Annotated in this window: 51 protein-coding genes and 1 CRISPR repeat array (1 of these 52 running past the window's edge); of the genes, 21 read left to right on the top strand and 30 right to left on the bottom strand. The window is 71.1% G+C overall.

The window, feature by feature from the left end:
• From cas3 to cas2e, 9 genes are all read left to right on the top strand, one after another.
• Positions 1-19: the 3' portion of a CRISPR-associated helicase Cas3' gene (gene cas3, locus AB0B14_RS21265; protein ID WP_357523700.1), read on the top strand. 2759 nt of this gene lie to the left of the window's left edge; 19 of the gene's 2778 nt are visible here — the last part of the coding sequence; the start codon falls outside the window, past its left edge; its stop codon occupies positions 17-19.
• 227 nt (positions 20-246) lie between these two features.
• Complete coding sequence (locus tag AB0B14_RS21260) at positions 247-624, top strand: hypothetical protein (RefSeq protein WP_357523698.1); 378 nt, start codon at positions 247-249, stop codon at positions 622-624.
• Between the two features lies 1 nt (position 625).
• Positions 626-2254 (top strand): type I-E CRISPR-associated protein Cse1/CasA, encoded by a 1629-nt coding sequence (gene casA / locus AB0B14_RS21255; protein WP_357523696.1) that lies wholly within the window; start codon positions 626-628, stop codon positions 2252-2254.
• A 28-nt stretch (positions 2255-2282) separates the two neighbouring features.
• On the top strand, positions 2283-2867 hold the full coding sequence (casB, locus tag AB0B14_RS21250) for a type I-E CRISPR-associated protein Cse2/CasB (protein WP_357523694.1): 585 nt from the start codon (positions 2283-2285) through the stop codon (positions 2865-2867).
• A gap of 52 nt (positions 2868-2919) precedes the next feature.
• Positions 2920-4110, top strand: a complete 1191-nt coding sequence (cas7e, locus tag AB0B14_RS21245; protein ID WP_357523692.1) for a type I-E CRISPR-associated protein Cas7/Cse4/CasC — start codon at positions 2920-2922, stop codon at positions 4108-4110.
• The gene (gene cas5e / locus AB0B14_RS21240) at positions 4107-4916 is read left to right on the top strand and encodes a type I-E CRISPR-associated protein Cas5/CasD (RefSeq protein WP_357523689.1); all 810 of its coding nucleotides are present in this window, start codon (positions 4107-4109) and stop codon (positions 4914-4916) included. The genes cas7e and cas5e overlap by 4 nt, the downstream gene beginning before the upstream one ends.
• Before the next feature lie 5 nt (positions 4917-4921).
• Positions 4922-5653: a type I-E CRISPR-associated protein Cas6/Cse3/CasE gene (gene cas6e / locus AB0B14_RS21235; protein ID WP_357523687.1), complete on the top strand. Its 732-nt coding sequence runs from the start codon at positions 4922-4924 to the stop codon at positions 5651-5653.
• 1 nt (position 5654) lies between these two features.
• Positions 5655-6647: a type I-E CRISPR-associated endonuclease Cas1e gene (gene cas1e / locus AB0B14_RS21230; protein WP_357523685.1), complete on the top strand. Its 993-nt coding sequence runs from the start codon at positions 5655-5657 to the stop codon at positions 6645-6647.
• Positions 6644-6922: a type I-E CRISPR-associated endoribonuclease Cas2e gene (cas2e, locus tag AB0B14_RS21225; protein ID WP_357523683.1), complete on the top strand. Its 279-nt coding sequence runs from the start codon at positions 6644-6646 to the stop codon at positions 6920-6922. Before cas1e ends, cas2e begins: the two co-directional genes overlap by 4 nt.
• Positions 6923-6940: 18 nt before the next feature.
• A CRISPR array of direct repeats spans positions 6941-7788; the repeat unit is 28 nt; unit sequence GTCGTCCCCGCAGGCGCGGGGGTCTTCC.
• 417 nt (positions 7789-8205) lie between these two features.
• Here the strand turns inward: cas2e and treZ are convergent.
• Genes treZ through glgX form a run of 3 tightly spaced genes read right to left on the bottom strand, consistent with a single transcriptional unit; the run spans position 8206 to position 14352 of the window.
• Positions 8206-9930: a malto-oligosyltrehalose trehalohydrolase gene (gene treZ / locus AB0B14_RS21220; protein ID WP_357523681.1), complete on the bottom strand. Its 1725-nt coding sequence runs from the start codon at positions 9928-9930 to the stop codon at positions 8206-8208.
• The gene (gene treY / locus AB0B14_RS21215) at positions 9927-12233 is read right to left on the bottom strand and encodes a malto-oligosyltrehalose synthase (RefSeq protein ID WP_357523679.1); all 2307 of its coding nucleotides are present in this window, start codon (positions 12231-12233) and stop codon (positions 9927-9929) included. Before treY ends, treZ begins: the two co-directional genes overlap by 4 nt.
• A gap of 1 nt (position 12234) precedes the next feature.
• A complete protein-coding gene (gene glgX / locus AB0B14_RS21210; protein ID WP_357523677.1) occupies positions 12235-14352 on the bottom strand; it encodes a glycogen debranching protein GlgX in 2118 nt (705 codons plus the stop codon).
• Positions 14353-14847: 495 nt separating this feature from the next.
• On the opposite strand from glgX, the gene AB0B14_RS21205 reads away from it, so the two are divergent.
• A complete protein-coding gene (locus tag AB0B14_RS21205) occupies positions 14848-16119 on the top strand; it encodes a glycosyltransferase family 4 protein (RefSeq protein WP_357523735.1) in 1272 nt (423 codons plus the stop codon).
• 304 nt (positions 16120-16423) lie between these two features.
• A complete protein-coding gene (locus tag AB0B14_RS21200; RefSeq protein ID WP_357523675.1) occupies positions 16424-17068 on the top strand; it encodes a maleylpyruvate isomerase N-terminal domain-containing protein in 645 nt (214 codons plus the stop codon).
• Between the two features lie 290 nt (positions 17069-17358).
• On the opposite strand, the gene AB0B14_RS21195 is transcribed toward AB0B14_RS21200, so the two are convergent.
• The 4 genes from AB0B14_RS21195 to AB0B14_RS21180 form a co-directional block, all read right to left on the bottom strand.
• Positions 17359-18642 (bottom strand): citrate synthase, encoded by a 1284-nt coding sequence (locus AB0B14_RS21195; RefSeq protein ID WP_357080373.1) that lies wholly within the window; start codon positions 18640-18642, stop codon positions 17359-17361.
• A gap of 163 nt (positions 18643-18805) precedes the next feature.
• Positions 18806-20809 (bottom strand): sulfatase-like hydrolase/transferase, encoded by a 2004-nt coding sequence (locus tag AB0B14_RS21190; RefSeq protein ID WP_357523673.1) that lies wholly within the window; start codon positions 20807-20809, stop codon positions 18806-18808.
• Positions 20802-22232: a class I SAM-dependent methyltransferase gene (locus tag AB0B14_RS21185; RefSeq protein WP_357523733.1), complete on the bottom strand. Its 1431-nt coding sequence runs from the start codon at positions 22230-22232 to the stop codon at positions 20802-20804. Before AB0B14_RS21185 ends, AB0B14_RS21190 begins: the two co-directional genes overlap by 8 nt.
• Before the next feature lie 17 nt (positions 22233-22249).
• Positions 22250-22399 carry a hypothetical protein gene (locus AB0B14_RS21180; RefSeq protein WP_179778832.1) on the bottom strand — a complete coding sequence of 50 codons (150 nt, stop codon included), beginning with the start codon at positions 22397-22399 and terminating at the stop codon, positions 22250-22252.
• Between the two features lie 189 nt (positions 22400-22588).
• On the opposite strand from AB0B14_RS21180, the gene AB0B14_RS21175 reads away from it, so the two are divergent.
• Complete coding sequence (locus AB0B14_RS21175) at positions 22589-23443, top strand: arginase family protein (RefSeq protein WP_357523671.1); 855 nt, start codon at positions 22589-22591, stop codon at positions 23441-23443.
• Positions 23444-23471: 28 nt separating this feature from the next.
• On the opposite strand, the gene AB0B14_RS21170 is transcribed toward AB0B14_RS21175, so the two are convergent.
• From AB0B14_RS21170 to AB0B14_RS21150, 5 genes are all read right to left on the bottom strand, one after another.
• On the bottom strand, positions 23472-24668 hold the full coding sequence (locus AB0B14_RS21170; protein WP_357523731.1) for a dolichyl-phosphate beta-glucosyltransferase: 1197 nt from the start codon (positions 24666-24668) through the stop codon (positions 23472-23474).
• Between the two features lie 71 nt (positions 24669-24739).
• Positions 24740-26908: a glycosyltransferase family 39 protein gene (locus tag AB0B14_RS21165; RefSeq protein ID WP_357523669.1), complete on the bottom strand. Its 2169-nt coding sequence runs from the start codon at positions 26906-26908 to the stop codon at positions 24740-24742.
• A gap of 44 nt (positions 26909-26952) precedes the next feature.
• Complete coding sequence (locus AB0B14_RS21160) at positions 26953-28458, bottom strand: HAMP domain-containing sensor histidine kinase (RefSeq protein ID WP_357523667.1); 1506 nt, start codon at positions 28456-28458, stop codon at positions 26953-26955.
• Positions 28436-29182 (bottom strand): response regulator transcription factor, encoded by a 747-nt coding sequence (locus AB0B14_RS21155; protein WP_357523665.1) that lies wholly within the window; start codon positions 29180-29182, stop codon positions 28436-28438. Before AB0B14_RS21155 ends, AB0B14_RS21160 begins: the two co-directional genes overlap by 23 nt.
• Positions 29183-29295: 113 nt before the next feature.
• Positions 29296-29526, bottom strand: a complete 231-nt coding sequence (locus AB0B14_RS21150; RefSeq protein WP_357523663.1) for a hypothetical protein — start codon at positions 29524-29526, stop codon at positions 29296-29298.
• A 189-nt stretch (positions 29527-29715) separates the two neighbouring features.
• Here AB0B14_RS21150 and AB0B14_RS21145 point away from each other — a divergent pair, with 189 nt between their 5' ends.
• The 3 genes from AB0B14_RS21145 to AB0B14_RS21135 all read left to right on the top strand — a co-directional run bounded on the left by AB0B14_RS21145 (position 29716) and on the right by AB0B14_RS21135 (position 32588).
• A complete protein-coding gene (locus AB0B14_RS21145; RefSeq protein ID WP_357523661.1) occupies positions 29716-30681 on the top strand; it encodes a serine/threonine-protein kinase in 966 nt (321 codons plus the stop codon).
• A gap of 68 nt (positions 30682-30749) precedes the next feature.
• On the top strand, positions 30750-31175 hold the full coding sequence (locus tag AB0B14_RS21140; RefSeq protein WP_355033508.1) for an OsmC family protein: 426 nt from the start codon (positions 30750-30752) through the stop codon (positions 31173-31175).
• Between the two features lie 564 nt (positions 31176-31739).
• Positions 31740-32588 (top strand): hypothetical protein, encoded by an 849-nt coding sequence (locus AB0B14_RS21135; RefSeq protein WP_357080400.1) that lies wholly within the window; start codon positions 31740-31742, stop codon positions 32586-32588.
• 11 nt (positions 32589-32599) lie between these two features.
• Here the strand turns inward: AB0B14_RS21135 and AB0B14_RS21130 are convergent, their stop codons facing one another.
• The 5 genes from AB0B14_RS21130 to AB0B14_RS21110 form a co-directional block, all read right to left on the bottom strand.
• Complete coding sequence (locus AB0B14_RS21130; RefSeq protein ID WP_357523659.1) at positions 32600-33148, bottom strand: ATPase; 549 nt, start codon at positions 33146-33148, stop codon at positions 32600-32602.
• Between the two features lie 113 nt (positions 33149-33261).
• Positions 33262-33708 (bottom strand): response regulator, encoded by a 447-nt coding sequence (locus AB0B14_RS21125; RefSeq protein WP_357080406.1) that lies wholly within the window; start codon positions 33706-33708, stop codon positions 33262-33264.
• Between the two features lie 68 nt (positions 33709-33776).
• Positions 33777-34124, bottom strand: coding sequence for an STAS domain-containing protein (locus AB0B14_RS21120; RefSeq protein WP_357080409.1), 348 nt, complete (start codon positions 34122-34124; stop codon positions 33777-33779).
• A gap of 116 nt (positions 34125-34240) precedes the next feature.
• Positions 34241-35311, bottom strand: a complete 1071-nt coding sequence (locus AB0B14_RS21115; RefSeq protein WP_357080412.1) for a cobalamin B12-binding domain-containing protein — start codon at positions 35309-35311, stop codon at positions 34241-34243.
• Positions 35308-37134: a PP2C family protein-serine/threonine phosphatase gene (locus tag AB0B14_RS21110; RefSeq protein WP_357523657.1), complete on the bottom strand. Its 1827-nt coding sequence runs from the start codon at positions 37132-37134 to the stop codon at positions 35308-35310. Before AB0B14_RS21110 ends, AB0B14_RS21115 begins: the two co-directional genes overlap by 4 nt.
• 208 nt (positions 37135-37342) lie before the next feature.
• On the opposite strand from AB0B14_RS21110, the gene AB0B14_RS21105 reads away from it, so the two are divergent.
• Together AB0B14_RS21105 and AB0B14_RS21100 are read left to right on the top strand one after the other, a co-directional pair.
• Positions 37343-37675 carry an STAS domain-containing protein gene (locus AB0B14_RS21105; RefSeq protein WP_357080418.1) on the top strand — a complete coding sequence of 111 codons (333 nt, stop codon included), beginning with the start codon at positions 37343-37345 and terminating at the stop codon, positions 37673-37675.
• 73 nt (positions 37676-37748) lie between these two features.
• Complete coding sequence (locus tag AB0B14_RS21100; protein WP_357523655.1) at positions 37749-38315, top strand: hypothetical protein; 567 nt, start codon at positions 37749-37751, stop codon at positions 38313-38315.
• On the opposite strand, the gene AB0B14_RS21095 is transcribed toward AB0B14_RS21100, so the two are convergent.
• Complete coding sequence (locus tag AB0B14_RS21095; protein WP_357080424.1) at positions 38312-38626, bottom strand: hypothetical protein; 315 nt, start codon at positions 38624-38626, stop codon at positions 38312-38314. The two genes, AB0B14_RS21100 and AB0B14_RS21095, sit on opposite strands and share 4 nt — an antisense overlap.
• A gap of 201 nt (positions 38627-38827) precedes the next feature.
• Between AB0B14_RS21095 and AB0B14_RS21090 the strand changes: the two genes are divergently transcribed.
• The 3 genes from AB0B14_RS21090 (at position 38828) to AB0B14_RS21080 (ending at position 41935) form a co-directional block, all read left to right on the top strand.
• Positions 38828-39805, top strand: coding sequence for a DUF2267 domain-containing protein (locus tag AB0B14_RS21090; RefSeq protein ID WP_357080427.1), 978 nt, complete (start codon positions 38828-38830; stop codon positions 39803-39805).
• A 114-nt stretch (positions 39806-39919) separates the two neighbouring features.
• A complete protein-coding gene (locus tag AB0B14_RS21085; RefSeq protein ID WP_357080430.1) occupies positions 39920-40702 on the top strand; it encodes a fused MFS/spermidine synthase in 783 nt (260 codons plus the stop codon).
• 141 nt (positions 40703-40843) lie between these two features.
• Positions 40844-41935 (top strand): AI-2E family transporter, encoded by a 1092-nt coding sequence (locus AB0B14_RS21080; protein WP_357080433.1) that lies wholly within the window; start codon positions 40844-40846, stop codon positions 41933-41935.
• A 43-nt stretch (positions 41936-41978) separates the two neighbouring features.
• Here the strand turns inward: AB0B14_RS21080 and AB0B14_RS21075 are convergent, their stop codons facing one another.
• The 10 genes from AB0B14_RS21075 to AB0B14_RS21030 form a co-directional block, all read right to left on the bottom strand.
• Positions 41979-43280 carry an NAD(P)/FAD-dependent oxidoreductase gene (locus tag AB0B14_RS21075; protein ID WP_357080436.1) on the bottom strand — a complete coding sequence of 434 codons (1302 nt, stop codon included), beginning with the start codon at positions 43278-43280 and terminating at the stop codon, positions 41979-41981.
• Positions 43281-43325: 45 nt separating this feature from the next.
• On the bottom strand, positions 43326-45479 hold the full coding sequence (locus AB0B14_RS21070) for a glycogen debranching N-terminal domain-containing protein (RefSeq protein ID WP_357523653.1): 2154 nt from the start codon (positions 45477-45479) through the stop codon (positions 43326-43328).
• A 66-nt stretch (positions 45480-45545) separates the two neighbouring features.
• On the bottom strand, positions 45546-45869 hold the full coding sequence (locus AB0B14_RS21065) for a CU044_2847 family protein (RefSeq protein WP_357080443.1): 324 nt from the start codon (positions 45867-45869) through the stop codon (positions 45546-45548).
• Positions 45866-47287: an extracellular solute-binding protein gene (locus tag AB0B14_RS21060; RefSeq protein ID WP_357523651.1), complete on the bottom strand. Its 1422-nt coding sequence runs from the start codon at positions 47285-47287 to the stop codon at positions 45866-45868. The genes AB0B14_RS21065 and AB0B14_RS21060 overlap by 4 nt, the downstream gene beginning before the upstream one ends.
• Positions 47288-47289: 2 nt before the next feature.
• Positions 47290-48417, bottom strand: coding sequence for a hypothetical protein (locus tag AB0B14_RS21055; RefSeq protein WP_357523649.1), 1128 nt, complete (start codon positions 48415-48417; stop codon positions 47290-47292).
• Positions 48414-49838 (bottom strand): VWA domain-containing protein, encoded by a 1425-nt coding sequence (locus AB0B14_RS21050; RefSeq protein WP_357080452.1) that lies wholly within the window; start codon positions 49836-49838, stop codon positions 48414-48416. The genes AB0B14_RS21055 and AB0B14_RS21050 overlap by 4 nt, the downstream gene beginning before the upstream one ends.
• Before the next feature lie 30 nt (positions 49839-49868).
• Positions 49869-52166, bottom strand: a complete 2298-nt coding sequence (locus tag AB0B14_RS21045) for a tetratricopeptide repeat protein (RefSeq protein WP_357523647.1) — start codon at positions 52164-52166, stop codon at positions 49869-49871.
• Entirely contained in the window at positions 52163-53815 is a 1653-nt protein-coding gene (locus tag AB0B14_RS21040; RefSeq protein WP_357523646.1) for a serine protease, read from the bottom strand. Before AB0B14_RS21040 ends, AB0B14_RS21045 begins: the two co-directional genes overlap by 4 nt.
• Positions 53816-53931: 116 nt before the next feature.
• Entirely contained in the window at positions 53932-54459 is a 528-nt protein-coding gene (locus AB0B14_RS21035) for a GNAT family protein (RefSeq protein WP_357080461.1), read from the bottom strand.
• Entirely contained in the window at positions 54456-54848 is a 393-nt protein-coding gene (locus AB0B14_RS21030; protein ID WP_357523644.1) for a helix-turn-helix domain-containing protein, read from the bottom strand. The genes AB0B14_RS21035 and AB0B14_RS21030 overlap by 4 nt, the downstream gene beginning before the upstream one ends.
• A gap of 94 nt (positions 54849-54942) precedes the next feature.
• Here AB0B14_RS21030 and AB0B14_RS21025 point away from each other — a divergent pair, with 94 nt between their 5' ends.
• Positions 54943-55617 carry an NAD(P)H-binding protein gene (locus AB0B14_RS21025; RefSeq protein ID WP_357523642.1) on the top strand — a complete coding sequence of 225 codons (675 nt, stop codon included), beginning with the start codon at positions 54943-54945 and terminating at the stop codon, positions 55615-55617.
• A 54-nt stretch (positions 55618-55671) separates the two neighbouring features.
• On the opposite strand, the gene AB0B14_RS21020 is transcribed toward AB0B14_RS21025, so the two are convergent.
• Together AB0B14_RS21020 and AB0B14_RS21015 are read right to left on the bottom strand one after the other, a co-directional pair.
• Positions 55672-56397 carry a VOC family protein gene (locus tag AB0B14_RS21020; RefSeq protein WP_357523640.1) on the bottom strand — a complete coding sequence of 242 codons (726 nt, stop codon included), beginning with the start codon at positions 56395-56397 and terminating at the stop codon, positions 55672-55674.
• Between the two features lie 130 nt (positions 56398-56527).
• A complete protein-coding gene (locus tag AB0B14_RS21015) occupies positions 56528-57136 on the bottom strand; it encodes a TetR/AcrR family transcriptional regulator (RefSeq protein ID WP_357080474.1) in 609 nt (202 codons plus the stop codon).
• Positions 57137-57268 lie beyond the last annotated feature (132 nt).

The raw sequence follows: 57268 nt of genomic DNA, 5'->3' as shown, positions 1-57268 counted from the left end.
ACTCGATGAACGAGCATGACCGAGGTGATAACCCCCGCACGGCGGGGACAGCCTGTCGACTGCAGGGTCGACCATCCCGCGAGCGGGATGACCCCGGCACGAGCCGGGCGAAAGCAGCATATCCGTTCGCACGAAGAGACACGCCCGAAAGGCGCTCTTCGACCATCCCGCGAGCATTGGCGAATCGCTGCTAGTCTCCACCGCATGCCCTCAGTGGACCCCCTCAGATCTTCACTGGAGAGTCGCGTGCTAGCGGCCCTCGTGGATGCAGCGCCCGGCACCGGTTTCGTGGAGGTGAGATCGATAGCCCGCGCGGCGCGTCTCGACCATGCCTCGGTGCAACTGGGCCTGAGCGGTCTCGCATCGCATGGTGACCTGTTCTTCAGATCCGTCCTGGACACCGATGGGCGGACATTCGTGTACGTCAGTCACGTGACGGCCTACGCCAGACAAACCGCAGCCCATGACCTCCTCCGGCCATCCAATGACTTCGGCCTGTCCGCCGGCAAGCCGGCCCGTGGTCGGCACGCCATTCGTGCAATCAAGATCGTCAGCGCGGTGGTTGGTGCCGCTGCCGCCAAGGTCATCGCCACGCTGATCCTCGACTCGGTACACCGTCCATGAGATGGAACATGATGATGGAGCGTTGATGGACAGTCCCTCGTTCAATTTGGTGGATGAACCGTGGATACCCGTCCTCGTCGGTGGTCGGCCGCACACGCTGTCGCTCTTTGACGCGCTAAGCAGAGCACACGAGGTCGACAGCCTGGCAACCGCCAATCCGCTTGAGACGGTTGGCGCGTTGCGGCAAGTGCTGCTGCCTGCCTACCTGGATGCCTGCGGAATCCCGGACAGCGAAGGCGAGTGGATGCAGCGCTGGCGCGCTGGCCGTCTCCCTGCCGGGACAATCAAGGAGTACCTCAACGACAACCGACACCGACTCGACCTGTTCGGTCGTCGCCCGTTCGGGCAAGTCCCGGGGCTGCGTACAGGCAAAGACGAAGACAAGCCCGTGTCACTGCTGATCGCGGCGACAGCGACCGGCAACAACGTTCCCTTGTTCACCCCACGCACGGAGGCCAATCCGCCGACATTGACGCCAGCGCAGGCCGCCCGCGCTCTACTGGCGACACAGTGTTGGGACACGGCGGCGATCAAGTCCGGCGCGGCAGACGACCCTCAGGCGAAGGGTGGCAAGACGACCGGCAACCCAACCGGTCCGTGCGGGGCGTTGGGCGTAACGGTGCCGATCGGCCGCAACCTCGCCGAGACACTGGTGTTGAACAGCCCGGTTGTGCGTCAGCCACCTCCCAATGATGTGCCGCAGTGGCGGCGGGAGCGGGCGATGACCGGAGCCTGGGAGGTCCGAGGAGCGACAGGACTTCTGGACCTCCTGACCTGGCAGTCGCGTCGAGTCCGACTCATCCCCGAGCCAACGTCGACCGGCGAGGTCGTCGTACGGCGGGTGGTTCTCACCGCGGGCGACCGCCTGCAGCCGATACCTAGAGATGTCGAACCGCATACGGCCTGGCGGCAGGTGGACAAGCCTAGACCCGGGCAAGCGTCGGTTGTACCGGTTCGACACAGCGCCGGCCAGGACGCTTGGCGTGGCCTGGCACCGATGCTGGCGACCATCGTGCGGGAAGGCGCCTCCTACAGCAGCAGCATCCTGCTGACCCAGATGGCTGATCTTGGCATTGACGACGTCCCGCTGCAGGTATTAACGGTGGGTGTGGCCTACGGCAATCAGTCGGCGGTGGTCGAAGACGTGATCGCCGACTTGATCCCGCTGCCGCTGACTGCGTTGCGACCTGGCAGTGATATCCGGCTGTTTGTTGAGACGTTGGTGGAGCAGGCCGAGGGATTGCGGCGCGCAGGTAACCGACTCGACGACGACCTGCGGCGTGCCAGCGCCGGCAGTCCGGTGCCGTGGGACAAGGGCCTCAGGCTCGGTGACGCGTTGATGCATGACATCAACCGGCCAGTGCGACGTCTACTCGCCGGCCTTCAACGTGCTCCCGACCGATGTGCCGAGGCGGAAGACGCCTGGCGTGCCGCCGCGCTTCAGATGGCACTTCGGGCGGCCGAACCAGCCCTAGCAGCAGTACCGCCCACGGCGTTCCTCGGCCGCACGGAAAAGCCAAAGAACCAGGTGCAGAAGAGCAAGAAGCAGCCGGAGAAAGCGCACCGCGCTAGCACGGCTATGAAGTGGTACGAGTCGTCGGTCCGCAAGATCCTCGCAATTGAACCCTGATCCCTGCCGATTGAGCGGAGACAACGTATTGACCAGCAGTTCCCGCCCGCAGCCCAAACTTTTCTTCTGGGAGCGGGACTACGCTAGAAAGCTACCGGACGGCAAGCATCTCACCGCGCTGCGCCGCGGTCTGGGGCGCGACCCAGGAGACGTCCCCGCGATGTGGCCGTATTACACCCGATTGAGGTCCGACGGTTGGGTCAGCTCCGACCTGCGCGCCGAACACGCAGCCCTGGTGCTCTTTGCCGTGCACCAGCAGTCCCAACCGCGCCTAGTGCACCGGCCTGGCGTGGGACTGGGAACGGCTGTGGCCAAGCTGCGGCTGGACGGAAAGTTCTCTGTGGACGCAGTGGACAGAAGATTCGGTGCCGCCGCAACCGCGACCAGCTTCCCCGAGGTTGTCGCTCACCTCCGCAGCATGGTCAGCCAGTTGCGGTCCCTGACGGTCACCCCTCCACTGGACTACACAAAACTGTTCCGCGATCTGTGCGACTGGCAGGACGCCGACCGGGCACACCAGGTCCGGCGACGGTGGGGGGCGCAGTACTTCACCGCCCGAGACATCGTCAACGAAGCATCGACGCCACAGGATCTTGAGATCAGTCAGCCCTGATCCCGCCCGCAAGAACGCATTTACCCAATCGGCTGCTCAACAAGGAGAACCAGTGCCCGACTCTCGCACCTATATCGACATCCACGTTCTGCAGACGGTGCCGCCGTCGAATCTCAACCGGGACGACGCCGGCAGCCCAAAGCAGGCCATCTACGGCGGTGCACGTCGAGCCCGCGTCTCCTCCCAAGCATGGAAGCGCGCCACTCGCCTGGCGTTCGATGACGAGCTTCACATCCCTCGACGGACGCTTGGCACCCGCACTAAAAGGATCGCGACACTGCTCGCCACGCGGCTGGCTGACCGTACCGGCCTCGACAATGAGGCCGCCGCCCGGCTTGGCAACGCCCTGCTGGCTCACGACCTGAACATCAAGCCAGGGAGGAAGGCTGAGGAAACCGCCTATTTGCTCTTCGTCGGACACAACCAAATAGACGCCATCGTCGACTTGGTTGCCGACCGGGCTACTGAGCTGGCCGCGCTGGCTGACGATGCGCTCACGAAAACCGTCGCCGACCTGCCGGTTCGCGCACAGTTGGCCACCAAACACCCCATCGACGTGGCCCTGTTCGGTCGCATGGTAGCCGATATCCCGACCCTGAACGTGGACGCGGCCACCCAGGTCGCGCACGCACTGTCTGTGCACCCGGTGGAAATCGAGTTTGACTACTACACGGCCGTGGACGATGAGAAGACGCGCGATGACGACGCCGGGGCGGCGATGATCGGCACGGTCGAGTTCACCTCAGCGACGCTGTACCGATTTGCCACACTCAACGTGCAGCACCTCGCTCAGAACCTTGAGAATGACCAAGAGGCGGCCCTCGCAGCCGCTCGAGCGTTTCTGCGAGCTTTCGTCACGTCGATGCCCACTGGCCACCAAAACACCTTTGCCCACCGAACCGTGCCCAGTCTCGTCAGCTACCTTGTGCGCACGGATCAGCCTGTCAACCTGGTGTCAGCCTTCGAGCAGCCCATTCGCAGCCGCGACGGCATCGCCGCCAAGGCCGTCGTACGCTTGGCGGAGGAACTCAACCACACCAGCACCGCCTGGGGTCTGACTCCCCTGGCCAAGGCGACTGTCTACGACCCCGCCTCGAACCTCACTGCGATCTCCCCTAACAATCGGGGTGCCAACGCGACGAGCCTCGAACAGGCCTTCGGGACGCCTCAGGTTCTCGAGGAGGCTATCGATTCCGTCCTCAACGCAGTGGCGCCTCGGCTGGGCGAGCGGACGCCGCGATGAACCAGCAGAACTCCTGCCTGGTCCTACGGCTGGCCGGACCGCTGCAATCGTGGGGGGGCCGGGGGCAGTTCAATCGTCGTGACACCCTCGACTCGCCAACCAAGAGCGGCGTTCTTGGGCTCCTCGCCGCCGCCGAGGGCCGCCGCCGGCAGGATTCGATCGAAGACCTTCTCGGGCTTACCCTTGGCGTCCGCACCGACCAGCCCGGATCACTGCTACGGGATTACCACACCGTCAGCGACTACCGCGGTCGGCCGTTGCTATCTACAGCAGTTAACGCCAAGGGCGTGCAGAAACCGACCTCGCCACCGAAGCAGACGCATGTCACCCACCGCTTCTACCTACAAGACGCGGTGTTCACGGCTGCGGTCTGTGGCCCAGGCGCCCTGCTGCGCACGCTAGCTGACGCCCTGTGCAGCCCTGCCTTCCCGCTAGCACTCGGCCGGCGCTCCTGCGCTCCCACCCAGCCACTGCTCCTCAGACCCCCCGAGATGGACCTAACCGACCGCGAAGCGCTCTGGCCCGGGCAGCCACTGACCGTGCTACGCCGGGTGCCGTGGCAGGCCACCGACCGGCACCGCTCGTCCCGGTTCCGGCCGCAGCAGCGGCCAGCCATGGTCGACCTGCCTGTCACTGTCGACGACCTCGACGGCAACGAGATCCGAACAGACGTGCCGCGCTCATTCGACCCGCTACAGCGAGGCTTCAATACCCGCCGGGTACGCCACGAATGGGTGCCCGTCCCTACCGGCTGGCCCGACACCGGCCACGCTGATCACGATCCCTTCGCGTTGCTCGGGTGGTAGCTCTGATGCCGTACCTGTCCCGTATTCACCTCAACCCGCTTCGTACCCAGACCCAGCGGATGATGCGTAACCCCCAGGTGCTTCACGCCACGGTCCTCGGCGGCCTGAGCCGCCAGCCGGTTACCGAGCGTGTCTTGTGGCGCCTGGATTCGCCTCACCAACACCAGCTCACCTTGCTCGTCCTGACCCAGTCCACGCCCTCCTGGGAGCACCTGATCGAGCAGGCCGGATGGCCAAACGCCGACGACCCGCAGGCACAAGTCAAGAACTACCAGCCGCTGCTCGACCAGATCCAGCAAGGACGCCGCTTTGCATTCCGACTCAAAGCCAACCCCACTAGTTCCACGAAGAAGCCCTTGAAGCCGTCCGAGACGCAAGCCCGACAACTGAAGGCCGAACGACCTCGCGGCGTGCGCGTTGCACACCGACGCCTGTCCGACCAGCTCAGCTGGCTCATCGATCGCCTCGGCCGTGCCGGATATTCTCTCCCCACCGACACCGTGAATGGCAACGAGGTCCCTGCGGTTGAAGCCAACGACCGGCACCGCCTCACGTTCCGGAAGAGCGGCAATCAATCGGCTCCGGTGATCCTGGAAAGCACCACGTTCGAAGGTCTCGTGCAGATCACCGACGCTGACAGCGCACGCAACGCTCTGCTACAGGGAATAGGCACCGGCAAGGCCTACGGCTTCGGTCTGCTCACACTCGCTCCGCCGTACCCCTCCCAGAGGAGCTGACGTGTGGTGGCTGGCCGATCCACAAGACCTGCACCGAGTCAGCGACCGCATCTCAAGCGTCTACGTCGAGCGCTGCCACATCGACCGTGACGACAACGCCGTCGCTCTCGTCAACCGCGAACGAACCGTCCGTGTGCCCGCCGCGATGATCGCCACTCTGCTCATCGGGCCGGGGGCCCGCATCACCACCGCTGCCGTACGCCTGCTAGCCGACTCCGGCACCGCCGTTTGCTGGGTCGGCGAGAAAGGCGTACGCCTTTACGCCAGCGGCGTCGGCCCCAGCCGCGGATCCCAGCTTCTACTCCGACAGGCATACCTTGTCAGTCGCACCAAAGAACGCCTCACCGTCGCCCGTCACATGTACAGCATGCGGTTCCCCGACGAGGACGTCAGTGCGCTCACCATGCAGCAATTGCGTGGACGTGAAGGCGCCCGCGTCAAGAAGATCTATCGAGCCCAAGCGGCACGTACGGGGGTTCCCTGGGACGGCCGGCTCTACAAACCCGGCCAACCCTTCGAGACCGGTGACGACGTCAACCGGCTGCTGTCCGCCGGGCATAGCTGCCTCTACGGCATCTGTCACGCCGCGATTGTCGGCCTCGGTGCCAGCCCCGGCCTCGGCTTCGTCCACACCGGCGGGGCGACGTCCTTCGTCCTCGACATCGCCGATCTGTACAAAGCCGAGTACACAATCCCGCTCGCGTTCGATCTCGCCGCCAGCGGCCTCATCACCGAACGCGACGCACGCACTGCTTTCCGAGATCGTGTCGCCGACGGCAAGCTCATGACTCGCATCGTCCAAGACGTCAAGTCGCTCCTCCTCCACGACAGCGACGAAGAGACCGATGAAGATGCCCATCATCTCTGGGACGAAGAGATCGGATTGGTACCAGGCGGCATTAACTGGGCCAACGACTATGCCGATGGCTTGGACGGCAGCTCGTTCATCGGCGTCAGCGGGCCCAACCTGAACGAACCCAAGGTGGACTTTTGACCGTCGTCGTCCTCATCGCCGTAGCCGAAGGGCTCCGCGGGCACCTGACCCGATGGATGATCGAAGTCGCTGCCGGGGTCTATGTCGGCAACCCCAATGTTCGCGTCCGCAACCGCCTCTGGGCTCTCCTCGCCGACCGGGTCGGCGACGGGCAAGCCATCATGATCGAGCCAGCGAGAAACGAGCAAGGCTGGGCAATCCGCACGGCCGGACGCGATCGATGGATACCTGTGGACCTGGATGGACTGATTCTCGCGGCCCGAAAGCGCGCGTAAACGCCCAGCTCAGCAAGTGTCGTCCCCGCAGGCGCGGGGGTCTTCCGCGTCCATGGCGGCACGCTCGGGCATGGTCAGGGTCGTCCCCGCAGGCGCGGGGGTCTTCCGGTCTCCGGCTCGGTGGGCGTGTCGGAACCGTCGTCGTCCCCGCAGGCGCGGGGGTCTTCCGTGCCAGTCGGGTCGGTACGTCGCGCCGGGCACGTCGTCCCCGCAGGCGCGGGGGTCTTCCGCAGGCCGCGATCGACGCCCACGCGGCCGACTTGTCGTCCCCGCAGGCGCGGGGGTCTTCCGATCGTGCACGCCGCCGCGACGATGCGGGGCTGGTCGTCCCCGCAGGCGCGGGGGTCTTCCCTCCGCCGCACCTGCGACCCGTGCAAGGCGTGGGTCGTCCCCGCAGGCGCGGGGGTCTTCCTCGACGCTCCCGACGGTGTAGATCTGCAAGACGGTCATCCCCGCAGGCGCGGGGATCTTCCCTCGATCTCGACCCCGTCCGGGCTGGCCCAGGTGTCGTCCCCGCAGGCGCGGGGGTCTTCCTTACCCGGCCATGGCCCGCATGCTCCCGAGCCTGTCGTCCTCGCAGGTGCGGGGGTCTTCCCTGCGCGGTCTGGACGCCCGGCGGGTTCTGGCCGTCGTCCCCGCACGCGCAGGGGTCCTCCCCACCGATTCCTGTTCACGCTCGGCTCCGAGCGGTGGTCCCCGCACGCGCGGAGGTCGTTCACCCAGGTCGAATTTCGACGCGAGCTGACCGACGTCGTCCGAGGTGGCGATGACGCACCGGTCGTCCTCGCAAGCGCGGGGGTCTTCCCTCGATATCGTGGCGGATACCAATCATCAGGGGTGTCGTCCCGCACGCGCGGCGATCCTCCTACCCGGGGTCGTCTGGGTGACCACCAGCTCCAATGTCGTCCCCGCGCGGGATCTCCCGGCGTCCCGGTTTGGGGCCTACCCAGCTGGCGTCGCCCCTGGACGCACGAAATCTTGCTGTCCGTAGTGTGGAGGCATCGCCGGAGTGGATGTCCTCCTCGCACGCGGGGGTCATCTTGGGATCGGGGCGGGCCGCTCAGCCTGCACGACGTTGTCCCCGCATGCGCGGGGGTCTCCCGCAGCGGATGGGGCCATGCGACCCGACGGCGCGATCGTCCCGGCACGCGCAGGGGTCACCGGTGGTTGTGAATCGAGTGCTTGCCCTGGCTGTGGTCATCCCCCGCACGCGCGAGGGTATCCCTGGATGCGGTCCCGCTTCACTGTGTCGCCGTCGCCGTCCCTGCGGAAACGGGGGGTTTTCAGAGCGCCACGATTGCCGCAGTCTCCGCCGGCAACTGGATCCGGTCCCGCATCACCGTGACCCCCTCCCCCGTAGCCAGCAACACCCGCCGAGCCACCCCAGGCAGCGACACCCCCTGCCCCCGCCCAGCCAGGTTCGCCACGACAAGCGTGTCCCCCCGCCGCATCACCAAGAACTGGTCCCCGTGCTGCACAGAAACCGCCTGCAACCGAGGATCCGACAGGTCAGGGCGAGACCGCCGCAGCCCAATCAACCGCTGGTAGAACGCCAGCATCGAAGCATGCTCAGGCTTGTCCAGCTCAGCCCAGTCCAACCGCGACCGCGTGAACGTCTCCGGGTCCTGTGGGTCCGGCACGTCCCCCTCCGGCCACCCGTGTGACGCGAACTCCCGCCGCCGCCCGCTACGCACCGCAGACGCCAGCTCCGGCTCCGGGTGCGACGTGAAGAACTGCCACGGCGTAGAAGCAGCCCACTCCTCCCCCATGAACAACATGGGAGTGAACGGAGCGGTAAGCAGCAACGTGGCCCCAACCCGGAGCAGCGAGGGAGACAAGGAGGCAGAGATCCGATCCCCGGTGGCCCGGTTTCCGATCTGGTCATGGTTCTGCAAGTAGGCCACGAACCGGTGCCCAGGCACCCGAGGATCAACAGGCCGCCCGTGGTGCCGGTTGCGGAAGCTGGAGAAGGTGCCAGCGTGGAAGAACCCACCCGTCAGCACATCTGACAGCGTCTCCAGGGAGCCGAAGTCCCCGTAGTACCCCTGCCGCTCCCCCGTCAGCAACGTGTGCAGCGCGTGGTGGGCGTCGTCGTTCCACTGGGCGTGCAGCCCGAACCCACCAGCCTCCCGAGGCGTGATGAGCCGCGGGTCGTTGAGGTCGGACTCGGCGATGAGCGACAACGGCCGCCCCAGGTGTGTTGACAGGGACTCGACGGCAACAGCCAACTCTTCCAGGATGGGCACCGCCCGCGAGTCCGGCAGGGCGTGCACGGCGTCCAGGCGCAACCCGTCGACGTGGTAGTCCCGCAGCCACATGAGGACGCTGTCGATGATGTAGCGGCGTACCTCGTCGGAGTGCGGCCCGTCCAGGTTGATCGAGCGGCCCCAACTGTTGCTCTGCTCGGCCAGGTAGGGACCGAACTGCGGCGCGTAGGCCCCGGAGGGCCCGAAATGGTTGTAGACGACGTCGAGGATCACCCCCAACCCGCGGGCGTGGGCGGCGTCGACGAACCGTTTCAGCCCGTCGGGGCCGCCGTAGGGCTGGTGGGGTGCGTACCAGCAGACGCCGTCGTACCCCCAGTTGTGTTCGCCGTTGAAGGCGTTGACCGGGAGCAGCTCGATCAGGTCGACGCCCAGTGACACCAGGTGGTCGAGGCGGTCGATGGCCGCGTCGAAGGTGCCCTCCGGGGTGAAGGTGCCGATGTGCAGCTCGTAGAGGATGCTGCCGGGCAGTTGCCGGCCGGTCCACGAGGTGTCGGACCACGCGAAGGCGGAGTGGTCGTAGCGGCGGCTGGGTCCGTGCACACCAGCAGGCTGCCACGGTGAGCGGGGGTCGGGCAGCGCAGTGTCGTCGTCGTTCAGCAGAAAGGAGTAGTCGAGGCCGGCGTCGGGCACGTCGACGCGCCACCAGCCGTCGGCGGCGGCGCGCATCTCGTGGTCGGCGTCGCCGGTCAGGCGCAGTCGCACGCGGGTGGCGTCCGGGGCCCACACGGAGAATTCGGTCATGACGCAGCCTCCACGGCAGCGGTGGGAGGGGCCAGCAGTGCGACGGGATAGTCGGCCAGCAGGTCGGCCAGAGAGGTCTCCCCGCCACTGTAGACCCGGCCGGTGAACAGGTCGGTCACCTCGTTAACGGGAAGCGACAGCGCGGTGTCGCCCCAGCCACCGGCGCGGGCCAGGCCCAACGGCAGCCGGGTGGCGACGGTGATCGCGCCACCCCGGTCGAAGGCCACCACGTGCCGGCCCTGCGGCCCGTGCGCCGGCACCGGCCGGTAGCCGGTGAACAGCTCCGGGTGCGCCCGCCGCAACCGCAGGGTCCGCGACACGACGAGCAGCTTCGCCGCTCCGTCGGTGTCGATCGGGGGACGCCAGCCGCCGTCGAGGCGTGCCAGCAGTTCTCGGCGTACGTCGAAGTCGACCGGGCGGCGATTGTCCGGGTCGACGAGGGAGTTGTCCCACAGCTCGGTGCCCTGGTAGGTGTCCGGCACGCCGGGCATGGTGAGTTGCACGAGCTTCTGCCCGAGGGAGTTGCACCAGCCGGCGGGGGTGATGGCGGCGGCGAGTTCGGTCAGCTCGTCGTGCAGGCTCGGGTCGTCGTACATCCGGTCGATGACCGCGTGCATGGCCTGCTCGAAGGCCGGGTCCGGGTCCGCCCAACTGGTCGAGGCCGCGGCCTCCCGGGCGGCCTTCTCGGCGTACGCGTGCAGCCGTTCCCGTTCGATCGGCCACGCGCCGACAGCGGTCTGCCAGAGCAGGTGGGCGAACGCCGGGTCGGGCAGCGGCGCGTACTCCATCCAGGTGTGGACCTGCTCGGCCCAGCGGCCCGGCAGCTCGCTGAGCACGGCGAGGCGGGCGCGGACGTCCTCGCCGCGTTTGGTGTCGTGGGTGGAGACGGTGGTCATGCTGGCGGGCCAGCGGACCTGCTGGGCGGCGGCGAAGCGGTGGAACTCCGCCGGCGGCACCCCGAAGTGGGCGGGGCTGCCGCCGACCTCGTTGAGTGCCACGAAGCGGGTCCAGCGGTAGAACGCGGTGTCCTCCACGCCCTTGGCCATCACCGCGCCGGTGAGTTGCGGGAAGCGTTGGGCCAGCTCGTCGTCGGGGTTACGCAGCCGGCGGGTGACCGCGTCCAGGGCGCCGGCCAGGTCGGGGCGGCGGCGGCCGGCCTCGGAGCGGGCGGCGGCGAGGTGCCGGGCGCCGTGCGGCGGGTAGCCGCGGTAGACGGCGAACGCGGCGGCCAGTTCGGCGAGTGCCGCGCGGGCCTGCTCGGTGGGCACCTCGGGGGCGAGCGCGGCGAGCCGGGTCAGCTCGGCGGCGAGAAGCCCGGTGGCGGCGGCGAGCTTGGTGGTGTGGGTGAGGTTTTCCCACGAGGTGTGCCGCCCGGTCAGTCGGGTGTCCAGCACCGTGAAGTCGCCCTCGGCGTCGGTGTCGACGAAGAGGCCGTTCACCGCGGCCAGGGCGTCGTAGCCGGTGGTGCCGTCCACCGGCCAGTCCGGCAGCTCCTCGCCGTACTCCAGGATCTTCTCCACCACGAGCCAGGCGTCCGGTGCGGCGGCCCGCAACCGGGTCAGGTAGCCGGCCGGGTCACGCAGGCCGTCCGGGTGGTCGACGCGGATGCCGTCGACCTCGCCGGCGGCGGCCCAGCGCAGGATCAGCTCGTGGGTGGCGGCGAACACCGCCGGGTCCTCCACGCGCAGACCGGCCAGGTCCGCGATGGCGAAGAACCGGCGGTACGTCAGGTCGGTGTCACCCCGACGCCAGGAGACCAGCTCGTAGTGCTGCCGGTCGTGCACCTCCCGCGCGGTGCCGTCGCCGGTGCCGTCGGCGATCGGGAAGCGGTGCTCGTGGTAGCGCAGCTCGTCGTCGACCACCTTGAGGTCGTCCAGGGCGGCCGGGTCGTCGGCGAGCACCGGCAACAGCAGCCGGCCCCGGTCCCAGTCGATGTCGAACCAGTCGGCGTACGACGAGTCGCGCCCCCGGCGCAGCACGTCCCACCAGGCGGGGTTGGCCGGTGGCACGGCGACACCCGCGTGGTTGGGCACGATGTCGACGACCAGGCCGAGCTGCTGGGCCCGCAGCGCGCCCAGCAGACGCTGCCGGGCGGCCTCACCGCCCAGCTCCGGGTTGACCGCCCGGTGGTCGACCACGTCGTAGCCGTGCGCCGAGCCGGGGGTGGCGGCCAGCAGCGGGGCGGTGTAGAGGTGGCTGACGCCGAGGTCGGCGAGGTAGTCGACGATCGCGGCGGTGGCGTCCAGGTCGAAGCCGGGGCGGACCTGGACGCGGTAGGTGGCCTTCGGAGGGGTGGCGGCCATGTCAGATCGTCCTCTCCAGCACCACGAGGGACCGGTCCGGCACCCGGATGGTGCCGCCCGCGCTGATCACGGTCGCGTCGCCCGGTTCGGGTTCGGCCGTGCTGATCACCCGTTCCCACTTCTGGCCGTACTCGCTGCCCGGCATGGTGAAGTCCAGTGGCGCGTCGTGGGCGTTGAAGCAGAGCAGGAACGAGGCGTCGCGGTGTTTCTGGCCGTACTGGCCGCGTTCGCGGATGCCCTCGCCGTTGACGAACAGCGCCACCGAGCGGCCGAAGTCGTTGCCCCAGTCCTCGCCGGTCATCTCCCGCCCGTCCGGGGTGTGCCAGGCCAGGTCGGGCAGCGGCTCGTCGATGCCGCGCCCGTTCACCGGCAGGCCGGTGAAGAAGCGGCGGCGACGGAACACCTGGTGTCGTTTACGGAACGCGGTGAGCGTCTGGACGAACTCCAGCAGCTGCTCGTCGACGTTGTCCCAGTCGACCCAGGCCAGCTCGCTGTCCTGGCAGTAGACGTTGTTGTTGCCGTGCTGGGTGCGGCCCAACTCGTCGCCGTGGCCGATCATCGGAACACCCTGCGACAGCATCAGCGTGGCCAGGAAGTTGCGCCGCTGCTTGGCCCGCAGGGCGAGCACCGCCTCGTCGTCGGTGTCGCCCTCGACCCCGCAGTTCCACGAGCGGTTGTGGCTCTCGCCGTCGCGGTTGTCCTCGCCGTTGGCCTCGTTGTGCTTGTCGTTGTACGACACCAGGTCGTTGAGCGTGAACCCGTCGTGCACGGTGACGAAGTTGATGCTGTGGAACGGGCGGCGGCCGTCGTCCTGGTAGAGGTCGGCCGAGCCGGAGATCCGCGACGCGAATTCGGCGAGGGTGGCGGGCTCGCCGCGCCAGAAGTCTCGTACCGTGTCGCGGTATTTTCCGTTCCACTCCGTCCACAGTGGGGGGAAGTTGCCCACCTGGTAGCCGCCGGGGCCGACGTCCCACGGCTCGGCGATCAGCTTGACCTGACTGACCACCGGGTCCTGCTGCACCACCTCGAAGAACGTGGACAGCCGGTCCACCTCGTAGAACTCGCGGGCCAGGGTGGCGGCCAGGTCGAAGCGGAAACCGTCGACGTGCATCTCGGTCACCCAGTAGCGCAGCGAATCCATGATCAGTTGCAGGGAGTGCGGGCTGCGCACGTTGAGGCTGTTGCCGGTGCCGGTGTAGTCGACGAAGTAGCGGCGGTCCTCCTCGCTGAGCCGGTAGTAGCTGGGCGCGTCCACGCCCTTGAAGCTCAGCGACGGGCCGAGGTGGTTGCCCTCGGCGGTGTGGTTGTAGACCACGTCGAGGATGACCTCGATGCCGGCCGCGTGCAGCGCCTTGACCATGCCCCGGAACTCCTGCACCTGCTGGCCGGTGCGGCCGAGCGCGGAGTAGCCGTGGTGCGGGGCGAAGAACCCGATGGTGTTGTAACCCCAGTAGTTGCGCAGCCCCAGGTCGACGAGGCGGTTGTCGTGGATGAACTGGTGCACCGGCATCAGCTCGATCGCGGTCACCCCGAGCTGGGTCAGATATTCGATCATCGGCGGGGAGGCGATGGCCGCGTACGTGCCGCGCAGCTCCTCCGGGATGTCCGGGTGGCGCATGGTCAACCCGCGCACGTGCGCCTCGTAGATCACCGAATGGTGGTAAGGGGTGCGCGGCGGCTTGTCGTTGCCCCAGTCGAAGTACGGGTTGACGACCACCGACTTCGGCATGAACGGCGCCGAGTCGGTCTCCGACATCTTCTCCGGCTCGTTCAGGTCGTAGTCGTAGACCGCCGGGTCCCACTGCACGTCACCGTCGATGGCCTTCGCGTACGGGTCGAGCAGCAGCTTGTGCGGGTTGCAGCGCAGCCCGTTCGCCTGGTCGTACGGGCCGTACACCCGGTAGCCGTAGCGCTGCCCCGGCTCGATGCCCGGCAGGTACGCGTGCCACACGTAGGCGTCCACCTCACGCAGCTCGACGCGGCGCTCCGCGCCGGTGTCCCACTCGTCGAAGAGGCACAGCTCGACCCTGTCGGCCACCTCGGAGAAGATGGCGAAGTTGGTGCCCATCCCGTCGTAGGTGGCGCCCAGGGGATACCGCTCGCCCGGCCAGACCTGCATGCTGCTCCTTAGACCATGGTTGTGCCCGCACCGGCCGACGCATGCCCGCGCGCACGCAGGTATTGCCCCCCGCCCGGCAGCGCCAATCCATCCTTTCAGGCGGTGACGGAAAACCGCCCGTCTGATGCGAGCAACACCCTCAGGTGTCCTCCGTCACGATGACCCTTTTCGAGGTGCGTTCTCGGGCCCGATGCACTTTCCTTGACCGGGGGCAAGCGTTCGCGTGTGTTCCGCCAGGCCCTCCGCCACCCCTTACACCTCACTCCGCCGCCACTGACGTCGGCGCTTCACCATGCATGGACGGAGATTGATGTGACACTGCGGGTCGACGAGCAGCACACAGCCACCTTGGACCGGGCCCACCGGCCCACCCTGACCTCCCGGTCCCCGCTCCCGACCCAGCCCGGTGTTGTCGTGCCGCCTGTTGTCGCGCCCGCTGGTGGCGTGCCCGCGCAGCCCGGTCCCGGGGTGCCCCCGCAGACCCAGCGAATCCTGATGCTGTCCTGGGAGTACCCGCCGGTGCTCGTCGGCGGCCTCGGCCGCCACGTGCACGCCCTCTCCGTCGCCCTCGCCGCCGCCGGCCACGAGGTCACCGTCGTCACCCGCCACACCGTCGGCGCACCCATGGAGGAGTACGCAGACGGCGTCCGCATCCTGCGCGCCCCCGAAGACCCGGTCACCTTCCCCCTCGCCACCGACTCCCTGCTGGCCTGGACCATGGCCTTCAACCACACCCTCACCCGCACCGCCCTACGCGCCACCCAGGCCGGCGCCTACGACGTCATCCACGCCCACGACTGGCTCGTCGCCCACACCGCGATGACGTTGCGCGACCACCTGGACATCCCGCTGGTCAGCACGATCCACGCCACCGAGGCGGGGCGACACCAGGGCTGGCTGCCCGAGGAGATGAACCGCACCATCCACGGCGTCGAGCAGTGGCTCACCAGCGAGTCCAACCGGGTGATCGTCTGCTCCGGCTACATGCGCGACGAGGTCAACGCGCTCTTCGGCGTACCGGCCGGACGGGTCGACGTGGTCGCCAACGGCGTCGAGCCGCACCGCTGGCGGGTGCCCGCCCGCGCGGTGGCCGCCGCCCGCGCCCGGTTCGCCGGCAACGGCCCGCTGGTCACCTTCGCCGGCCGCCTCGTGTACGAGAAGGGCGTCCAGCACCTGATCGCCGCGCTGCCCCGACTGCGCGAGCGGCACCCGGGCCTGCGTGCCGTGATCGCCGGCGACGGCCCGTACCGCGCCGAACTGGAGGCCGAGGTGCACCGCCGCGGCCTCGGCGGCATGGTCACCATGCCGGGCTTCCTCGGCGGCACCGACCTGCCGGCGCTGATGGCCGCGTCCGACTGCTTCGCCGTGCCGAGCATCTACGAGCCGTTCGGCATGGTCGCCCTGGAGGGCGCGGCAGCCGGCGCACCCCTCGCCGTCGCGGCCACCGGTGGTCTCGGCGAGATCGTCGAGCCGGGCGTGACCGGGATGACCTTCCGCCCGCACGACCCCGACGGGCTCGCCGACGCCGTGGACGCGCTGCTGTCCGACCCCGACCGCTCCCGCGTGCTGGCCCGCCACGCCCGCCGGATGGTCCACGACCAGTACGGCTGGACGGCGATCGCCCAGCGCACCGCCGCCAGCTACGCCGCCGCCATCGCCACCGACGCCGAGTTCACCGCCCAACGTGCCGAGCAGCGCATGTCCCAGGGCCGTAGCCTCCCGGTGCTCCCCGAGGGCAACCTGCTCGCCGCCGCCGGCCTGCGCTAACCCGCACGCTGCTTTTTCCTTGATCGACTCGGTTTTCTTGAAGTCGGGGTGTCCCGGTGCTGAGGACCCCCCGACTTCCTGAAACCCGAGTCGATCACGCCGTGCGCGGTCGGCGGGCCGCTCGGCGGCGGCCGGCCGGCGCTCCTTGACCCGGCCGGCGCTCCTTGACCCGGCCGGCGCTCCTTGACCCGACCGGCGCTCGACGACCCGGCCGGGCGCGGCCGTTGGGCCGGAGGGTCGCGCCCGCCAGCCCCGCCCGTTGCGGCCGTCAGCCCGACCGGTCGGCGCCTGGCAGAATGTGCGGATGTCTCGTTCTGTCGACGCCCTGGATGCCGCCTTTCCGATCGCCGCCTCGATCGCTCTGGAGCTGATCCGACGCCCGGAGGTGACCGCGCGCTGGTCGGACCCGAGCGCGCTGCCCCACCTGTCCGTGGGGGGCCTGGCGTGTCACCTGGGGCGTCAGGCGGTACGGGCGGCGGAGCTGCTGCCGATGCCGACGGACCTGCCCACCCTGGAGTCGGCCGACGACCACTACGAGCGGGCGGCCTGGGTCACCGAGGGTCCTCCGGACGAGGCGTCGGTCGCGTCGGGTCCCGACGAGGCCGAAGCCGTACGGGGGCCGGCGGAGCTGCACGCCCGTTGCGCTCAGTCGCTGGAGGATGTCGGCGACCTGCTCTCGCGCGGTGCCGCCCGGGACGTCGTGCCGATCCCGTGGCAGGGCTGGGCCCTACGCCGCGGTGAGTTCCTGCTCACCCGCCAGTTGGAGATCGTGGTCCACTCCGACGACCTGGCGGTGAGCGTCGGCGTGCCCACGCCGGAGTTCCCCGCGGAGGTCTTCGACCCGGTGCGTGACCTGCTGGTGCGGCTGGCCGTACGCCGTCGTGGTCAGTCCGCGCTGATCAGCGCCCTGAGCCGCAGCGAACGAGCCCGGGACATCTCCGCCTTCTGACGCCCCGCCATCGGGTGCAGCCGCAGCGAGTCGGCGGCACCCGCCTGGCCTCCGCGGCCCGTGATCGACTCGGATTCCCGCAAGTCGGGGTGTCTGCCGGCGTGATCGGCTCGCCTTCCTGAAAGTCGGGCCATCCACCGCACCCGGACACCGCGACATCATGAAAACCGAGTCGATCAAGCGCCAGACCGCCGACGGGACGGCGACCAAGTCGACCGGGGTCGCGGGGAAGGCCGCAGGCCGCCGACCCGGAGGGGTCGACGGCCTGCGGTGGTGCCGGGGACGAACGGTCAGCGCTCGGCGAAGGGGACGTAGTCCCGCTCGGGGGCACCGACGTAGACCTGCCGCGGACGGCCGATCTTGGTCTCCGGGTCGCTGATCATCTCGCGCCACTGGGCGATCCAGCCGGGGAGCCGGCCGAGCGCGAAGAGCACCGTGAACATCTTCGTCGGGAAGCCCATGGCCTTGTAGATCAGGCCGGTGTAGAAGTCCACGTTCGGGTAGAGGCGACGGGAGACGAAGAAGTCGTCGGCGAGGGCGATCTCCTCCAACTCCATGGCGATGTCCAGCAGCGGGTCCGGCTTGGCCATCCGGCCCAGCACGTCCTGCGCGGCCTTCTTGACGATCGCCGCGCGCGGGTCGTAGTTCTTGTAGACCCGGTGGCCGAAGCCCATCAGCTTGACGCCGTCCTCCTTGTTCTTGACCTTGCGGACGAAGGAGCGGACGTCGCCGTCGCCGGCGTGGATCTGCTGGAGCATCTCCAGCACCGCCTGGTTGGCACCGCCGTGCAGCGGGCCGAACAGGGCGTTCACACCGGCGGAGACCGAGGCGAACAGGTTGGCGTTGCTGGAGCCGACCAGGCGGACGGTCGACGTGGAGCAGTTCTGCTCGTGGTCGGCGTGCAGGACGAACAGCATGTCCAGCACCTTCGACATCACCGGGTCGACCTCGTACGGCTCCGCCGGCACGCCGAACGTCATCCGCAGCAGGTTGTCCACGTACCCCAGGGAGTTGTCCGGGTAGAGCAGCGGCTGCCCGATGGACTTCTTGTAGGCGTACGAGGCGATGGTCGGCACCTTCGCCATCAGCCGGACCGTGGAGATCTCCACGTGCTCGGAGTCGAACGGGTCCAGGCTGTCCTGGTAGAAGGTGGACAGGGCGCTCACCGCGGACGACAGCACCGCCATCGGGTGGGCGTCCCGGGGGAAGCCGTCGAAGAAGCGACGCATCTCCTCGTGCAGCAGCGAGTGCCGCCGAATCCACTCGGTGAACTCGGCCAGCTGCTGCTCGGTCGGCAGCTCACCGTAGATGAGCAGGTAGGAGACCTCCAGGAAGGAGGACTTCTCGGCCAGCTGCTCGATCGGGTATCCCCGGTAACGCAGGATCCCCGCGTCGCCGTCGATGTAGGTGATCGCCGATGAGGCCGCCGCGGTGTTGACGAAACCGGGGTCGTACGTCGTCATCCCGGTCTCCTTGAGCAGCTTGCTCACCCCGATACCGGCGGGGCCCTCGACCGCTGGGTGCACCGGCATCGACAGCTGCCCACCGGGGTGATCGAGCTTGACTTCCGTCATGTGGTTCCTCGCTTCGCCGGCAGATCTACGTTGAATTGCCTTCGCTTCTACCGTAATTGCGGCTCCGGGGACAACGCCCGCCGTGGTTCGGCGGTGAGGTATGCGTCACCCGATTCCCGACCGGGCCAGCGGGAAACCCCGCTTCCCAGTACCCGAGACCGACTCAGGACAGTGCGAGGCGCCGCAGCGTACCGTCCGTCGTGACCTGGAAGACGTCGAGCTGGTTGTTGCCGGCGCGGAACAGCCTGTCGTCGGTGAGCAGCGCGGCGAACCGGCGTCCGCCGGGGTCGGCCGGCACCGCCGGTACGACGGCGCCGATCCGGCCGTTGACGGCCACCGCCAGCAGTGTGCCGTCCGGGATCCGGTCCGGGACGTCCCCCCAAACCAGCGCCGGGAGGGTGCCGGTGTCCGGGTCGGTGGCCGTGAACGCGGCCAGGTCGGCCACCCGGGCGACGCCTCCGGCCGGGCCGGCGCGCACCTCGGTGCCGACCAGAGGATGCGGCGTCGACGGTGGCGGTGCGGCGGGCACCCCACCGGGGAAGGTGACAGGTTCGCCGGGGCGGTCGTAGAAGTGTTTCGTACCGTCGGTGCGGGGGGCCTGCCGGGCGGAACGCCCGTCGACCCGCCAGGGCAGCCGGATGTTGGCCTCGTCGGCCACGGTCGGCAGCAGGTCGACGTGTTCCCAGTTGCGGTCGTCCACCCGGCCGGTCTGCTGCCGGGGCTCCTTGACGAACATCGGCACCCAGGCGACCTCACCGGCGGCGGCCTTGATCGCGTCCAGGCCCCGGCCCTGCGCCCCAGGACGGAAGCTCACCCCGTGGTCGGCGGTCACCACGACGAGCGCCTGGTCGTAGAGGCCGCTGGCGCGCAGCGTGCGCAGCGTCTCGCCGATCAGCCGGTCGGTGTAGCCGAGTTGGGCGAGGTGGCGTTGCCGGGCCAGGTCGATCCACCCGGCGCCGTCGTTGGGCAGGTCCTCGGGGGCGTCGTAGCGTGCCCCGGACGGCAGGTACGTCCACGGTGAGTGCGGCATCAGCAGGTGCAGGAAGTGCAGGGTGGGCCGGGTCGTCGGCTTCAGCCCGGCGAGGAAGCGGGTGAACCGGGCCGGTTGGTTGTCGTCCAGGCTGTCCCAGCGGAACTTCGGGTCGGCCGGCACCGGCTCGGCGGCGTCCAGACCGGCCTCGGCCCGGGTCTGCTCACGGTAGGAGTCCTCCGGGTCGACAGCGCTCTCCGTCGGCCCGGCGACCCGACCGAGCAGCTTGCCGGTCTCCCGGACCAACACGCCGAGCCCCTGTTCGGGGGCGACAGGTTGTTCGCAGCGGCTGGGCGGGCACAGCCGGGTGATGGTCTCCTCGGCGCGGATGTCGTAGAGGCCGCCGAAGGCGGTGAAGATGTTGTCCGGGTACTGCGAGTAGTGCGGGGCGACCTGCCGCGCCGGATAGCGGCCGGTGAGCATCGCGGGCAGCGCGTTGGGTGTCCAGCCGCTGACCCCGGTGGCGTTGCGGTACCAGGTCGAGGCGCCGGCCAACTCGGCGAAGTGCGGGTACCTCGTCGCGTCGATCCGCCCGTCGGCACCGAGCAGGCTGACCAGCGGCAGCTCGTCGAGGATCAGCATGACCACCGGCGGGTGCACGCCGGCGCCCTGCGCGGTGCCGGCCGCGCCGCCGTCGCCGCGCGGCAGCACCACCGCCGAGGTGGGTGAGACGAGCAGGAACAGCGCCACGAACGCCACCGGCCCGGCGGCGGCCAGTCGCAGCGCCCGGCGCGGCGCCCGCCACCGCCGGTGTGCGACCGCGCCGCCGGCACCGAGCACCAGAGCCACCAACAGCAGGGGTACGCCCCGAAGCGGCGTCACGTGTCGGCCCACCTGTACGGCGAGGGCGGCGAGCAGCAGCCCGACCAGCCCGGTGTGGGTGTGGGCGCGGGCGGTCCGGCCGGCCAGTCGACTGAGCGCGCCGAGCAGGGCCACCGCGATCGTGGGCAGCACCGCCACCAGGGCGGCCAGCAGCAGGATCTGGGCCGGGTCGGCGCGGTGGAAGAGGAAGAAGTCGGGGCTGCGTCCGAGCACGTCCAGCAGTGGCTGGGTGACGACCAGCCCGACCAGCGCGACAATTTCCAGCAGCCGGCCCAGCTCGCCCCGCCAGCCCCGGTCCCGCTGCGGTTCAGCCACCCATCACCGTCCGGTAGAGCGTGCGGGTGCCCGAGGGCAGTTCCAGTCGGTCGGTGATCCGGCCCCGGGCGGCGAGCAACGCCTCGAAGGTGTCGCGCCGGTAGTCCGGGAAGAGGCCGGCGGGCTTGTTGGCCAGCAGCCGGTCCGCCATCGGGTCCTCCGGCCCGACGAACTCCGCCACCAGCGCCCCGCCGGGCACGGTCAGCCCGGCCAGCCAGTCGACGACCTCCGGCAGCGGCACGTTGCGCCCGATCGCCAGGTGGTGCACCACAGCCAGGGCGAGCACCACGTCGGCGCAGGCCCGTTCGGCGAAGCCGGCCCGCTCGACGCCCCGCCAGCCTCCGCCGGGCGACGGGTCGGCCAGGTCCAGCACCAGCGGCAGGATCCGGCGCTGGCCCTCGGCGCGCAGTGTGCGGTACAGCTCGTCGACCACGGCCGGGTCCTGCTCGACGGCGACCACGTAGTCGGCGTGCCCGACGGCCAGGCGGGAGTACCGGCCGTCGTTGGCGCCGAGGTCGAGCACCAGGCGGGGGCGGGTGCCGGCGGCCACCGCAGTGGCGACGAACTGCTCCTTCGCCACCCGGTCCCGGGCCGAGTAGCCGCAGGTGCGCTGGTAGTCCGACCAGTGGCTCTCGGCCGGGCGGTGGTCCAGCTTGCGGACCAGTTTCTGCATGCCGCGTACGGTGGCCAGCAGCAGCTGCGGGGAGAAGCCGGCGGCCCGCAGTTGGTCGCGGACGTCCGTGGTGCTGGCGGCGGCGTTGCGTTGCTGCATGGCGCCGTGCAGGTGCAGGTGGGTCAGCACGCCGGGGCGCAGCCGGCGGACCCCGCCGAACAGCGGTCGGAGTTCGTCGGCCTCGATGCCGTCGACCCGGGCGCGCAGCCACGGTTGGAAGTCGACGCCCAGGTGGGCGGTGAGCATCAGCGGATAGAGCACGGTTTGGCAGAACTGCCGGTAGCCGGCCCACGGCTCGCCGTCGCGGGCCGGCTCGAAGGAGCCGATGTCGATGAAGACCGGCTCGGCGCCACGCCACTGCAGGTTGTACGCCGAGCCGTCCTTGGTGGTGAAGCCGTCGGTGAGCGCGGCGCGCAGGATCTCCAGGTGCAGCAGGGCGGCGTCGCGCAGCATGCTGAACGACCACTCGTACGGGTGGGAGACGAACGGGATGCGCTCGTGGCGCAGCACGGCCGCCCACCCGGCTCCGGTCGTGGCGGGCACCAGCGTCGACGGGGCGTCCTCGGTGGCGCAGACCTTGCGCGCGGCGACCAGGGCCGGGAAGAACGTGCTGCCGGCCAGGGCACGCCAGTGCTCGGCGGCCCGGGGGTCCAGCCCGCGCAGTACCTCGTCGCCGACGTGGAAGACGCGGTTGGCCGGGTCGCGGAAGGAGGCCGGCTCGGGTCGTACCTCGGTGGGTGAGATCGCCATCGTCGGGACCGGCCCGCTCACCGCTGGTCGGTCGGTTGGCGGCGGAACCGGTCGACCAGGCGTCGCCAGTAGAGCTTCGCGGCGACCGCGGCGCCGGCCACCCCGCCGACGACCGCCTGCACGATCAGGCTGCCGGATCCCGCGTCCAGGTAGGCCAGATGTCTCACCGATCGCTCCTTGCCCTCGCCCGTCCTGACCCCGGTCCCAGGCGTACACCAATGAGGCTTTTGACCTAGATAGCCGGACTTGTCCCTCACCGTACGCTGATCGCCATCCGCGTCGCGGGCACATTCGTGGACTCCCAGCCTCGCCACAGAATGCGACCCGGAGACCGACCCCGCCGGTACGCTGCGGACGTGCGCTGGGTGGTGGTGGACGCGCCGTTGGACTCCTCCGGAGCCGGGCGCGGCGAGCAACGGGCGCCCGACGCGCTGCGCCGGGCGGGCCTGCTGGACGCGCTCGCCGCCGACGACGGCGGGCGGGTCGACGAGGCGTGGTTGCGCGACCCGGTCCGCGATCCGGCGAGCGGGGTGATCGGTGCCGCCGGCCTGCGCCGAGCGGGCGCGGCCATCACCGCACGGGTCGCCGCGGTGCTCGCCGACGGCCGCCGACCGCTGGTGCTCGGCGGGGACTGCGCGATCCTGCCCGGCATCTGCCCGGCCCTGCCCGCGGCGACCGTGCTGTGGTTCGTCGACGCCCATCCGGACTTCCTCGACGGCGCGACCTCACCGACCGGCGAGGCCGCCGACATGGACCTCGCGGTGGTCACCGGGCACGGCCCCGCCGCCCTCTCCTCCGGCGGCGCGTTGCTCGACCCGAGGCGCGTACACCTGCTCGGGCACCGCCCGCCCACCGACGAGAGCAGCACTGTCGAAGCGGCCCGGATCGACCCGGCGATCCACCAGGTGCCCGCCGAGGAGCTGCTGCGCCGCGGCGCGGGGGCGGTCGGGGCGGGCCTGGCCGCCGACGGGGACGGCCCGGCGTGGCTGCACCTCGACCTGGACGTGGTGGACCCGCGCGATCTGCCGGCGGTGACCTACCCGGAGCCGGACGGGCCCCGCTGGGCGGACCTGATCGCGCTCGTCACCCCACTGGCCCGCGCCGACCGGCTGCTCGGGATGAGCGTGACCGACCTGAACACCGACGAGGACCCCGACGGACGCCACACGCGACGCGTCGTCGAGGTCCTCGCCGAGGTGCTGGGCCGCTGACCGCCGGTGCCTCAGCCCCTTCGGTGGCTCAACTTCTTCGGTGGTGCATGCCGAGGCGCAGCAGCACGAAGCGCAGCACTGTGGCGGCCAGGTTCGCGGCCACCAGCACGGCCAGCTCCACCGGCCGGGCGGGTACGGCGTCGGCGGCGTGCAGCACGGCCAGCGAGCCGCTGGTCAACGCCAGGCCGAGCGCGAAGGCCAGCAACCCCTGCAGGTGATGCCGGCCGGCGTGCCGGCGTCCGCTGATGCCGAACGTCAACCGCCGGTTCGCGGCCGTGTTCGCCACCGCCGTCAGCAGCAGCGCCAGCAGGTTCGCCGGTTGCGCGCCGAGGGCGCCCCGGGTGGCCACGAACAACACCAGGTACGCCAGCGTGCTGGCGACCCCGACCGCCGCGAACCGGACCAGTTGCCGGGGCAACCCGACCGGCACCTGTCCCGGCGGCGTGGCCGGGCCGGATCGGGCCCGCGGCCCGGTCAGCGGCGCCCGGCCAAGCTGCGCGCGTAGGTCGGTCAGCGGCAGCGCGCCGGTCACCAGTGCCCGGCCCAGCCGACCCACGCCGCGCAGGTCGGCGAGGGCGGTGGCGACGATGTCCACGCGGCTGTCCGGGTCGTCGACCCAGTCCACCGGCACCTCGTGGATCCGCAACCCGGCCCGCTGGGCGAGCACCAGCAACTCGGTGTCGAAGAACCAGCCGGTGTCGCGCACCAGGGGAAGCAGCTCCGCGGCCACGTCCGCGCGGATCGCCTTGAACCCGCACTGCGCGTCGGAGAACCGGGCCGCCAACGCTCCCCGCAGCAGCAGGTTGTAGGCCCGGGAGATCACCTCCCGCTTGGCGCCACGCACCACCCGGGAGGTACGCGCCAGCCGCGTGCCGATGGCCAGGTCGGAGTGGCCGGAGATGAGCGGCGCGACAAGCGGCAACAGCGCCGCCAGGTCGGTGGACAGATCCACGTCCATGTACGCCAGCACCGGCGCGGACGACGCGGACCAGGCGGCGGACAGCGCCCTCCCCCGCCCCTTGGCGTCCAGGTGCAGCACCTCGACGCCGGGCAGCTCACCGGCGAGGCCGTCGGCCACCTTCAGGGTGTCGTCGATGCTGGCGTTGTCGGCGATCGTGATCCGGAACGGGTACGGGAAGTGCTCGCGCAGGTGGGCGTGCAGCCGCCGTACGCACGGCCCGAGGTCGGTCTCCTCGTTGTAGACCGGGATCACCACGTCCAACACCGCACCGGCGGCGGGTCCGGCCTGGGCGGCGGCACCGGCGTGTACTGCGGCCCGGGGGCCGCTCAGCGCGGTCACGACGCCTCCGTGCCGCTGCTCAGGTCGTAGACGGTGACACCGTCGACGGTCTGCGCCGTGAACGTCTCCGCGACCCAGGCGGCGATCTCGCCGGAGGCGGAGCTGCCGCCGTTGGCCCGGAAGCCACCGCCACCGATGAAGTAGTGGATCTGGTGATCGGCGACGTAACGCTGGAACTGCGCGAGTGTCGGCGACGGGTCACTGCCGTTGAACCCGCCGATCGGCATCACCGGATCCCCGGTGGCGAGCTGGTAGCCGGAGGCGTTGTTGGAGCCGACGGTGGCTGCCACCCACGCGTAGTCGGCGCTGTCGCGCTCCAGCAACTCGCGCAACGCGGCGCTGGGTTCGCGGGCGTCGAGCAGCCCGCCCATCCCGCCGCCGGCCGAGCGACCCTGCCCACCGGGCGCCTGGCCACCGGGCGCCTGGCCACCGTCACGGCCACCGCCGGGGAAGCCGGGGAACTGGCCACCGCCCGGGAACTGGCCGCCACCGTTCTGACCGCCGCCGGGGAACCGGCCGCCGCCCGGGAACTGGCCGCCACCGGGGAACTCCATGCCGGCGGGCGATCGCCCAGCGGGGAAGCCGCCGCGCCCGGCCGCCACGAACGGGCCGGCGCTCGGGATCGCCCCGGTGTGCGGAGTCGCGGCGGTCTGCGCCGCGTACGCCACCGGGCCGGCCAGCGCCACCGCCGCGCCAAGCCCGAGCACCACCGGCACCAACCGGCGAGGCAGCCGGGTGGCCAGCAGGAGCAGCACCGCGCCGATGAGGCCGGCGACGAGCACGGTGGTCCGCAGCCACGGGTACCAGTCGGAGCTGCGCCCCAGCAGCACCCACGCCCACCACACGGTGACCGCGAGGGTGCCGGCGAGCGTCACGGTGGCCACCAGCGGACGCCACCGCTGCCAGCGCGAGTCGCCCGCCAGGGAGTCAGCGGTTGTCGGCAGCGGGTGGCGCTGCGGCCAGAGCACTGTCACACCGATGCCGACCAGCGCGCCGACCGCCGGGGCGAGCGCCACCGTGTAGTAGGCGTGGAAGATCCCGGACATGAAGCTGAAGATCAGACCGGTGACCAGCAGCCAACCGCCCCAGAGCAGCAGACCGGCCCGGGTGCGGTCGGTGCGGGGGGCGCGACCGGCCAGCACGAGGCCGGCGACCAGCAGGATCAGCGCGGCCGGCAGCAGCCAGGAGATCTGGCCACCGACCTCGCCGCCGAACATCCGCAGCAGGCCGGTCTGACCCGAGAACGGGCCGCCACCACCGCCGCCCGGCCGCGCGCCGCCGCCGACGCTGCCCACCTCCTCGCCGGTGATCCGGCCGAGGCCGTTGTAGCCGAGGGTGAGTTCCAGGATGCTGTTGCCCTGCGATCCGCCGATGTACGGGCGGGCGCTGGCCGGAACCAGTTCGACGAGCGCGACCCACCAGCCGGCGGCGACCACCACTGCCAGACCGGCCAGCAGCAGTTGCCGGACCCGCCGCCACAGCCCGGTCGGCGCGGCCAGCAGGTAGACCCCGGCGAAGACCGGCACCACCAGGAACGCCTGGAGCATCTTGGTGAGGAAGCCGAACCCGACAAGCGCGCCGGCCAGCACGATCCACCGGGTGCTGGCCGACTCCAGAGCGCGCACGGTGGCGTACGCGGCGGCGACCAACAGCAGCACGAGCAGCGCGTCGGGGTTGTTGAACCGGAACATCAGCGTCGCCACCGGGGTGACGGCGAGGACTGCTCCGGCGATCAACCCGGCGGCCGGCCCGTACCAGCGTTTGACTGTCGCGTGGAGCACGCCCACCGAGGCGACGCCGCAGAGCGCCTGCGGGATGAGCATCGCCCAGCTGTTCAGCCCGAAGACGCGGACGGACAGGGCCATCAGCCACAGCGACGCGGGTGTCTTGTCGACGGTGATGGAGTTGGCGGCGTCCGACGAGCCGTAGAGGAACGCCTTCCAGCTCACCGAGCCGGCCTGCACGGCCGCCGCGTAGAAGGAGTTCGCCCACCCGGAGGCACCCAGGCCCCAGAGGTAGAGCAGGGCGGTGGCGAGCAGCAGGACCACCAACGCGGGCCGGGCCCAGGCCGGCGCGGAGCGCGGCGGCGGCGAGTGCTCGTCGGGGCGTGTGGCAGTCGGTGGCTCGGGTGCGGGGGGTGTCTGCAGGGTCTCTGTCGTATCCATGCGGCCAGCCTCGATGGCCGGGCTGGCGCGACGCCGTGCGCTGCCTATGCCTCAGCTGTGGGATTCGGCAACCGGACGCTGAACAGTGTCCGACCCGGACGGCTGTCGACGCCGACAGTGCCGTGGTGGGCCTCGACGACCGCCGCGACGATCGCGAGGCCGAGGCCGGTGCTGCCATGGGCACGGGACCGAGAGCTGTCACCCCGGGCGAACCGCTCGAACATCTCCGGTTGCAGCTCCACCGGCACCCCCGGGCCGTCGTCGGCCACGGAGAGCACGGCGCTGTCCTGGTCGACGGCCAGCGTGGTGACGACAGTGCTGCCGGGCGGGGTGTGCACCCGGGCATTGGTCAGCAGGTTCGCCACCACCTGATGCAACCGGGCGGCGTCGCCGGGCACCCAGATCGCCACGTCGGGCAGTTCGAGCTGCCAGCGGTGGTCCGGGCCGGCGACGTGCGCGTCGCTGACCGCGTCCACCACCAGGGCGGTCAGGTCGACCGGGTCCGCCGCTAGCGGCCGACCGGAGTCCAGCCGCGCCAGCAGCAGCAAATCGTCGACGAGGCTTGTCATCCGGGTGCTTTCCGACTCCACCCGACGCAGCGCGTGCGCCACGTCGGCGGGCACCTCGTCGCGGCCACGGCGGGCCAGCTCCGCGTAGCCGCGGATCGCCGCGAGGGGCGTGCGCAGCTCGTGGCTGGCGTCGGCGACGAACTGGCGTACCCGAGTCTCGCTGGCCTGCCGCGCGGACAGCGCGTCGGCGACGTGGCCCAGCATCCGGTTCAGCGCCGCGCCGACCTGGCCGACCTCGGTACGCGGATCGGTGTCCACGGCCGGGACCCGGACGGCGAGCGCCACCTCGCCGCGATCCAGGGGCAGCTCGGTGACCCGGGTGGCGGTGGCGGCCACCCGGTGCAGCGGGCGCAGCGTGGCCCGCACGATCAGCGCGCCAGCGGCACCCGCGATGAGCAGCCCGACGGCGGCCACCCCGGCCTGGGCGGCGAGTTGCCGCCGGACGGTCTCCCGCACGCCGGCGAGGGGGACGGCGACGACGCGTACCCTGCCGTCCCAGTACTGCCGGGCCACGGCCCGGTAGTCGCCGCGGGCGCCCAGGTCGACGGTGCGCGGTTCGACGTCGACCGGCAGGTCCGCCAGGGTGGCGACCTCCGCGACGGGAACGGTCTGTTCGTCGGGGAACGGATCGTCGCTGGACGGGCTCTTGGTCAGCGTCCGTGCGCTCGTCACCCGACCGTCGGTGATCTCGGCGACCACAGTGCCGGACGGCGAACCGGGTGGGACGGCCGGTCCGCTGCCCGGGAAGGCCGGCCGCCCCGGACGGTCACCCCGCATGACCGTCGCGGGCGCCAACTCGGCGTCGACCCGGTCGATCAGGACGTGCCGCAACGCCACTGTGGTGAGGCCACCGATGGCGACGCTGACCACCGCCAGCAGCGCGACCAGGGCAAACACCAGTCGGGTACGCAGCGAGCGGCCGGCCAGCCAGCGGCGGGCGGCGCGCAGCGGACGGCGGCTACTCGGCGGGTTTGAGGACATAGCCCGCACCGCGCAGCGTGTGGATCATCGGCGCCCGACCGGCGTCGATCTTTTTGCGCAGGTACGAGATGTACAGCTCCACCACGTTGGCCTGGCCGCCGAAGTCGTAGTGCCACACCCGGTCGAGGATCTGCGCCTTGCTGAGCACCCGGCGCGGGTTGCGCATCAGGTAGCGCAGCAGCTCGAACTCGGTAGCGGTGAGGGTGACCAGGTGGCCGTCGCGGCGTACCTCGTGGCTGTCCTCGTCGAGACTGAGGTCACCGACGGTGAGGACCGCGTCCTCCCGGGCGGCGACGGCGAAGCCGGAGCGGCGCAGCAGCGCGCGCAGCCGGGCGATCACCTCCTCCAGGCTGAACGGCTTTGTCACGTAGTCGTCGCCGCCGACGGTCAGGCCGGCGATGCGCTCCTCGACGGCGTCCCGGGCGGTCAGGAAGAGCACCGGGACGGTCGGGGCGTGCTCGCGCAGCCGGCGCAGCACCTGGAAGCCGTCCAGGTCGGGCAGCATCACGTCGAGCACCACGGCGTCCGGCTGGAACTGTCGGGCGGCGCTCAACGCCGCCATGCCGTTGCCGGCGCTTCGGACCTGCCAGCCCTCGTAGCGCAACGCCATCGACAGCAGGTCGGCGAGCGTCGCCTCGTCGTCGACGACCAGCACCCGGACGGGTTCGCCGTCGGGGCGACGCAACTCGATCCGGCTCGGCGCGACCTGCCCGTTGGTGACCATGGCCCCCATCGTGGCCGCGACGTCTGTGCCACGGCCCTGTGGGAGCTGTGTGCCAGCTGTGTGGCCGGCCCGACGCGACGCCGGCGTCACCACCGGTCAGCCCCGCCTCGTGGTCACTCGGACACCCCGGACGCGTCGGTGCGCACGAACCGCATGCTCCAACCGCCCGCCTCGTCGGGCCTGTCGCGTTCGTAGAGGTGGTCGGGGCCGGGCTGCACCGGACCGGTGCCGTCCGGGTGCCGCATGATCCACCGCTGGGGTGGGGTGCCGTCCGACCCGGCCGGCAGCAGCCGGACCAGGCCGTCCGCGGGCCCGCCGACGAAGCGTACGGTGACCTCGCTCATCGCGGCGTCCCCCCGGGTGACCGTGCCGGCACAATCGGTGACACCGGCTCTGGCTCGCAAGCTACCGCACCCGCCGTCGCGCCGCAGCGAGGTGCGCCGGGCCGGTGCGCTGTCGGTTTGCCCAGCTTGGCGGTCGGGTACCGCGACCGGAGCACCCGCCGTCGGCGGAACGAGGGCGAGGAGTGGTCGATGCGCACACTGGACGGGCGGTACCAGCTCGAGCAGCGCATCGGCGTGGGTGGCATGTCCGAGGTGTGGCGGGCGCACGACCAGGTGCTGGACCGGCCGGTCGCGGTGAAGCTCATCCTGCCCGGTCAGGACGACCAGGACGGCCGGCACAGCCAGGGCGGCCCGGTGGACCGGATCCGCGCTGAGGCGCGGTCGGCCGCCCGCCTGGTGCACCCGAACGTGGCGAGCGTGCACGACTTCGGCACCGCCTCGACCTGGCCCGGTCGGGCGGTGCCCTACATCGTGATGGAGTTGGCCGAGGGCGAGACGCTCGCCGCGCACCTGCGGGCCGGGCCACTGGACTGGCGGATCTCGGTGCGGGTCTGCGCGGAGGTCGCCGCGGCGCTGGCCGCCGCGCACGCCGAGGGCATCGTGCACCGCGACGTCAAACCCGCGAACGTCATGCTCACCCCGTCGGGTGTGAAGGTGCTCGACTTCGGCATCGCCGTCCCCGCCGGCGCACCCGATCCGACCCCGACCGGCATGGTGCTGGGCACCCCGGCCTACCTGGCGCCCGAGCAGTTGCAGCGGGCGCCGGCCACCCCCGCCGCCGACATGTACGCCCTCGGCGTGCTGCTCTACTACTGCCTCACCGCCCGCCTGCCGTACCACGCGGCCACCACCACCGAACTGCTCGGCGTACGCCGTGAGCAGCCGCCGAGCCCGCTGCCCGAGATCGACGGGCTCCCGCCGGAGGTGGCCGAGTTGTGTCACTCCTGCCTGGCCGACGATCCCGACCAGCGCCCGACCAGCATGGTCGCGGCACTGCTTCTGGCCGAGGCCGTGGACGCCCGGGTGTACGTCCCGATGACGATCCCGGCGCCCCGCCGGCCGACCTCGACGTCGCCGTGGACCGAACGGGCGGCGGCCGAGGTGACCGAGGCGGTGGCCATGCTCGACGAGCCGAACGGGGCCTCCGGGCGCTGACGTGGGCTCAACGGCGTTTCGGCGGGCGGCGGCCGGGTAGCCGAGCCGGTGAGCGACGGGAGAACGCGATGCCGGATCAGAGTTCCTGGCTGCGTGAGGCCACAGCGACCGCCGAGGGCGGTCACGTACGCACCGACGACGGAGGGCTCTCCACCCCGCTGGCCTCGCCGCTGGCGGCGCACTGCACGGGGTTGAGACCAGAGCAGTTGCTGGCCGCCGCCTTCGCGTCCTGCCTGCACCACGCGGCGGTGGAGGCGGCCGGGGAGATCACCGACGAGGCGCACACCGTGCAGGTACGGGCGGAGGCGAAGCTGGGGCGCGACGACGACGGCCTGTACCGGGCCGACGTGCACGCCTCGATCTCCTCGGCCGGCCTGAGCCGAGATCAACTGGCCGACCTGGTCGAGTACGCCGACCGGCTCTGGCCGTTCTCCAGCGGCGACGCCAGCCGGCATCGACTGACTGTCACACCGGCGGAGAACGGCCGACACTGAGATCCGCCGCTCGCCGACGCCCCGGCCTCACTCGGCCGCCCTGTCGCATGATCGTGCTCGATCCTGGTTGTCAACGCCGTTGCGTTAGGGAGCGGGTTGGGCCCGGCTTGGCGATCATGGAGTTGTGGTGCCGACTTTGGGGGTTCACGGGCGTTCTGTTACCCACCCCAACTCCATGATCGGCGAGGCAGTGCTGGTTGACGAACAGCCGTTCCACCTAACGCAACCGCGTTGTCCTGGTTGTAGTGGCATCGTTCGTCGTTGAGGCCCCTCTTTCCAGGATCGAGCACGATCATGCGACTGCGTGAGGCGGTGCTGACCTTTCGGTGGACTCGACATCGGGCAATCGGTGGATCCGGCGGGCGCGGCTGGATTATCGACGGCAGGTGTGAGTACCCGACCACAACCGACCGGCAAATCGGGAATAACCGTCTGGCCCGATCCGCGAGGGTTGTGGCTCTACTCCACTTTTGGTGCTTGAAGTCGCCACGATCGGGGCAAATTGTGGCGCATGCCACCGTAAGGGCCGATGGCATCGGGCGGTCGCTTCTCTAGCCTCGTCAGGTGCATCCCGACGACCCCACCGACCAGAAGCTGACCGACGCGCGCCCGACCACCCCTTCCGGCGACGCCGCATCAACCGAACGGACGATTGGCCGTCACCGCGTCCCCGAACCGCCCCGGCGTTCCCTGCTGGGCTCGACCCCGGTCCGGGTGGCCCTGGCCACCGGTGTCACCTGCTGCCTCAGCCTCGTCGCGGTCGCCACCGCCCGGGGCAACGATGACGACACGCCCCGCACGGTGGAGCCCCTCGCCGAGGCGGTGGCCGACCGGGCCGCCATCGCCGACGAACGCGCCTCCCGCTCGCTGGACCGTGACCTCGCCCCCACGCGGATCCTCCCCAGCCCGACGGCGACGCCCACCCCCGCGCCGACCGTCGCCCGCAAGGCGCCCAAGAAGCCGGTCAAGCCCCGCCGACCCCGACCGGTCGCCGGCCTCGACCAGGCACAGATGGACAACGCGAAGATCATCGTGGACGTCGGGCTGGGCATGAAGATGCCGCGCCGCGCCCTGGTGGTGGCGCTGGCCACCGCCATGCAGGAGAGCAACCTCTACAACCTGGCCAGCGACGTCCTCCCCGAGTCGGCCGACTACCCGAACCAGGGCAGCGGCTCCGACCACGACTCGCTCGGGTTGTTCCAGCAGCGGCCCAGCAGCGGCTGGGGCACGGTGGCCGAACTGATGCGCCCGTCGTACGCCGCGCGGGCCTTCTACAGCGCCCTGAACGAGATCCCGGGCTGGCAGGACATGAGCGTCACCGCCGCCGCCCAGGCCGTACAGATCTCCGCCTACCCCGACGCGTACGCCCAGCACGAGGATCGGGCGGCCACCGTCGCGGCGGCGCTCACCTGAGGCTCGTTTTCTCAGCGCCGGCCGGATGGCGGCTCCGCGCCCGGATCCAGCCCGCCGGCCGACACCCGGCTCCCCGGTACGCCGGCAGCGGCGGTCGGGGTGTCGGCGGGCACCTGATCCGGCGTCACCTGAGCGAGGATCTCGTCCACCCGGGCCTCGCGCCGCCGCCGGAGGTACAGCGCCGCCTCGAAGTCACGGCGGGCCTGCACGGCCCCCTCGTACGCCCGCTCCCGCACCAGTCTCGCCTCCGCGCGGGCCCCGTCCAGCTCGGCACGGGCCTGGGCCAGGATCTCGGCGGCCTCGCGCCGCACGTCGTCGTCGGGGTGCCGGGTGCCGGCGGTGTCGCCGAGGTGCCGGGTGCCGGCGGTGTCGCCGAGGTCGAGCCGTTGCAGGAGCCCGCTGAGCCAGGCCGCCTCCTGCCGGATCTCGTCCCACTCACGGGAGGCTTCGGCGGCACCCTCGGCACGCGCCGCGAGCCGGGACAGCCGGATCCCCAACTCGTCCAGGCACGAATCCACCTGCCGCGTGTCGTAACCGGACTCAACGACGGAGAATTTCATACTGTCGCCCCCCAGGCAGCTGCTGTTACTTCCCCACCTGGATCCTCGGCCGCGACCGCGACGGCCGAGGAGGTTCGGGGAAAATGTTCAGCATGCGCGTGCGAGGGCTCGCGTCAGGCGCGCTTGGGTAGCACGACCACCCGGCCGAAGAACTCGTCGATGCGACGGACCACGTCGTTGAAGTCGTCCAGGTCGATCGGCTTGGTGACGTACGCGTTGGCCTGCAGCGTGTAGCTGCCGACGATGTCGGTGTCGGCGTTGGAGGTGGTCAGCACCACGATCGGGATGGTCCGCAGGTCCTCGTCCTGCTTGACCGCGCCGAGCACCTGCCGGCCGTCCATCCTCGGCATGTTCAGGTCCAGCAGGATCACGTCCGGCCGGCGGGCGTGCTCGTGGCGGCCCTCGGCGCGCAGGAACTCCATCGCCTCCTCGCCGTCGCTGACCACGTCGATGACCTTCTCGACGTCGGAATCCGCCAACGCCTCCTCGATCATCAGGACGTCGCCCGGGTCGTCGTCGACCACCAGGATGCGTACCGGCTGCGGGCTGTCTACGCCCATCACTACCTGCTTCGGGTCGGCGGGGACGGGACCTGACGGTCACCGCGTTGGCGGGGAAATCTAGCCCATCAGGAGGCGCTGCGGGACGCGGGGTCGACCGATTCCGGTTCGTAGCGCAACACGTCGGCCAGGCCGGTCATCCGCAACACCCGGTCGACGCGGCCGTTGGCACCGACGAGCCGAAGCCAGCCGCCGTCGGCCGCCGCCCGATTGTCCCCCCGGACGAACACTGCCATCCCGGTGGAATCGCAGAACGTGAGGTCGGTGAGGTCGAGCAGCACCCGGGACTCGCCGTCGGCCGTGAGGCTGTCGATCGCGGCGGTCAGCTGGGGGGCCGTGCTCATGTCCAGCTCGCCCGCCAGACGCAGGCAGGCGCCACCGCCGTCGCTTTCGACGTAGCTGACGCTGAACGTCACCGTTCTCCCCCTCGCTCCACCCACGGGTGGGACATTTGCGGTGCGGCAAGTATACGCAGGGTCGCCCCGCGAACCGCAGGGCGCGGTGATCGACACCGGCATCGACGGATGGACGCTCAGCGGCCGGCGTCGGACAGCGCGGCGAGCCCCACGGACAACACGCGCCCCGCCCGGGGAAAGTCGCGCAGCGCGACGGCGTAGTGCTCCAGGGGGCGGGCCACGGCCCCCGCGGGCACACCCCGACTGCGCAGGATCTCCGACAGCCACTCGACGAACTCGGTGAACAACGAGGCGTCGTCGACGTAGACCGCCGCGGCCAGGAAATCCACGACGTGACCCAGGTCGCTGACCGTGGAGTCGAGCTGGCTGGCGGTGTACGTGCGCGCCACCGGCACCCGCTCCCGCAGGTCGGCCAACGCGCTGTCGATCAGCTCGGCACGACGCCGCACCAGGCTGGCGTACTCGTCGTCGGCCAGGTGGGACAACCGCGCCGGCGGCACCCCCCGCAACGCCCGCTCGTCGGCGATCAGCTCGGCCGCCGAGGGCGCGTCCGGCGCCCAGGCCACGCCGAGCCGACGCGCCCACCGGCCGTCCGTGCCGAACCCGCGCCCACCGACCACCACCGGCACGTCCGAGCGGCGGCAGGCCTCGATCATGCGGTGGGCGTACGGCAGGCGCATCGGCAGCGCGCACGCCAACGCGACGGCGTGCGCGTCGTAACGGTGCAGGTACGACACGAGGTGCGCCGCGGGCACGCTGGCACCCAGGAACGTCACCTGCCAGCCGCGCAACCGCAGCACCTCGGCCACCAGCCGGGGCGGCAGCGCGTGCCACTCGCCGTCCATGCACGCGACCACGACCCGGCCGCCGGTCGGGCGCGGGTTGACGTGCGCGGCCACCGCCGCCACCACCCGTTCGCTGATGTGGGTGGCCGCGTGCTCCTGCGCGACGCTCCACTCGTTGCGCGCCCACCGCTCGCCCACCTCGGCCTGGGCGGGCGCGACCAGGTCGAGCAGCACCCGCTCCGCCGGTACGCCCGCGTCGAGCAGGCCGATCGCCAGGTCGATCGCGGCGTCCTCGTCGGCGTCGGCGAGGTGGTCCAGGTAGCCGAGGTACGCGTCGCTCGGCTCGATGGCGGTCGGGGCGACCTCGCCGCGCTGGTGGCCGCGGGCCGGGGCGGCGGTCACGCGTCGCCCGGGTCGATGGCGGTCGGGGTGGCGGGCGAGTCGACCTCGCCGCGCTGGTCGGCGCCGCCTGGGGCGGGCACCGAGTGCAGGTGCCGCGACGCGCGGCCACCCGGGCCGGTCGCCCGCAGCGCCAGCACCGCGATGTCGTCGTGGTCGCCCTGCGCCAACCAGTCGCAGGTGACCTGCTCGACCCGCTCGGCCAGGGCTGGGGCCGGCATCCGTTGACAGTCGGTCACGGCGGCGACCAGCCGTTCGGTGCCGAACTGCTCGTCGCCGCGCCGGCCACCGCGGGCCTCGGTCACCCCGTCGCTGTAGAGCAGGCAGGTCTCCCCCGGTGCCAGCCGTACGGTCACCTCGCCGACGCGCGGGTCCGACACGACGCCGATCAGCATGCCGCGCAGCGGCACCGACTCCACCGCGCCGGAGGCGCGCAGCACCAGCGGTGGCAGATGCCCACCGCCGGCCATGGTGAGGGTGAGGCCGCCGTCGCGCTGTGGACGGGCCACGCCGAGCACGATGGTGGCGAAGCGGCCTTGGCCGTGCGCCTGGGTCGTCTCCAGCAACGCGTCGTTGAGCAGCCGCAGCAACCGCCCGGGGTGCGACTCCAGCCGGTGCAGCGCCTGAAGGCACTGGCGCAACTGGCCGGTGAAGACGGCCGCCTCGACCCCCTTGCCCGAGACGTCGCCGAGGAAGAACACCGAGCCACCGTCGGCGAGCCGGTGCGAGCCGTAGAAGTCACCCCCGATGCGCAGTCCCGCCTGCGCGGGCCGGTACGCGGTGCCCCACTGCACGCCCGCGGCTTCGGCCGGCTCGACCGGCAACAGGCTGGCCTGGAGGGTGTCGGCCACCTCGGTCTGGTCGCGGTAGAGCAGAGCTGTCGTCAGCGCCGCGCCGGCGCGGGCCGCGAACGCGCGGACCAGCTCCACGTCGTCCTCGTCGTACGAGCCGGGGGCGCGACGGGCGACAAGCAGCACACCGACCGGTGCGTCCCGGCCCGGCAGCGGGACGACCCGTGCGGCGGTGCCGATCTCGGCGGACTCGGGCAGCCAGCCGGCGTCGACCGCCTGCTCGACCAGCCAGTCCACCGCGTGCGGCTCGACCCCGGTCAGCCCGTCGGCGACGGCGCCGGGCAGCTCGCCGCCGGGCAGCACCCCGTGGTCCACCGACGGTGGCTCGTCGTCGGTGCGCGTGGCCCGCCACCAGCGGGCCCGACCGGCACGCGGTGCGAGGACCAGCACGGCCACCTCGGCCAGGGTCGGTACGGCGAGTCGGACGATCGCCGCGGCGGCCCGGTCGGGGTGCAGCGGGTTGCCCAGCTTGTCACCGACCACGGCCAGGAAGGTCGAGCGGGCCCGCTCGGCGAGCAGCGCGTCGGCGCGGCGGACGCTGTCGGTGACGTCCTGGACGTACCAGCAGCAGCGGCCGTCGGAGAGCGCCACCGGGCGGCCGGTCAGTCGACGCCCACGATAGGTGAAGCCGCCGGGGTTGCCCGCGCTCAGGCCGGGCACACCGGCGGCGCTGAGCAGCTCGCCGGGTCGCACGCCGGGCAGCAGCCGCTCGGCCACCGGACTGACGTGCCACACGACGCCGTCGGCGTCGCAGACCACCAGGCCCTCACGGAGGTGCTCGATGACCTCGAACCAGTCGGGCGCGGCCGCATCGCGCGCGAGGTCCATCGGCGGCTCTGCCGCGCCGGAACGAGGCAACGGGGCCGCACCGGGGTGGGGCGACCGGTCGGCGGACCACGCCGTAGACCGGGGTGTGCTCGGCGTGGAGAGCCGTCCGTCGCCCGGGTCGCAGTCCCTGACGTCGGAAGCAGTCACCAGCTGAGCCTCACTCCTTGTCATCCACCCGAACCCATACCGGAACCGGCGTCTATGGTCAAAACTCTGCGGCCAGCCTACGCCGGTACCCGGCAAGCGGCATCCCAGCGCAGCAGACGAGGCACCGTCACCAGCGCCTGAGCGGGGCCGGCGGAGGCGGCGTCGGCCCCCGATTTGCGTTCCTCCGTCCGGCTGGGACCATGGTGGGATGTCCGACCAGCTGTTGACCATCGAGACAATCCGGCTCGATGCCGGGCACGTCCGACTGCGGCTGACCGGCGAGCTCGACTACGCCTCCGCGCCCGAGCTGATCGCCGTGGCCGCCGACCTGCGCGACGACCAGCAGGTGCTGATCGACCTGACCGGCGTCAGCCTCTGCGACTCGTCCGGGCTCAGCGCGCTGTTGGTGGTGCACCGCGCCGCCGGGGCGATCCGGCTGACCGGGGCCGCCCCGCACCTGCAACGGATGCTGGACCGCACCGGCCTGACCGAGTTGCTGACCGTGGAGCACGCCACCGACGACCTGCGCGCCATCGGCTGACCCGCTGCCCGCCCCGTCGCCCGACGATTCGGCAGGGGACACTTGTCGCGCGTCGTCTGAGGGGGGCCCACGCTTGCGCTTCGAGCACCGTGCCACCGAGACGGACGCGAGCATCGTCGATCGGGTGTGGCGCACCGGCAGCGACGCCGAGTCGACGATGACATCCGCGGCGCGCACGTGCAGCCAACTGATCCTCACGCGGATGCGGGGGCAACTCCTCGCCAGCCTGCGCGGGCCGGAGACCAGGGCCACCACGGCGCCGGTCCCCGCGAACGCCGAGTTCCTCGGGATCCGGCTCACGCTCGGCACCGTGCTTCGGCCGCATCCCGCATCCTCGCTCGTCGACGGGTACGTGCCCTTCCCCGTGACGGACTCGGGCCGAATCGTCATCGGCGCCGAGGCATGGGAAGCGCCGACGTACGAAAATGTCGAGCAGTTCGTCCGGCGCCTGCGGGACGCGGGTCTGCTGGTGCGATCACGTCTCGGGCTTGAGGAGCACATCGCCGGGCACCAGCGTGCGCCGGCGCAAGGGCCTTCCCGGCAAAGAGCGGCCGGCTGTGGTGACGACCGTTCGGGTCTCGCCCAGGCGGGGTGGCCCCCGACCCTGGGACCTGGGGTCGGGGGCCGGAGGAATGTCTAGGGTGTCGTCATCGGCTGGAGTCGGGGCCCGTCCTCGCGCAGCTCGCCGGTCGGGGCCGGATCGACGTCCTCGGGCTCCCCCGAATCGGGCGTCTGATACAGGTAACGGACGAACTGCCCACCCGCCTCGTTGTCGTCCGCGCCGGGCCACTGGCCGATGCAGTCCATCCCGATGACCTCACGGCCGGTCCCGTCGGCCTCCTCCAGCAGCGCCCACAGGCTCACCGGGTAACACCTGGTGAGTTCCGGCGTGAGCTGCCAGCGGGCGTACCAGCCGCGTCGGGCGGGGACGATCTCGACGATCTGCTTCATGACGACCTTCCTTCCGCGTACCTCGGAAGAACTTCGGTCCTGACCCGAGCATGCGGGCCGGGTGGGTGAGCACCCCTCACCCCCGCCGGATGAAGCGTCGCGGACACCGGGCCGAGCCGGCCCGGTGGCGGCCGTTTCGGCTCCCGCGGCGGCGGGAAGGCGACTGGCACAGCCACGATCCCCAGCGGAAGGGGTGCCACCATGCGCAAGCAGATGGAGGGCGACAACCAGCGGCGTCGGGCGCTGGCCCGGCAGGCCCGCGAACAGAATCGCCAGCCCAGCGAGTTCGGTGCCAGCCTGAGCGCCTCCAAGCAGCTCACGAGCCTCGACCAGGGCAAGCGGGCCGGCCCACCGCCGGCCGGGCCGCACAAGCCGGACAGTACGCGCGGCGGGCCGGCACCACCGCAGGTCGGCAGCGCCGACAATCCGAGGCCGCAACCGTCCCCGCCGAGCGGCACGGCCGGGGTACGCCCCATGGGCTACCACGAGCTGGTCGACGAGGTAGGGCGTCGGGCCGGGGTCGACTTCAAGACGGCCAAGGTCGGCACCGAAGCGACAGTGCTGGTCCTCGCCTTCGCCCTGGAGGCCGCCGAGCGGCAACGACTGCTCGCCGCGGTCCCGAACTCGCTGCACGACGTGCTGCCCGTCGACGGCATCGAGCGGCACCGTGACCTGCCCGGCTTCCTGGCCGAGGTGGGCCGGATCAGCGGCAACACCCCCGAGCAGGCCCGATACCAGGCGGAGGCGACGATCGCCGCGCTCGCCGCACAGGACGGCGACCTGGTCGAGTCGTTGCACGTACCCGACGGGTTGCGGGACCTGCTCAACCCGCCGGAGGCCGGCGGTGGCCTGGTGGGCGCCTCCACCACCACACCCACCCTGGACCCGGACGCGATCGAGGCGGCGCTCGACGACCTGCCCTACTGGACCGGCGACGGTCAGGGCCTCTACCGGGTGGTCGCGCTGCCTCCGGACAACCTGGACCGGGTGCTCGACCGGCTCGACCGGATGCGCCAGGACACCGGGCGCGGCCCGAGCATCGGACGTCCGGGGGACACCGCCGCCGTGCTGACCGTACGGACCAGCCAGGCCGACGGGGTGACCGCGCTCGACGTGGACCTCGCCCACCGGATCGACGACGCGATCGACGAGGTGGGAGCCGGGATGGCCGGCGGCTGACCGGCCGCGACGGCTGTGCCGGGCCGGTGGACGCGGGTGGTTCCGCTCCGCCGGCCCGTCGGTCGTGCCGGCCGCGCGCCGGCTGGCGGGTGGGCCTGAGCTAGCGTGCCGGGCATGAACCGCGCCGCCGACCGGCTGGAGCTGGTCGCCGATCCGGTCCGGCGGACCGGGCGGACGCTGCTGTCCGCCGGCGTCGAGCAGTCGTACGTGGATGTCGAGGACCCCCGGCACCTGCACTTCGAGTACGTCCGGCGGATCGCCTCGGCGGTGGATTCGGCCGCACCGGCGGGCGTACCGCTGAGCGTTCTGCACCTGGGTGGTGGGGCGTTGACGCTGCCCCGCTGGCTGGCCGCCACCCGGCCCGGCTCCCCGCAACGGGTCGTCGAGCGGGACCCGGCGGTGGTCGAGCTGGTCGCCCGGGAGTTGCCGCCGCTGCCGCCGCAGGTGCGGGTGGAGATCGCCGACGCCCGGGACGCCCTCGCCGCCACCCCGGCCGGTTCCTGCGACCTGGTCATCGCCGACATCTACCGGGCGGCCCGGATGCCCCGGCACGTCCGTACCGTCGAGTTCGCCGCCGAGGTGGCCCGTGCCCTGCGCCCGGACGGGATGTTCCTGGTCAACGTCACGGACCTGCCTCCCCTGGTCGCCACCCGGGTGCAGGTGGCCACGGTGCGGGCCGTCTTCGCCGACGTGTGCGTGCTCGGCGACCGGCGGATGCTGCGCGGTCGCCGCTACGGCAACCTGGTGTTGGCCGCGACGTCCCGGCCCGGCGGGCTGCCGGTCGGGAAGCTGGCGGTGGCCGCGCTGCGCGACCCGGTGCCGGGCGGGCTGCTGCACGCCGCTGCGCTCGACACGTTCGTGGCCGGTGCCCACCCGCTCACCGACGCGGACGGCTGAGCGACTTCGGCCCCTCGTCGCCTTGGCCGGCGTGGAACGGCACACCCGGGGCGTCGCTGAGCGAATCGGCCGGGTGGGTGACGCGGTCGCCGCGTCCGCAATGCCGGGTTTTCGACGACGAGTGCGGGGAAGGCGCGGCGAATGAGCAACGCCGACAACCGGGTGACAGCCCGCCGCACCCTGATCGTGATCGGTCTGGTGCTGGCCACCGCGTTCGCGCTGGCCTTCGTGTACGCGACCCGCCGGGTGCTGGTCTGGGCCGTGGTCGCGGCGTTCTTCGCCGTCGCGCTCAAGCCCCTCGTGGACCGGCTGCAACGCCGTCTCGTGCGGCGGCGGTCGCTGGCCACGCTGCTGGTGTTCCTCGTCGTGTTCGTGCTGCTGGCGATCCTGGCCGCGCTCATCCTGGCGCCGCTGTTCGGGGAGGTGGGCCGGTTCGCCGACCGGGCACCGGGGTTGTTGCACGACGCCCGCGCCGGCCGGGGCCCGCTGGGGCAACTGCTGGAGCGCACCGGCGTGCGCCGCTACGTCAGCGAACACTCCGAGCAGCTCCGTGACCTCGGCACCCGGCTGCGGCAACCCGCTGTGGGCGTGCTGCGCGGCGTCGTCGAGACGGTCGCCGGGCTGGTCACGGTCATCGTGCTGGCGTACCTCATGGTCCTGGAGGCACCGCGGATCACCCGCGGCCTGCTCGCGGTGGCCGGGGACGGTCAGGGTGAGCGGCTGCGTCGGGTGGGCCGGGAGGTGTCGCGCACCGTCACCGGCTACCTCACCGGCAACCTGGTGATCAGCGTGATCTGCGGGGTGTTGACCTTCGTGGTGCTGGTCGTCACCGGGGTGCCGTTCGCGGCCGTGATCGCCCTGTTGGTGGCGGTGGCCGACCTGATACCGCTTGTCGGCGCCACCCTCGGCGCGGTGATCGCGACCGGGGCCGGCTTCCTGCACTCCCCCACCGCCGGGGTGGTGGTGCTCGTCTTCTTCGTGGTCTACCAGCAGGTGGAGAACCACCTGCTCCAGCCGCTCATCCTGTCCCGGGCGGTCCGACTCAATCCGCTGACCGTGCTGGTCAGCGTGCTGCTCGCGGCGGAGCTGGCCGGCCTGCTCGGCGCGCTGCTGGCCATCCCCGCCGCCGGCATGGTGCAGACCCTGCTGCGCGAGTACGGTCCGCGTCGGTTGCGGCCCGCCCCGCCGGCCGGCCCGGGTGCGCGGTCGGCCGGTCCCGCACCCCAGGGCTGACCGGCGGGCCCGGGGCGCCACCGGGCTGACCGGTGCGGTCGTTTCAGCGGCCCCGGGTCGCCACCTCGGGGGTGGTGCTCTCCAATGGCACCGCGTTCGCCGGGACCAGCCCCAACTGGACCGCCGAGCGGGTCAGCGCGGCGTCCAGCACCCAGTCGGCGCTGACCCGCGTGCGGTTGCCCGGCATCGCCATCAGGTGGTACGCCCGGGTGACCGTCTTGGCCGGCAACCCGGCCAGGTTGACCTGCAACGGGTTCGCCGCCGCGTCCTTGCCGCCCAGGTCGACCACCCAGCCCAGGTCGTGGTGCTTGTACGGCTTGCGCTTGCCGAAGCCGTACGACGCGGCGATGTTGTGCGCCGCGCGCTTACCCTGCCGCTGCGCGTGCTGGGCCGTCATCCCGCAGATCTTGCCCGGGTTCACCAGGTCCGGCACCGCGGCGGCGTCGCCGCAGGCGAACACCTCCGGATAGCCGGGGACGTTGAGGAACTCGTCGACCACCAGCCGCCCCCGGTCGGTGCGCAGACCCAGCTCGTTGACGAACGGGTCGGGGCGCACCCCCACACACCACACCAGGGTGCAGGTCGGCACGTACTCGCCGTCGGTGAGCTTCACCCCGTCGCAGGTCGCCTCCGCCACGGACGTGCCCATCCGCACCTCCACACCACGGCGGTTGAGCACCCGGTGCGAGGTCTGCGACATCCGCTCGTCCATCTCGGGCAGCACCCGCTGGGCCACGTCGAGCAGCATCCACCGCGGCCGCACCGGGAGCCGGGGCCGCTGGGCATGCAACGCGTCGGTGAACAACTGCCCGTGCGCCGCGACCTCGGTGCCGGTGTAACCCGCCCCGACCACCACGAACGTGGAGCGCGCCCGCTGCTCGGCCGGGTCCTCGGCCTGCTCGGCCAGTTCGAGCTGCCGGACGATGTGATCATGCAGGTAGACGGCCTCGGGCAGGCCGCGGAAGCCGTGCGCGTACTCGGTCACCCCCGGGATGGGCAACAGCTTGTTGACGCTGCCCACGGCGAGGATCAGCCGGTCGTACGCCAGCCGGTTCTTCTCGCCCTCCGCCTGGGTGAAGCCGACCCAGCGGTTCTGCAGGTCGACGTGGTCCGCCTCGCCGATCACCACCCGTACGCCCTTGAGCGTGCCGGTCAGTGGCACCGCGATCCGTTTCGGCTCGACCACCCCGGCCGCCACCTCGGGCAGCAGCGGGAGGTAGAGGAAGTAGTCGGTGGAGTTCAGTACCACGATCTCGGCCCGGTCCCGGGCGATCCGGCTCAACGTCTTCGCCGCGTGGTAACCGGCGAACCCGGCCCCCACGATCACCACACGAGGTTTCGTCATTGCGGGCCGTTTCCCGTCGAAGCCCCGAACAAACGTCAGCCGCGATCAGCTCGGCTGAAGCCGGACCTGGCCGCTGCGGCCGATCGCCTCCAACTCCCACTGTTGGCCGAACGCCCGCACCCGCTCGGCGGCGATCCGGCCCAGCTCCTGCGGGACGTCCGGATCGAGGACCAACCGGCCGTTGACCGGGTTGACGCCGAGCATGGCGCGGATCAGGGCCAGCGGCGTGCCGGCCGCCCACGCCTGCGGACTGCACGCGGTTGGGTACGGGATGGCGAACAGCAGCCGCTCCCGGTCGAACCCGCTGAGCGCCTCCGGCAGCCGGTAACCGAACTGGTCGGCCGCCTCGATCATCGCCAGACTGATCCGGTTCGACTCGGCCCGGTAGCCGTACCGGGCCAGGCCGAGCGCGGCGATCGAGTTGTCGTGCGGCCAGACCGTGCCCAGGTGGTAGCCGAGGGCGTTGTAGAGCCGCTCCTCCCGCGACAGCGTGCGGATGCCCCAACCGGAGAACATGTCCGGCGACATGAGTTGCCGCACCACCGCGTCGGCCCGCTCCGGCGGCACGATCCCGCTCCACAGCAGGTGACCCATGTTCGACGTCTTGGAATCGACGCGGTTCTTGTCGCCGTCCAGCGCGACCGCGTAGTAGCCGCCCCGTTCCTCGATCCAGAAGTCCGTGTTGAACCGCTCGTACAGGGTGTTGGCCTGGTCGCGCAGCCGGCGCGCCAACGAGGGGTCGTCCAACGGCCCGTCGAACAACTCGGCCAGTCGTAGTTTGGCGTCGTAGGTGTAGCTCTGTAGGTCGCAGGTGGCCAGCGGCAGCACCGGGATTCGGCCATCGGCGAAGCAGACGCCGTCCGGGGAGTCCCGCCAGCACTGGTTGCCCAGCCCTTCCGGCGAGCGGGTCGCGTACTCGACGTAGCCGTCGCCGTCCCGGTCGCCGTAATCGTCGATCCAGCGCAACGCGGCCAGCGCGTTGCCCCGCAGGTGCCGGACGGTCTCGTCGTCGCCGGTCCAGCGCCAGTACTCGGAGAGCAGGATCAGCCAGAGTTGGGTGGCGTCGGCGCTGCCGTAGTACGGCCCGAACGGTTTCTCGCCGCTGCGGGTCAACTCGCCGCTGCGCACCTCGTGCAGGATCTTGCCGGGCTCCTCGTCGGTGAAGTCGTCACACGTGTCGCCCTGGAGCCGGGCCAGGGCGAGCAGGGTGCCCTTTGCCAGCGCGGGCCCGGCGACGAGGGTCTGGTACGCGGTGATCAGGGTGTCCCGGCCGAAGACGGCGAGGAACCAGGGCAGTCCGGCACCGGGCAGCATAATCCGCTGGCCCTTGACCTCCAGGTCGAGCCGCAGTGCCGCCAGGTCGTTGCGGGACTGCCGCGCGGTGCGCTCCAACGCCGCGTTGTCACTGTGCAGCACCGCCCGGTCCTCAACCCACCGGCGCAGCGGGTCGTCGGCCCGGCCGTGGATGACGTCGGCGATGTCGCCCCGGACCGGCTCGACCACCCCCATCCCGGGCGGCAGTGGCACGTTCAGGTCGACGTGCCACTCCTCGCGGGGCCCTAGCTCCAGCTCCCAGACCAGATCGTCACCCTCGATGCGGTCGGCCGGCTTCGTGCAGCACACCCGGGTCTGCGCGGAGAAGTCACCGCGCTGGTAGGAGAAGCACAGCTCGGACCCGTCGGCGGCGTGGTCCCGGCTGATCTCGGCGGAGCGGTCCCGGACCCTCGACTTGACCTCGAACAGGTCGGCGAAGTCGGCGGCGACGGCCAGCCGCAGCTCCACCCGGACCGGCTCCAGTCGGTAGGAGACCAGTTCCACGCGTTCGTGAAACCCGTCGCCGACGTAGCGCAGGCGCCGCAGGCCCAGGGTGTTCGGCGGCAGCCCGGGCAACTCCGGGTTGGTGAGCACGTACTGCGCGGAGTAGTGGTCGATCGTCTCGGAGCGCAACACCAACAACTCGCCGCCGTTGACGGTCAGGCTCCATCCGCTGATCAGGCGGGTGTCCAGGTGCACGAGCCCACCGATGCTGCCCGTCGGCACATCCCCACACGCGTTGGAGTACAGGAACGTCGGCCCGCTGAGCACCGCGAGGGAGCCGGGGCCCAAATCGGGCGGCATGGCCCGCTGATCGGCGCTGTCCGCATCCGCGACGGCCAGGCCGGGGAAGGGATTGGCAGGGGTCGCGCGCACGGCAGCCATGACACCCACCGTAAGCAGAGTGGAACTGGGCGTCATCACCCGGTCCGGGTGAAAGGTCCCGACCGCCTACGGGGTCGGTGGCCGCTGCCAGCGCACCGTCACCGTGAGCTGGCCCTGGACACCCGTCCGGGCGATCACCGCCCCGGCCTCCGCGGTCAACTGGACCCCGAAGCTGATCTCGATCTCGTCCGGACTGTGGGCCATCGACTGGAACTGGCCGAGCGCGGCGGAGGCGGCGTCGCGGACCTCCGACAGCGCCCGGTCGAACGTCGCCCGCGCCTCACGAACCACCTTGCCGGCGTTACCGGCCGGCGTCACGCCGGCCCGACCGTCGACCTCGACCACCACCGAGCCGCCACCGTCGAGGTCGAATCTGCGCAGTTCAGTCATCGTTCAGGTCCTCTCTCCCGCGGCGACACGCACGTCAGATCCAGCCACTCGGCCTTCGGCCCCTTGTCCCTGAGTTTCTCGAGTTCGGCAAGCAGGCTGTCGAGGCGCTCCGGTGCTTCCAGGTAGACCAGGATCGCCCGCTCGAACGCCGTGGCCATCGCCGCTGGCATCAGGTCCGACGCGTCCCAGCACAGGGTGCCGGTGCGCAGTTGCTCGGCGACCGCCGCGAGGACCCTGTCCTGGGGTTCGGGTGCGTCGCCACGCCGGCTGAATGCCACGCCCTCGGTGGGCTCACGCCAGGCCGTCTGGGCCTGCTCGGAGGCGAGATAGCTCATCAGCTCCCTGGCCCGCTCGGTGTTGTCGCTGTCCTTGACGTCCTTGCTGTCCCTGGTGTGCCGGAACATGACCGCGACGTCGTCGGAGACCTCGTGCAGCGACTGGGTGGCCTTCGGCCCGATCGGCGGTGTCGAGAAGAAGGTGAACGGCGGATCGGCATTCGTCGGGGTGGACGGCTTGCGCGGGTACTTCCGGACCACGAAGGAACCCTGGTGGTCCAGGTGACAGCGTGGGGGAATCACCACCTTCTCCCCATCACCCTTTTCCACCTCACGGGGAAACAGCCCCTTGGCAGCCGTCTGGAAAGTGGTGTAGAGGCTGGCTCGGGCCGTCTGCTCCGACGAGACCCCCAGCAGGGCGCCCCAGGTCTCCCAGGCACCCTTGACCTCCGGAGAATTCCAGTGGAGGTCACCGCGCGTCCATTTCTCGTAGGAGTCCTCACCGGACCGGTGCAACAGGATGTCCTCGATCCAATCGGTGCCCGGCCAACCGGAGACCGACTGGGCACTCATGCCGAGGCACCAACGCACCTGCTCGGCACCGATCCTGCGCTGGGTCAGGCCGACCAGCTCGTCCCAGGTGCTCGGTGCAGACTGGCCGAACCTCTTCAACTCGGTCGGGGCGTACCAGACCACGCTCTTCAGATGGGTGGTGACCGAGACCGCGTAGGGGAGCTTGTCGCGGACCTCCCCCACCTTGGGCGCGAGCTTGACCAACTGCGGAGCGGCACCCGGGTCGGTCGTGATCGGGCCCTCCAGCGGCACCAGCCGGCCGGCGTTGACGTACCGTTGCAGGTCGTTGACGCGGGGCAGGACCGCGACGTCGGGCGGGCGATCGCGCTCGATCGCCACCTGGAGCACCTGGCTGACGTCCCGGTGCCCCTGGTAACGGGCGTGAATGCCGGAACTCTTCCTGAATTTCTCCAGCACCGCCCGGAACGCGACCTCCTCGTCATCGGTCCACGGGCCGAGGACCGTCAGCTCCTCGGTGGGCTCGGCAGAGTGCCCGTTCAGCGCGACACCGGCGAGCAGCACCGTGACCACCGCCAATGCCGTCCGAGCCACCCGTCCGCTGCGCTTCATGGTCACCGCTTCTCATATTCCGCCAGGCGGGGGTAGAGGCCCAGGAGGACCAGCCCCGCGATGACGAGCGCGAGTACGCACAGCACGATCTCACCGAAGCGGCTGTTGGCCGCCTCGTCGGCATCGTTCGTGATGTCGCGATCGGCCCTGACTTCGGCGTTGTCCGTGCTGGCAGCTTCGGCCGCGTCGGCCCCGGGCGTCGGGGGCGTGGGCGGGGGCGGGAACGGGCTGCGCAGCTCCTCGGTGGTGTCGACGCAGGCCTCGACACACTGTTTCTCCACCTGGTCCGCGAGGCCGTAAGCGGCACGGGCACCGACCTCCAAGAGCTGCCGCTTCCTGCTGTCGTCGACAGCGTGGACTCCCGCACGGGTCCGGTCCAACCTGTCCGCCGACCAGAGGCTCAGCGCGGTGAGGGCAATCATCCCCACCACCGCGACCGTGGCCAGCAACAGGGGGACGTTCACCATCCGGCGGAAGCGGCGGGTCAGGTGCAGCTGTGTCCGCACCAACAACACGCCGAGCGCGAGCAGCGGCAGCAACCAGACGGCCGCGGTCAGCCTGTTCGTCCAGCCGTTGTCCACCTGGCCGTCCAGGGCGATCAGTTGCTTGCCCCGCAGATCCTCGAGCCGGACCAGGATGTCGTTCAACAGGCTCGCCGCGTCCCGGAGAGCGGCCACCCCGAGCGCCGTCAGGCTGGCGTCCCGGAAGCGCGCGTCGGCCTGGCCGACAAGCCCGGTGTACGTGACCAGCAGCGCCTCGATCGTCTGGATGTCCTGGGTGCCCTCGTCGCCGGCCGCGTTGTTCTCCGCCACCAGAGTGAGGTATTGGCCGGCGGCCGCGATCTGGCGCTGGTAATCCACCCCGGGGCCACCGAGGACGGCACCACCCTCGACGAGATTGTTCACCGCCGCGAGGTGCGCGTTGCGCAGCGCGTCCTGCGCGTCGTAGCTGGCGAGGATCGCCGGCACGGACCGCTCCTTGGCCACGTCGGCGTTGCCGGCGACACCGAGGAAGACCGCCAGGCTGGTCGCCAGCGCCACCACCGTGAGCGCGAGCAGCCACCGCCGCAGGAGCACGAGGGTCTGCCGGGTGGTGCTGACCCCGGGTGGTGTGCGTGCGTCCGCCGTCATCGCCGCACTCTCGGCTTCGGATCCTCGTTGAACGAGTTGCCACACTTCTCGCACCGGTCCGAGTCGGGCGGCGAACTCTCCAGACAGACACCGCAGATGATGTCCGCGACGGCGGGCCCGCGTGGCACCGGCGGGTGCAGCGGGTTCTGCACCGAGTCGACGATGCTGACCTTGAGGTCGGTCTGGCTGAGATTGTCCTTGAGCCGGACGCGGCCGTCGGGCTCGATGTCCACCAGGTGCCGCAACTGCTCCAGGGCGGTCTCGTCGCGCGTCGCGGTTGCCAGCGCCACCGCTCGGGCCCACTGCTCGCGTGCCTGGTCCCAGTCGCGGCTGTCGTACGCGTCGCAGCCGGCGTTGATGGCCTGCCGGACGTCCACCTGCCCGGTCACCTGGGAGACGCTGAGATCGACTCGGGCCGACTTGGCCATGTCGACAGTCCAGTTCACCAGGACGGCCGCGGGCTTGGCCCGCACCTCCCCGTCGACCACCAGGTCCACCCGGGCGGCCGACCGGTCCTGCTCCAGGATGTCGTCGGGTGCCTCGACCCGCAGGCACAGGTGGTATTCCCTGCGCTCCGCACCCCACGAGCCCGTGGCGAACTCCCACGTCCGCTCGTCGACCCGCTCCGCGTACTCGGTGAGGTCCTGGATGGTGGGACTTGTCTGTTTGAAGAAGACCAGCTGCGCGTACGGCATGGTCCGCACCCGGATCCGAACGTCCGGCAGGAGCTTGGACAGCGCGGCGAGAACGGACTCCCGGAAGCTGGCAGCGAGGTCCGCAGGCCGCCGTACCGCCTCGGCGGTGCCGTGCAGCGCGGCGGCGATCCGCAGCAGCTCCGCGGGGTGCCAGCCCTCGCCGATGCCTCGGGGATCGCAGACGAACAGACCGGCGCAGCTGCGCAGGACGCGCTCCAGATCCTCCTTCTCCTCGTGCTCGTTGATGCCGTCGGTGAGCAGCAGCACGTGGTTGATCGTCGACGACGGCGGAAGCAGGTCACGTGCCGCCGCGAGCCAGCTGCCCATCGCCGTCCCGTCGCCGGCGTCGAGGCGGGCCACGGCGGCTCTGGCCTGTTTCCGGGTGGCCGACGAGGCGGTCGCGAGCGTCCGGGTCAGCGGGTACACCACCTTGGCCTCGTGGGTCCCCTGGATCACGGCGAACCGGACACCGTCCGGCAACACGTTGATGGCCGCCGCGGCGGCCTGCTGCGCCGCGGCCATCTTGGTCGGTGGGTCCGCCATCGACCCGGAGCAGTCGATCACCAGCACCTCGACCAGCTGGGACGGATCCGCACGGACTGGCGTGTCGTCCTCGGCCGCCGGTCCGCGTCCGGTCACCGAGAGGATCGCGTGCATCTCCCGACCGCCCACACGCAGGAACTTGTTCTGGTTGACCTCCAGGTCGAACTGGATCACGGCATCCACCGGTTCACGCTCCGTTCCGGGTCGGCTTCGTCACCATCGGGTTCGGGGTCGGACGGCGTTCGCCCGGTCGACGAGCAGGTCGTGAGCCGCCCGCCGGGCAGCGTCGAGGGTGGGACGAGCCCGCCGGGTCCGGCCCAGGCGCGCGATCACCGGGGCCGGGAGATCGGCGTGCTGCGCCTGCTGGCCCAGGGTCCGGTAGGACAGCTCCAGCAACTCACGGATGGCGCGTTGGGTCGGCGGCGCACCCAACACCGGGCCGCCGGTCAGCGTGGCGGCGTCGCCGGAACGGGCCAGGTCGAGTGCCATCTCCCGGATCGCCGTGGTCAGCCGGTCGCGCGCCTCGCCGTCAAGAGTCAGCGCGGCCAGCCGGTGCACGGCCTGGTTGAGCTCGATCGCGGTGGGTGGACCGCCGGGCAACCGGGAGGACAGCACCCGTACCGCGGCGACCCGGGCGGCGTCGTGGTGCCGGGACAGCGCCGGCACCTCGTCGAGTACGGCCACAGCCCCGGTCCGGTCGGTCGCCGCCAGGCGGAGCCGGGCCAGCCCGAAAGCGGCGCTGGCCTGGAAGGGATCGCGCTGCCAGACGGCCGCGTAGTAGCGGGCCGCCCGCACGTGGTCGCCGGCTCGCTCGGCGCAGTAGCCGAGCGCGAGTTTCGGGGCGACCTCTCCCGGGATGTCGCTGTAGACCGCGTCGAACCGCTGCTCGGCCTCGTCGACGCGGTCGGCGGCGAGCGCGAGCAGCCCGCGGTGCCAGGCGATCCGCCAGTCGACGTCGGGCTGGGTGTCGGGCACCGTCTCGGCGGCGGTCAACGCCGCTGCGGCCGAGCCGGGATCGGCCAGCGCGAGGTGTGCCCGGCACCTGCTCAGCTCGATCTCCACCGACCTCTGCTCGACCATGGCCAACTCCCGCAGGAGCGCCTGCGGGTCCGCCGGGTCGACAGTGCGGATCACGTCGACAGCCGGGTCGTCCGGGTCGGGTCGGGGCACCGCCAGGCCGAGGGCCACGTCGACGGAGGGCGGTAGGCCGTCGTCCAGCGCGGTGCTGTCGCGCGCGTCGATCCAGGTGCGTAGGGGCAGGGCGAGCCCGAGCCCGGCGTCGAGCAGTCGGGCGGAGGGCTGGAAGAGCGAGATGGGCTCGGGTTGACGCCGATCTGGTTGGCCCGCCAGGATCTCCCGCAACACTCCGAGGAGCTGCTCCGACATCTCGGTGGCGGAGGCGAACCGCCGGTCCCAGTCCGAGCGGACCGCGCGGGCGACGAGCCGGCGAAACGACTCGATGCCGAGGGCGTCCGGGCTCGCGCCGGGGGTGTCCGGGCCTGGCGTGCGGTACCGGTACAGCTCCTCCAGGGTACGACCGACGGCGAACAGGTCGGAGCGCTCGGTCGGGCCCAGGGTCTGGAATTCGGTGTGGCCGACCGAGAAGTCGTCGGAGTGCACGACCCTCTTGGGCCCGCTGTCGGCCTTACGGACCCCGCCGAGGTCGATCACCTTGATCCGGTCGGCGGTGCGCATCACGTTGTCGGGCTTCATGTCGGTGTAGAGCAACCCGCGCCGGTGCAGGTAGTGGAGTGCGGCGAGGATCTCGTGACCGTAGGCGAGGATGTGGTCGATCGGCAGCGAGACATCCGGCTGTCGCGGGTCCTTCGCGGCACCCTGCAACCTGCGCAGCGACATGCCGTCGAGGTATTCCATCACGATGTAGCTCGTGGGGCCGGCGTCCGGGTCGTCGACGGTGGCGAAGTCGGTGCTCCGCACGATGTTCGGGTGGTCCAACGCGTTGAGGAACTTGCGTTCCTCGACGGCGACATCGAGGGATGCCTCGTCGGCGGCGTGCAACACACCCTTCAACGCGACGTTGACCTGATCCTTGTGGGTGTCCTGGGCGAGGTAGAGCAGACCCTGACCGCCATAGGTCACACAGCGGATCACCCGGTAGCGGCCGGCGACGAGATCGCCGGGTCGCAGGCTGACCACGAAGTTGAACGGTGTCCGGGTCGGGCAATAGGGGCAGAACCCCTTGTCCCGGCCGGGTCGGGCGCCCCGGCTCCGACCGACCTGGTGCCCGTTGGGGCAGAAGCGGGACTCCTCGGGCACCCGGCGCAGGTGCGTGGTCACCGCGTCGGGCGGGAAGGTCAGCACCGGCAGCGAGACGAGGCCGGCCACCGTCCAGGTGTCCTGAGCGGTCGACCGGCTCGGGGCGGCAGCCGGCGTGTCGGTGTCGGTGTCGGTGTCGGTGTCGGTGGGAAGGGGCGCCAGGCCGCAGACGTCACAGAACCCGGTCTCGTCGACGGTGCCGGTGCAGCCCGGCCGGTCGCACTGTGGTGTCACGACGCGTCCCCTCCGCGTTGGCCGCCAACTCGGCGTGAAACCATTTCGGCGTATTCGCGTACCGCCGCCTCGGCGGCCACCAGCTCGCACGGCACGGCCAGGAGCAGGTCGTGCGCCCGCCGGTACGAGGTGCCGAGCGCGGGATCCTCGGCGAACCCGTGCTGCACGGCCCTCGCGCGGTAGGCACCCACCCGGCCGTCCAACTCGGACCAGAGGCCCTCGCGCGCCGCGATCTTTCGCCGGACCGACTCCACCCTGGCCAGCGCCCGGTCGGCGGCCCGCTCGGTCGAGGCGAGACGAGCGGCCACTGTGTCGCCGCCAGCGGCACGCAGCTTTGTCAGCTGGATGCGCAGGTCGGTGGCGAGGGGCTGGAGCCGGGGCACGTCGGCGACCAGGGCGGCTGCCGCGCGATATGCCCGGCGGACGGCCTCCTCGGCGGCCTGGAGGCTGGCGACGCGACGAGCCAGCAGGGTGGTGCGCAGCGCGATCGACTCGCCACTGAAGGTCAGCATTATCCGCAGATCCTGGCTGGGTGCCTGGTCGACCAGCGGAAGAATCACCTCGGACAGCAGCGCCTCAGGGTCGGCGGCCCCGTCGATGTTGTTAATGATCATCGAGTGCGGTGTCGTCTCGGCGGACCGGTAGCCGTCCGGCGCCGTGCTCGTGGCGCCGGCCCAGTCGGCGAGCCGCTGGGACACCTCTCGCGCACTTCTGCCGGTCGCGTCCACCGCGAGGTCGATGCTGCCGATGGGTGGAGCGGTGGGGTCCTGATCCGGGTCGGTCCGAGGCCGAAGCTCCCGGCTGGAGAGCACGGCCGCCCGACGCACCGCCGCGGCGATGTCGGAGTCACGATGGCCGATGACGAGGACGAGGACATTGCCGGGCGAGCCGCGACCGAAGAAGTCCGTGATCCGCTCGGTGGCCTCCCGGTTCGCCGACGTGTCACCGGCCGACCGGAAACTCGGGTCGACCGCGGGCTTCCCGGGCACCTGGCCGCTGATGGACGGGAGGCGGTTGAGGATCGTCTCGACCGGGATCATCCAGGACACCCCGCCCTGGTCGGCCCCGCCGATCGCGTGCTGGCTGCGGTCGCCGTCCAGGTATGTGCTGACCACCATCCCGACGACGTCCCCGGACTCCACATCGACAACCGCCGCGCCGCTGAAGCCGGGCCGGACCCGGGGCTGGGTCGGGCCCGAGTTCATCTGAAACCGTTCCCAACCTGCCCCGGACCGGCCCATGAGCTGGGCCTGGACGTACAGACCGTGTTCGACTCCCGCCGGGAAGCCATACATCATGACGGTGCGGTCCACCGTCACCGTGCGGCGCAGCGGTGCGAATGGGCCCTGCGACATCGGCTCCGCAAGCTCGAGCAACGCGATGTCGTCCCGTTGGTCGGTGGTGGGTGGCCACCAGCAGCCGGGCACGACCCGGGCCGACACCGTCTTGCTGCCCGGTTGGCCGAGCAGGTCGACAAGGACCTCCCAGGACGGCTCGGTGCCGGATGACTCGGTGTCGCCGCCCGCGCTGACGACGTGGGCACAGGTCAGGATGCGGCGATCACCCAACGCCAGCCCGGCACCCAGGACCTCGCCATCCGTACTTCGGACACGAACCAGCCATGGCTCATTGCCACGACTGTTCACCACCTCGCTGAGGGTAATGGAGTCGGGTCATATCCGTTGACCCCCGTCATTACGGCCGTCCCGATTTGGTGGCATTGCGGGCGGTTATTCGCTCCACCGAGCCGGCCGGTCGGCAGCCGTCAGGACACGTTCGGCGCGGTGATCGCCCAGCGCTCGTGGTCGCGCCAGGCGCCGTCAACGAACAGATAGTCTGGGGAGAAGCCCTCCAAACGGAAACCGAGCTTGCGCGCGAGCCGGCGGGATGCTTCGTTGCCCGGTTGGATGTTGGCCTCCAGCCGGTGCAGCCCGACCGTGTGGAACGCGTGGTCGAGCACCAGCGCGACACCCGCCGAGGCGTGCCCGGTCCCGCTGTACGGCTGGAACGCCGCGTAGCCCAGGTAACCGCCGCGCAGCGCGCCCAGCACGATCCCGCTGATGTTCACGTAGCCGGCGATCGCACCGCTGGCCCGGTCACAGATCAGGTAACCGGCACTGTCCCGGCGACGGATCCGCCGCAGGTAGCGGTCGTACTCCTCGGGGCTGGAGGGCGCGACCAGCCACGGGTGGTGCAGGTCCCGACTGCGCCGCGCTGCGGCGACGAACTCGTCGGAGTCGGTGGGCCGGGGCCGCCGGATCGCGGCCGGACCACCGGCACGCAGGTATCTCACGGCCGACCACGCTGACCGGTCGGTGTCGCTTCTGCCCACTCCTCCCGCGCCCTGAGCAGGGCGGGGAGATGATCTTTGCTCCAGGCTCGCGCCGCCTCGATCAGCGTCAACAGGGTGCGCCCCAGCTCGGTGAGCTCGTACTCGACGCGGGGCGGATTTTCCGGGTACGCGGTGCGCACCACCAGCCCGTCGCGTTCCATCGCCCGCAGGGTCTGCGTCAGCACCTTCGGCGTGACGGCGCGAAGGGGCACCCGGATCTCAGTGAAGCGACGCGGCCCGTTCTGCAGACAGAGCACCACCATTCCGGTCCACTTGTCACCGATCTGGAATGGCATGGCCCCGGACGGGCACATCGGATCGAACATCTCGGGATCCAGATCCGTCACCATATGCCCCAATCTATCCCAGTTCCTTTGCAGTAACCAGTATCTCGAAGATACCGTCCCTGGGGTCCACACCGGCAGCCACACAAGGGACGGATCCATGAGCAGCATTGCCATCTTCGGGGCGGGCGGCAGAGCGGGACGGGCCATCACCGCCGAGGCGCACGCCCGTGGACATCGGGTCACCGCCGTCGTCCGGAATCCGGAGACGACAGGCGACATCGGTACGGACGGCGTCACGGTGGTGCGGGGCGACGTCACCGACCCGCACTCCACGTTCACCATCTCCCGTGGTCACGACGCCGTGGTCAGCACGGTCAGCCCCGCGTCCGGACCCGAGGCCCTGGCTGCCCTCGGCCGCCTCGACGACCAGTTCTACGTCGACGCCGTCGACGCGCTCCTGCACGGACTGACCGAGGCCGGAGTGCGGCGCCTCGTCCTCATCGGGCTCTTCGCCAACCTCCGCGACGAGCACGACCGTCTGATCCTGGACGACCCCGCGGCGTTCCCGAGCCACCTGCGCCCGTTCGCCCTGTCGCACACCGCCGGCCTGGACCGACTCCGCGCGGCGGACACCGCCGTCGACTGGCTCATGCTCACCCCACCGGCGATGTTGGACGCGGCGGGCCCCCGACTGGGCCGGTACCAGGTCGGCGGGGACTCGGTCCCCCCGTCGGGATCCACGACCCTGTCGTACGCCGACCTCGCGGTTGCGGTGATCGACGAGATCGAAGCCCCCCGGCACCATCGCACCCGCGTCTCGGTCTTCGACTGACGTACGCCGTCGCGGCCCACGCCGGGTGGCAGCCCGGCGGGCGCTTCCGGCCCGTCAGCGGGGCGTCCGGAGCCAGAACTCCCCGCCGTCCGGGTCGGCCATCAGCACCCGGCCGCCGGCATCGCTCTGGTCGGCGTCGACGACCGTCGCTCCGAGCGAGACCAGACGGTCGATCTCCGCCCGCCGGTCGACGTCGGCGGCCGGGGCGATGTCCAACCGCACCCGGTCCCGGCCCCCGTTCGGCATGTACGGCGGACCGCCCCACGAGATCTTCGTACCGCCCTGGGGTGACTGGATCGCGGTCTCCTCGTCCTGGTCCCAGACCAGCGGCCACCCCAACGCCGCACTCCAGAAGTAGCCGACCTTCGGCGAGCCGTCGCAGGCGAGTGCGCCGATCGGCCCGCAGCCGGCGAGGAAATTGTTGCCCGGCCCGATCACGTCGAACTCGTTGCCCTCGGGGTCGGCGAGCACCACGTGGTCGTCCGCCGGGTCCTGGCCGATGTCGATGTGTTGCCCGCCGAGCTCCAGTGCCCGGGCCACCGACCGTCGCTGGTCCTCCAGCGAGCTGCTCGTCAGGTCGAAGTGCATCCGGTTCTGGACGACCTTGGGCCGCTCGTTCGGGGCGAAGCGGATCCGGAACTCGGTGTCGGTGGTGGGCAGGACCAGGACGCCGTCGTGTGGGTCGTCGACCATCTGCCGACCGAGGAGCCCGGACCAGAACCCCGCGAGTCGCAGGGGCTGGCGCGCGTCGAAGGTGATCGCGAACAGGTGTGCCGTCATCGCTACGTCGTCTCCCCTTCGGACCGGACGCCGTGCCGGCCGTTGGAGCGGAAGCCTAGGGATGAGCCGGGTCACCCGCACCCGAGTTTCCGGCGCGGCGGCGGGCGCGCGTCGGGAGGTCGCGCTCCGGTCAGCGGACGGGATACGCCGCGACGGTGAAGGCGTGCAGCGCGATCTCGGCCGACTGTTCCAGATGGCCGCGTGGTGCACCGGCTGCCGCGTGCACGGCCTGCCCCTCGGTGACGACGCTGAGAAAGCGGGCCAGGGCGGCGGGGTCGGCCTCGGGGGGGAGGTCACCCTCGTCGACGGCGCGGGCGAAACGGGCGGCCAGCGCATGCTCGCCGGTCAGCCGGCTGGCCGCCAGGAATTCGGCGATGGCCGCGTTGTCGGTGCTGCAGGCGGTGGCGCCCTGGATGGAGAGACAACCGGCGGGACGCTCGGGTCGGGTCAGCGCCACCGCGTTCTCCCGGAGCAACACGGCCGCCACGTCCCGGGCGGTGGGCTGGTCCAACGCGTCGCGCGCGTACGCCATCTCGACGTCCGCGTAGCGGGTCACCACCTTGCGGAACAGGCCCTCCTTGTTGCCGAATGCCGCGTAGAGGCTGGGCTTGTTGATGCCCATGGCCCCGGTGAGCTCGGTCAGCGAGGCGCCCTCGTAGCCGTGCCGCCAGAACACCTCCATCGCCCGGTCCAGGGCGTCGTCGGTGTCGAAACCACGCGGTCGTCCGGTTTGGGTCATGCCCTCCGCCCTCTCGTCGCGCCCCACTCTACCGTCGGGCGAAACCGATCGGTACAGAAGTTTGGGGAATGGCGGCGGACCCTGCTAGCTTTCATTTCGTACCGAGCGGTACAGAACAGCGACTAGGACACC

The organism is Micromonospora sp. NPDC049171 (assembly GCF_040648275.1).
Lineage (GTDB): Bacteria > Actinomycetota > Actinomycetes > Mycobacteriales > Micromonosporaceae > Micromonospora.
Note: the sequence above shows the minus strand (reverse complement) of the source record. Positions and strands in the feature narration are given on the sequence as shown.

Excerpts from the sequence above, each read along its gene's own strand:
- glgX (WP_357523677.1), bottom strand. The coding sequence starts at position 14,352 with ATGCAGGTCTGGCCGGGCGAGCGGTATCCCCTGGGCGCCACCTACGAC.
- AB0B14_RS21125 (WP_357080406.1), bottom strand. The coding sequence starts at position 33,708 with ATGGGCGTAGACAGCCCGCAGCCGGTACGCATCCTGGTGGTCGACGAC.
- AB0B14_RS21085 (WP_357080430.1), top strand. The coding sequence starts at position 39,920 with ATGAACCGCGCCGCCGACCGGCTGGAGCTGGTCGCCGATCCGGTCCGG.
- AB0B14_RS21025 (WP_357523642.1), top strand. The coding sequence starts at position 54,943 with ATGAGCAGCATTGCCATCTTCGGGGCGGGCGGCAGAGCGGGACGGGCC.
- AB0B14_RS21200 (WP_357523675.1), top strand. The coding sequence starts at position 16,424 with ATGTCTCGTTCTGTCGACGCCCTGGATGCCGCCTTTCCGATCGCCGCC.
- cas6e (WP_357523687.1), top strand. The coding sequence starts at position 4,922 with ATGCCGTACCTGTCCCGTATTCACCTCAACCCGCTTCGTACCCAGACC.
- treZ (WP_357523681.1), bottom strand. The coding sequence starts at position 9,930 with ATGACCGAATTCTCCGTGTGGGCCCCGGACGCCACCCGCGTGCGACTG.
- AB0B14_RS21095 (WP_357080424.1), bottom strand. The coding sequence starts at position 38,626 with ATGAAGCAGATCGTCGAGATCGTCCCCGCCCGACGCGGCTGGTACGCC.
- AB0B14_RS21205 (WP_357523735.1), top strand. The coding sequence starts at position 14,848 with ATGCTGTCCTGGGAGTACCCGCCGGTGCTCGTCGGCGGCCTCGGCCGC.
- AB0B14_RS21015 (WP_357080474.1), bottom strand. The coding sequence starts at position 57,136 with ATGACCCAAACCGGACGACCGCGTGGTTTCGACACCGACGACGCCCTG.
- AB0B14_RS21160 (WP_357523667.1), bottom strand. The coding sequence starts at position 28,458 with ATGTCCTCAAACCCGCCGAGTAGCCGCCGTCCGCTGCGCGCCGCCCGC.
- AB0B14_RS21140 (WP_355033508.1), top strand. The coding sequence starts at position 30,750 with ATGCCGGATCAGAGTTCCTGGCTGCGTGAGGCCACAGCGACCGCCGAG.
- AB0B14_RS21075 (WP_357080436.1), bottom strand. The coding sequence starts at position 43,280 with ATGACGAAACCTCGTGTGGTGATCGTGGGGGCCGGGTTCGCCGGTTAC.
- AB0B14_RS21070 (WP_357523653.1), bottom strand. The coding sequence starts at position 45,479 with ATGGCTGCCGTGCGCGCGACCCCTGCCAATCCCTTCCCCGGCCTGGCC.
- AB0B14_RS21165 (WP_357523669.1), bottom strand. The coding sequence starts at position 26,908 with ATGGATACGACAGAGACCCTGCAGACACCCCCCGCACCCGAGCCACCG.
- AB0B14_RS21105 (WP_357080418.1), top strand. The coding sequence starts at position 37,343 with ATGTCCGACCAGCTGTTGACCATCGAGACAATCCGGCTCGATGCCGGG.
- AB0B14_RS21150 (WP_357523663.1), bottom strand. The coding sequence starts at position 29,526 with ATGAGCGAGGTCACCGTACGCTTCGTCGGCGGGCCCGCGGACGGCCTG.
- AB0B14_RS21055 (WP_357523649.1), bottom strand. The coding sequence starts at position 48,417 with ATGACGGCGGACGCACGCACACCACCCGGGGTCAGCACCACCCGGCAG.
- AB0B14_RS21145 (WP_357523661.1), top strand. The coding sequence starts at position 29,716 with ATGCGCACACTGGACGGGCGGTACCAGCTCGAGCAGCGCATCGGCGTG.
- AB0B14_RS21065 (WP_357080443.1), bottom strand. The coding sequence starts at position 45,869 with ATGACTGAACTGCGCAGATTCGACCTCGACGGTGGCGGCTCGGTGGTG.
- cas5e (WP_357523689.1), top strand. The coding sequence starts at position 4,107 with ATGAACCAGCAGAACTCCTGCCTGGTCCTACGGCTGGCCGGACCGCTG.
- AB0B14_RS21030 (WP_357523644.1), bottom strand. The coding sequence starts at position 54,848 with ATGGTGACGGATCTGGATCCCGAGATGTTCGATCCGATGTGCCCGTCC.
- AB0B14_RS21090 (WP_357080427.1), top strand. The coding sequence starts at position 38,828 with ATGCGCAAGCAGATGGAGGGCGACAACCAGCGGCGTCGGGCGCTGGCC.
- AB0B14_RS21130 (WP_357523659.1), bottom strand. The coding sequence starts at position 33,148 with ATGAAATTCTCCGTCGTTGAGTCCGGTTACGACACGCGGCAGGTGGAT.
- AB0B14_RS21195 (WP_357080373.1), bottom strand. The coding sequence starts at position 18,642 with ATGACGGAAGTCAAGCTCGATCACCCCGGTGGGCAGCTGTCGATGCCG.
- AB0B14_RS21155 (WP_357523665.1), bottom strand. The coding sequence starts at position 29,182 with ATGGTCACCAACGGGCAGGTCGCGCCGAGCCGGATCGAGTTGCGTCGC.
- AB0B14_RS21080 (WP_357080433.1), top strand. The coding sequence starts at position 40,844 with ATGAGCAACGCCGACAACCGGGTGACAGCCCGCCGCACCCTGATCGTG.
- AB0B14_RS21060 (WP_357523651.1), bottom strand. The coding sequence starts at position 47,287 with ATGAAGCGCAGCGGACGGGTGGCTCGGACGGCATTGGCGGTGGTCACG.
- casA (WP_357523696.1), top strand. The coding sequence starts at position 626 with ATGGAACATGATGATGGAGCGTTGATGGACAGTCCCTCGTTCAATTTG.
- AB0B14_RS21185 (WP_357523733.1), bottom strand. The coding sequence starts at position 22,232 with ATGGCGATCTCACCCACCGAGGTACGACCCGAGCCGGCCTCCTTCCGC.
- AB0B14_RS21020 (WP_357523640.1), bottom strand. The coding sequence starts at position 56,397 with ATGACGGCACACCTGTTCGCGATCACCTTCGACGCGCGCCAGCCCCTG.
- treY (WP_357523679.1), bottom strand. The coding sequence starts at position 12,233 with ATGGCCGCCACCCCTCCGAAGGCCACCTACCGCGTCCAGGTCCGCCCC.